55 protein-coding genes and 1 tRNA gene are annotated in these 56,489 nt (G+C 67.1%); 22 read left to right on the plus strand and 34 right to left on the minus strand.

Features of this window, described 5'->3' with window-relative positions:
- Window positions 1–205: 205 nt before the first annotated feature.
- The 3 genes from CYU59_RS26340 to CYU59_RS26350 are packed head-to-tail and all read left to right on the plus strand — an operon-like array spanning window position 206 to window position 3,380.
- The gene (locus CYU59_RS26340) at window positions 206–1,195 is read left to right on the plus strand and encodes an alpha/beta hydrolase (RefSeq protein ID WP_293004228.1); all 990 of its coding nucleotides are present in this window, start codon (window positions 206–208) and stop codon (window positions 1,193–1,195) included.
- Complete coding sequence (locus CYU59_RS26345) at window positions 1,192–2,367, plus strand: LLM class flavin-dependent oxidoreductase (protein WP_293004229.1); 1,176 nt, start codon at window positions 1,192–1,194, stop codon at window positions 2,365–2,367. The genes CYU59_RS26340 and CYU59_RS26345 overlap by 4 nt, the downstream gene beginning before the upstream one ends.
- Entirely contained in the window at window positions 2,367–3,380 is a 1,014-nt protein-coding gene (locus tag CYU59_RS26350; protein WP_293004230.1) for a zinc-binding dehydrogenase, read from the plus strand. Before CYU59_RS26345 ends, CYU59_RS26350 begins: the two co-directional genes overlap by 1 nt.
- Here the strand turns inward: CYU59_RS26350 and CYU59_RS26355 are convergent.
- Together CYU59_RS26355 and CYU59_RS26360 are read right to left on the minus strand one after the other, a co-directional pair.
- Window positions 3,377–4,609, minus strand: coding sequence for a PPE family protein (locus tag CYU59_RS26355; protein WP_293004231.1), 1,233 nt, complete (start codon window positions 4,607–4,609; stop codon window positions 3,377–3,379). The two genes, CYU59_RS26350 and CYU59_RS26355, sit on opposite strands and share 4 nt — an antisense overlap.
- Window positions 4,610–4,622: 13 nt before the next feature.
- Window positions 4,623–4,922 carry a PE family protein gene (locus CYU59_RS26360; RefSeq protein ID WP_293004232.1) on the minus strand — a complete coding sequence of 100 codons (300 nt, stop codon included), beginning with the start codon at window positions 4,920–4,922 and terminating at the stop codon, window positions 4,623–4,625.
- Window positions 4,923–5,511: 589 nt separating this feature from the next.
- Between CYU59_RS26360 and CYU59_RS26365 the strand changes: the two genes are divergently transcribed.
- Window positions 5,512–6,939 carry an amino acid permease gene (locus CYU59_RS26365; protein WP_293004233.1) on the plus strand — a complete coding sequence of 476 codons (1,428 nt, stop codon included), beginning with the start codon at window positions 5,512–5,514 and terminating at the stop codon, window positions 6,937–6,939.
- A 10-nt stretch (window positions 6,940–6,949) separates the two neighbouring features.
- A complete protein-coding gene (locus CYU59_RS26370) occupies window positions 6,950–7,657 on the plus strand; it encodes an SIMPL domain-containing protein (protein WP_293004234.1) in 708 nt (235 codons plus the stop codon).
- Between the two features lie 2 nt (window positions 7,658–7,659).
- Here CYU59_RS26370 and hpt read toward each other — a convergent pair whose 3' ends face one another.
- The 4 genes from hpt to dacB are packed head-to-tail and all read right to left on the minus strand — an operon-like array spanning window position 7,660 to window position 11,649.
- Window positions 7,660–8,262, minus strand: a complete 603-nt coding sequence (hpt, locus tag CYU59_RS26375; RefSeq protein ID WP_293004235.1) for a hypoxanthine phosphoribosyltransferase — start codon at window positions 8,260–8,262, stop codon at window positions 7,660–7,662.
- 11 nt (window positions 8,263–8,273) lie between these two features.
- A complete protein-coding gene (gene tilS, locus CYU59_RS26380; RefSeq protein ID WP_293004236.1) occupies window positions 8,274–9,236 on the minus strand; it encodes a tRNA lysidine(34) synthetase TilS in 963 nt (320 codons plus the stop codon).
- Complete coding sequence (locus CYU59_RS26385; protein WP_293004237.1) at window positions 9,215–10,264, minus strand: zinc-dependent metalloprotease; 1,050 nt, start codon at window positions 10,262–10,264, stop codon at window positions 9,215–9,217. The genes tilS and CYU59_RS26385 overlap by 22 nt, the downstream gene beginning before the upstream one ends.
- Window positions 10,261–11,649 carry a D-alanyl-D-alanine carboxypeptidase/D-alanyl-D-alanine-endopeptidase gene (dacB, locus tag CYU59_RS26390; protein ID WP_293004238.1) on the minus strand — a complete coding sequence of 463 codons (1,389 nt, stop codon included), beginning with the start codon at window positions 11,647–11,649 and terminating at the stop codon, window positions 10,261–10,263. Before dacB ends, CYU59_RS26385 begins: the two co-directional genes overlap by 4 nt.
- Before the next feature lie 113 nt (window positions 11,650–11,762).
- Here dacB and CYU59_RS26395 point away from each other — a divergent pair, with 113 nt between their 5' ends.
- Both CYU59_RS26395 and CYU59_RS26400 read left to right on the plus strand, forming a co-directional pair.
- Window positions 11,763–12,251, plus strand: a complete 489-nt coding sequence (locus CYU59_RS26395) for an inorganic diphosphatase (protein WP_293004239.1) — start codon at window positions 11,763–11,765, stop codon at window positions 12,249–12,251.
- A gap of 82 nt (window positions 12,252–12,333) precedes the next feature.
- Window positions 12,334–13,026, plus strand: coding sequence for a hypothetical protein (locus CYU59_RS26400; RefSeq protein ID WP_293004240.1), 693 nt, complete (start codon window positions 12,334–12,336; stop codon window positions 13,024–13,026).
- Between the two features lie 18 nt (window positions 13,027–13,044).
- Here CYU59_RS26400 and CYU59_RS26405 read toward each other — a convergent pair whose 3' ends face one another.
- Window positions 13,045–14,016 (minus strand): TerC family protein, encoded by a 972-nt coding sequence (locus tag CYU59_RS26405; protein WP_293004241.1) that lies wholly within the window; start codon window positions 14,014–14,016, stop codon window positions 13,045–13,047.
- 203 nt (window positions 14,017–14,219) lie between these two features.
- Between CYU59_RS26405 and CYU59_RS26410 the strand changes: the two genes are divergently transcribed.
- From CYU59_RS26410 to CYU59_RS26430, 5 genes are read left to right on the plus strand one after another with little or no spacing between them, the layout of a single operon-like run.
- The gene (locus CYU59_RS26410) at window positions 14,220–15,479 is read left to right on the plus strand and encodes a hypothetical protein (protein WP_293004242.1); all 1,260 of its coding nucleotides are present in this window, start codon (window positions 14,220–14,222) and stop codon (window positions 15,477–15,479) included.
- 25 nt (window positions 15,480–15,504) lie between these two features.
- Window positions 15,505–16,197 carry a glycosyltransferase family 2 protein gene (locus CYU59_RS26415; protein WP_293004243.1) on the plus strand — a complete coding sequence of 231 codons (693 nt, stop codon included), beginning with the start codon at window positions 15,505–15,507 and terminating at the stop codon, window positions 16,195–16,197.
- Window positions 16,194–16,538 (plus strand): DUF2304 domain-containing protein, encoded by a 345-nt coding sequence (locus CYU59_RS26420; RefSeq protein ID WP_293004244.1) that lies wholly within the window; start codon window positions 16,194–16,196, stop codon window positions 16,536–16,538. The genes CYU59_RS26415 and CYU59_RS26420 overlap by 4 nt, the downstream gene beginning before the upstream one ends.
- A 48-nt stretch (window positions 16,539–16,586) precedes the next feature.
- The gene (locus CYU59_RS26425) at window positions 16,587–17,039 is read left to right on the plus strand and encodes a hypothetical protein (protein WP_293004245.1); all 453 of its coding nucleotides are present in this window, start codon (window positions 16,587–16,589) and stop codon (window positions 17,037–17,039) included.
- A gap of 44 nt (window positions 17,040–17,083) precedes the next feature.
- Window positions 17,084–18,607 carry a neutral zinc metallopeptidase gene (locus CYU59_RS26430; protein ID WP_293004246.1) on the plus strand — a complete coding sequence of 508 codons (1,524 nt, stop codon included), beginning with the start codon at window positions 17,084–17,086 and terminating at the stop codon, window positions 18,605–18,607.
- Between the two features lie 21 nt (window positions 18,608–18,628).
- Here the strand turns inward: CYU59_RS26430 and CYU59_RS26435 are convergent, their stop codons facing one another.
- Window positions 18,629–19,732, minus strand: coding sequence for a YeiH family protein (locus CYU59_RS26435; RefSeq protein ID WP_363115372.1), 1,104 nt, complete (start codon window positions 19,730–19,732; stop codon window positions 18,629–18,631).
- Between the two features lie 13 nt (window positions 19,733–19,745).
- Window positions 19,746–19,901: a hypothetical protein gene (locus CYU59_RS26440; protein ID WP_293004334.1), complete on the minus strand. Its 156-nt coding sequence runs from the start codon at window positions 19,899–19,901 to the stop codon at window positions 19,746–19,748.
- Between the two features lie 175 nt (window positions 19,902–20,076).
- Here CYU59_RS26440 and CYU59_RS26445 point away from each other — a divergent pair, with 175 nt between their 5' ends.
- On the plus strand, window positions 20,077–20,595 hold the full coding sequence (locus tag CYU59_RS26445) for a hypothetical protein (RefSeq protein WP_293004247.1): 519 nt from the start codon (window positions 20,077–20,079) through the stop codon (window positions 20,593–20,595).
- A gap of 4 nt (window positions 20,596–20,599) precedes the next feature.
- Here CYU59_RS26445 and CYU59_RS26450 read toward each other — a convergent pair whose 3' ends face one another.
- Entirely contained in the window at window positions 20,600–21,544 is a 945-nt protein-coding gene (locus CYU59_RS26450; RefSeq protein ID WP_293004248.1) for an NAD-dependent epimerase/dehydratase family protein, read from the minus strand.
- Between CYU59_RS26450 and CYU59_RS26455 the strand changes: the two genes are divergently transcribed.
- Window positions 21,510–23,339: a hypothetical protein gene (locus CYU59_RS26455; RefSeq protein WP_293004249.1), complete on the plus strand. Its 1,830-nt coding sequence runs from the start codon at window positions 21,510–21,512 to the stop codon at window positions 23,337–23,339. The genes CYU59_RS26450 and CYU59_RS26455 overlap by 35 nt on opposite strands.
- A 30-nt stretch (window positions 23,340–23,369) precedes the next feature.
- Here the strand turns inward: CYU59_RS26455 and CYU59_RS26460 are convergent.
- Both CYU59_RS26460 and CYU59_RS26465 read right to left on the minus strand, forming a co-directional pair.
- Window positions 23,370–23,445: transfer RNA gene (locus CYU59_RS26460), tRNA-Thr, on the minus strand.
- Between the two features lie 55 nt (window positions 23,446–23,500).
- A complete protein-coding gene (locus CYU59_RS26465) occupies window positions 23,501–24,697 on the minus strand; it encodes a DNA polymerase III subunit delta' (protein WP_293004250.1) in 1,197 nt (398 codons plus the stop codon).
- A gap of 74 nt (window positions 24,698–24,771) precedes the next feature.
- Here CYU59_RS26465 and CYU59_RS26470 point away from each other — a divergent pair, with 74 nt between their 5' ends.
- Entirely contained in the window at window positions 24,772–26,394 is a 1,623-nt protein-coding gene (locus CYU59_RS26470; protein ID WP_293004325.1) for an adenylate/guanylate cyclase domain-containing protein, read from the plus strand.
- Here the strand turns inward: CYU59_RS26470 and CYU59_RS26475 are convergent.
- The 4 genes from CYU59_RS26475 to CYU59_RS26490 all read right to left on the minus strand — a co-directional run bounded on the left by CYU59_RS26475 (window position 26,391) and on the right by CYU59_RS26490 (window position 31,054).
- Window positions 26,391–26,795: a hypothetical protein gene (locus CYU59_RS26475; RefSeq protein ID WP_293004251.1), complete on the minus strand. Its 405-nt coding sequence runs from the start codon at window positions 26,793–26,795 to the stop codon at window positions 26,391–26,393. The two genes, CYU59_RS26470 and CYU59_RS26475, sit on opposite strands and share 4 nt — an antisense overlap.
- Before the next feature lie 118 nt (window positions 26,796–26,913).
- Entirely contained in the window at window positions 26,914–29,718 is a 2,805-nt protein-coding gene (gene topA, locus CYU59_RS26480; RefSeq protein WP_293004252.1) for a type I DNA topoisomerase, read from the minus strand.
- Between the two features lie 187 nt (window positions 29,719–29,905).
- Complete coding sequence (locus CYU59_RS26485) at window positions 29,906–30,484, minus strand: hypothetical protein (RefSeq protein ID WP_293004253.1); 579 nt, start codon at window positions 30,482–30,484, stop codon at window positions 29,906–29,908.
- A gap of 366 nt (window positions 30,485–30,850) precedes the next feature.
- Window positions 30,851–31,054 carry a cold-shock protein gene (locus tag CYU59_RS26490; RefSeq protein ID WP_003925183.1) on the minus strand — a complete coding sequence of 68 codons (204 nt, stop codon included), beginning with the start codon at window positions 31,052–31,054 and terminating at the stop codon, window positions 30,851–30,853.
- A gap of 332 nt (window positions 31,055–31,386) precedes the next feature.
- Between CYU59_RS26490 and CYU59_RS26495 the strand changes: the two genes are divergently transcribed.
- Window positions 31,387–33,729, plus strand: a complete 2,343-nt coding sequence (locus CYU59_RS26495) for a DEAD/DEAH box helicase (RefSeq protein ID WP_293004254.1) — start codon at window positions 31,387–31,389, stop codon at window positions 33,727–33,729.
- 271 nt (window positions 33,730–34,000) lie between these two features.
- Window positions 34,001–35,020, plus strand: coding sequence for a PAS domain-containing protein (locus tag CYU59_RS26500; protein WP_293004255.1), 1,020 nt, complete (start codon window positions 34,001–34,003; stop codon window positions 35,018–35,020).
- On the opposite strand, the gene CYU59_RS26505 is transcribed toward CYU59_RS26500, so the two are convergent.
- Genes CYU59_RS26505 through ssd form a run of 7 tightly spaced genes read right to left on the minus strand, consistent with a single transcriptional unit; the run spans window position 35,017 to window position 39,536 of the window.
- Window positions 35,017–35,310 carry an Rv3654c family TadE-like protein gene (locus CYU59_RS26505; protein ID WP_293004256.1) on the minus strand — a complete coding sequence of 98 codons (294 nt, stop codon included), beginning with the start codon at window positions 35,308–35,310 and terminating at the stop codon, window positions 35,017–35,019. The two genes, CYU59_RS26500 and CYU59_RS26505, sit on opposite strands and share 4 nt — an antisense overlap.
- Window positions 35,311–35,344: 34 nt before the next feature.
- Window positions 35,345–35,644, minus strand: coding sequence for a TadE family type IV pilus minor pilin (locus CYU59_RS26510; protein ID WP_293004257.1), 300 nt, complete (start codon window positions 35,642–35,644; stop codon window positions 35,345–35,347).
- Between the two features lie 23 nt (window positions 35,645–35,667).
- Window positions 35,668–35,874, minus strand: a complete 207-nt coding sequence (locus CYU59_RS26515; protein WP_293004258.1) for a DUF4244 domain-containing protein — start codon at window positions 35,872–35,874, stop codon at window positions 35,668–35,670.
- Window positions 35,875–35,899: 25 nt separating this feature from the next.
- Window positions 35,900–36,493: a type II secretion system F family protein gene (locus CYU59_RS26520; protein WP_293004259.1), complete on the minus strand. Its 594-nt coding sequence runs from the start codon at window positions 36,491–36,493 to the stop codon at window positions 35,900–35,902.
- A 9-nt stretch (window positions 36,494–36,502) separates the two neighbouring features.
- Window positions 36,503–37,255: a type II secretion system F family protein gene (locus CYU59_RS26525; protein ID WP_293004326.1), complete on the minus strand. Its 753-nt coding sequence runs from the start codon at window positions 37,253–37,255 to the stop codon at window positions 36,503–36,505.
- Window positions 37,256–37,287: 32 nt separating this feature from the next.
- On the minus strand, window positions 37,288–38,451 hold the full coding sequence (locus CYU59_RS26530) for a TadA family conjugal transfer-associated ATPase (RefSeq protein WP_293004260.1): 1,164 nt from the start codon (window positions 38,449–38,451) through the stop codon (window positions 37,288–37,290).
- A complete protein-coding gene (gene ssd / locus CYU59_RS26535) occupies window positions 38,448–39,536 on the minus strand; it encodes a septum site-determining protein Ssd (RefSeq protein ID WP_293004261.1) in 1,089 nt (362 codons plus the stop codon). The genes CYU59_RS26530 and ssd overlap by 4 nt, the downstream gene beginning before the upstream one ends.
- A 389-nt stretch (window positions 39,537–39,925) precedes the next feature.
- On the opposite strand from ssd, the gene CYU59_RS26540 reads away from it, so the two are divergent.
- A complete protein-coding gene (locus tag CYU59_RS26540; RefSeq protein ID WP_293004262.1) occupies window positions 39,926–40,774 on the plus strand; it encodes an HAD-IB family hydrolase in 849 nt (282 codons plus the stop codon).
- A 399-nt stretch (window positions 40,775–41,173) separates the two neighbouring features.
- On the opposite strand, the gene CYU59_RS26545 is transcribed toward CYU59_RS26540, so the two are convergent.
- The 6 genes from CYU59_RS26545 to CYU59_RS26570 are packed head-to-tail and all read right to left on the minus strand — an operon-like array spanning window position 41,174 to window position 47,587.
- Entirely contained in the window at window positions 41,174–41,953 is a 780-nt protein-coding gene (locus CYU59_RS26545) for an oxidoreductase (protein WP_293004263.1), read from the minus strand.
- Complete coding sequence (locus CYU59_RS26550) at window positions 41,950–43,557, minus strand: ABC transporter ATP-binding protein (RefSeq protein WP_293004264.1); 1,608 nt, start codon at window positions 43,555–43,557, stop codon at window positions 41,950–41,952. Before CYU59_RS26550 ends, CYU59_RS26545 begins: the two co-directional genes overlap by 4 nt.
- Window positions 43,558–43,596: 39 nt before the next feature.
- Window positions 43,597–44,469, minus strand: coding sequence for an ABC transporter permease (locus CYU59_RS26555; protein ID WP_293004265.1), 873 nt, complete (start codon window positions 44,467–44,469; stop codon window positions 43,597–43,599).
- A complete protein-coding gene (locus CYU59_RS26560; RefSeq protein WP_293004266.1) occupies window positions 44,462–45,388 on the minus strand; it encodes an ABC transporter permease in 927 nt (308 codons plus the stop codon). The genes CYU59_RS26555 and CYU59_RS26560 overlap by 8 nt, the downstream gene beginning before the upstream one ends.
- A gap of 1 nt (window position 45,389) precedes the next feature.
- Window positions 45,390–47,006 carry an ABC transporter substrate-binding protein gene (locus CYU59_RS26565; protein WP_293004327.1) on the minus strand — a complete coding sequence of 539 codons (1,617 nt, stop codon included), beginning with the start codon at window positions 47,004–47,006 and terminating at the stop codon, window positions 45,390–45,392.
- Window positions 47,006–47,587 (minus strand): TetR/AcrR family transcriptional regulator, encoded by a 582-nt coding sequence (locus tag CYU59_RS26570; RefSeq protein WP_293004267.1) that lies wholly within the window; start codon window positions 47,585–47,587, stop codon window positions 47,006–47,008. The genes CYU59_RS26565 and CYU59_RS26570 overlap by 1 nt, the downstream gene beginning before the upstream one ends.
- 89 nt (window positions 47,588–47,676) lie before the next feature.
- Between CYU59_RS26570 and CYU59_RS26575 the strand changes: the two genes are divergently transcribed.
- Both CYU59_RS26575 and acs read left to right on the plus strand, forming a co-directional pair.
- Window positions 47,677–48,555: an SDR family oxidoreductase gene (locus tag CYU59_RS26575; protein ID WP_293004268.1), complete on the plus strand. Its 879-nt coding sequence runs from the start codon at window positions 47,677–47,679 to the stop codon at window positions 48,553–48,555.
- Window positions 48,556–48,616: 61 nt separating this feature from the next.
- On the plus strand, window positions 48,617–50,575 hold the full coding sequence (acs, locus tag CYU59_RS26580; RefSeq protein WP_293004269.1) for an acetate--CoA ligase: 1,959 nt from the start codon (window positions 48,617–48,619) through the stop codon (window positions 50,573–50,575).
- On the opposite strand, the gene CYU59_RS26585 is transcribed toward acs, so the two are convergent.
- Window positions 50,576–51,280, minus strand: coding sequence for a S1 family peptidase (locus CYU59_RS26585; protein ID WP_293004270.1), 705 nt, complete (start codon window positions 51,278–51,280; stop codon window positions 50,576–50,578).
- Window positions 51,281–51,461: 181 nt separating this feature from the next.
- Here CYU59_RS26585 and CYU59_RS26590 point away from each other — a divergent pair, with 181 nt between their 5' ends.
- Both CYU59_RS26590 and CYU59_RS26595 read left to right on the plus strand, forming a co-directional pair.
- Window positions 51,462–51,980 (plus strand): phage holin family protein, encoded by a 519-nt coding sequence (locus CYU59_RS26590; protein WP_293004271.1) that lies wholly within the window; start codon window positions 51,462–51,464, stop codon window positions 51,978–51,980.
- Entirely contained in the window at window positions 51,981–52,940 is a 960-nt protein-coding gene (locus CYU59_RS26595; RefSeq protein WP_293004272.1) for an alpha/beta hydrolase, read from the plus strand.
- Here CYU59_RS26595 and marP read toward each other — a convergent pair.
- Genes marP through nth form a run of 4 tightly spaced genes read right to left on the minus strand, consistent with a single transcriptional unit; the run spans window position 52,933 to window position 56,281 of the window.
- Window positions 52,933–54,123, minus strand: coding sequence for an acid resistance serine protease MarP (gene marP / locus CYU59_RS26600; protein ID WP_293004273.1), 1,191 nt, complete (start codon window positions 54,121–54,123; stop codon window positions 52,933–52,935). The genes CYU59_RS26595 and marP overlap by 8 nt on opposite strands.
- Window positions 54,123–54,938 (minus strand): CoA pyrophosphatase, encoded by an 816-nt coding sequence (locus CYU59_RS26605; RefSeq protein WP_293004274.1) that lies wholly within the window; start codon window positions 54,936–54,938, stop codon window positions 54,123–54,125. The genes marP and CYU59_RS26605 overlap by 1 nt, the downstream gene beginning before the upstream one ends.
- Entirely contained in the window at window positions 54,935–55,594 is a 660-nt protein-coding gene (locus CYU59_RS26610) for a TlpA disulfide reductase family protein (protein WP_293004275.1), read from the minus strand. Before CYU59_RS26610 ends, CYU59_RS26605 begins: the two co-directional genes overlap by 4 nt.
- Before the next feature lie 6 nt (window positions 55,595–55,600).
- On the minus strand, window positions 55,601–56,281 hold the full coding sequence (nth, locus tag CYU59_RS26615; protein ID WP_293004328.1) for an endonuclease III: 681 nt from the start codon (window positions 56,279–56,281) through the stop codon (window positions 55,601–55,603).
- Window positions 56,282–56,489: the final 208 nt, after the last annotated feature.

The raw sequence follows: 56,489 nt of genomic DNA on the forward strand, positions 1-56,489 counted from the left end.
AGCGCAGCGGGTCACCACCATTTGACCCCGTGGTGATCGCCAGGTCGGCCGCAGGCCGAGCGCAGCGGGTCACCACCATTTGACCCCGTGGTGATCGCCAGGTCGGCCGCAGGCCGAGCGCAGGCGGTCGGCCCACGAATCGTCTCGCTCTGAACAACGAAACGAAGTTCCCGACACATGGGCGCACGTGTGCTTTGGTGAACCTGTGTCTGACAGCCAGCTCATCTCCGAACGCATCATCGACACCAACGGCGTGCAGCTGCACACCCTGGAGGCGGGTGAGCGGGGTGCACCGGTCGTGGTGCTGGCGCACGGCTTCCCCGAGCTCGCCTTCTCCTGGCGTCACCAGATTCCGGCGCTGGCCGCCGCCGGGTACCACGTACTGGCGCCCGATCAGCGCGGTTATGGCCGCACCAGCAGCCCGGCTGGTATCGCCGCCTACAACGTCGCCGAGCTCTCCGCCGACCTGATCGGCCTGCTCGACGACGTGGGGACCGAGCAGGCGGTGTTCGTCGGTCACGACTGGGGAGCCCCGGTGGTGTGGAGTTCGGCGCAGCTGCACCCGGACCGGGTCGCTGCCGTCGTCGGCATGAGCGTGCCGCCGGTGCCACGGTCGCAGGTTCCGCCGACCACGGCGTTCCGATCGATCTTCGGCGACAACTTCTTCTACATGCTGTATTTCCAGGAGCCGGGGGTGGCCGACGCCGAACTCGGTGACGATCCACGTCGGACCATCACCCGCATGCTGGGCGGGCTGACCCGATCCGACGACCCGACGGCGGCGCTGCGCATGATCGAACCGGGCCCGGCCGGATTCATCGACCGGCTCCCGGAGGTCGACGGCCTGCCCGACTGGATCACCCGCGACGAGCTCGACCACTACGTCGGTGAGTTCGAGCGCACCGGCTTCACCGGTGGGCTCAACTGGTATCGCAACCTGGACCGCAACTGGGAACTGCTGGCCGACCCCCCGGCCGCAACCATCAACGTGCCGGCCATGTTCATCGGTGGCACCGCTGACCCGGTGCTGGGCTTCATGCGTCCTGACCGAGCGCCGGAGCTGGTCACCGGCCGCTACCGCGAGGTGCTGATCGACGGCGCCGGACATTGGCTGCAGCAGGAGAAACCGGACCAGGTCAACGAATTGCTGCTGGATTTTCTGTCAAGCCTGAAGATCGAGGCCGAGCAGACATGAAGCGTCCGCTGAACTTCGGCGTCTTTGTCACACCGTTTCATCCGACCGGCCAATCACCAACGGTGGCACTGGAATACGACATGGACCGGGTGGTGGCGCTGGATCGGCTCGGCTTCGACGAGGCGTGGTTCGGTGAGCACCACTCCGGCGGTTACGAGTTGATCGCCTGCCCCGAGGTGTTCATCGCCGCGGCCGCCGAGCGGACCAAACACATCCGGCTGGGCACGGGCGTGGTGTCGCTGCCGTACCACCACCCGCTGATGGTTGCTGACCGATGGGTGCTGCTGGATCATCTGACCCGGGGGCGCGTGATGTTCGGGGCGGGCCCGGGCGCGCTGCCGTCGGACGCGTACATGATGGGAATCGATCCGATCGAGCAGCGCAGGATGATGGAGGAATCGCTGGAGGCGATCCTGGCGTTGCTCCGCGCCGAACCCAGCGAGCGGATCAGCCGGCACTCGGACTGGTTCACCCTGCGCGACGCGCAACTGCACATCCGTCCCTACACCTGGCCGCATCCGGAAATTTCAACGGCGGCAATGCTTTCCCCGTCCGGCCCGCGGCTGGCCGGGAAGCTGGGCACCTCGCTGCTATCGCTGTCGATGTCGGTGCCCGGCGGCTACGCCGCGCTGGACAACACTTGGGGCGTGGTCGAAGAGCAGGCCGCCAAAGCCGACCGCGACACGCCGGACCGCACCGACTGGCGGGTCCTGTCGATCATGCACATCGCCGATACCCGTGAGAAGGCGATCGACGACTGCACCTATGGTCTGCAGGATTTCGCCAACTACTTCGGCGCTGCCGGGTTCGTTCCGCTGGCCAACACCGTCGAGGGTGCGCAGACATCACGCGAATTCGTCGAAGACTATGCGGCCAAAGGCAATTGCTGTATCGGCAGCCCCGACGATGCGATCGCCCACATCGAGGATTTGCTGGAGCGCTCCGGCGGATTCGGGACGCTGCTGATGCTCGGCCACGACTGGGCATCACCCGAGGCGACCTATCACTGCTACGAGCTGATGGCACGCAAGGTCATCCCGCACTTCAAGGGTCAGCTCGAAGCCGCCCGATCGTCACACGAATGGGCCAAGGACAAGCGCGACGAATTGATCGGGCGGGCCGGACAGGCCGTCGTCAAAGCGATCACCGAACACGTCGGCGAAAGCAACTGATGCGCGCTTCGGTGCTGCGCGAGGGCCGCATGGTCTACCGCGACGACCTCCCCGAGCCGGTGCCCGGCGCCGGCCAGGTGCTGGTCGCGGTCCGCTCGTGCGGAATCTGCGGCTCAGACCTGCATTTCGCGGCACACGGCGCCGAGGTGCTTTCGCTGACCAGTGAGATGCCGCGCCGGGAAGGCGGCATCACCGTCGACTTGAGCCGCGACGTGTTCATGGGCCACGAGTTCAGCGCGGAGATCCTGGAGGCCGGACCCGACACCGACACGCATCCGGCCGGGACCCTCGTGACGTCGATGCCGGTGCTGTTGTCGGGCGCGGGAGTCGAGGCGATCGTCTACAGCAACACGACGGTGGGCGGCTACGCCGAGCGGATGTTGCTGTCCGCGCCCCTACTCGTGCCCATCCCCAACGGCCTTGACGTGCAACATGCTTCGCTGACCGAGCCGATGGCAGTGGGTTTGCACGCGGTGAACAAGTCCAGGGTCCAGCCCGGCGAAGAGGCGCTGGTGCTCGGCTGCGGCCCGATCGGTATCGCGGTGATCGCCGCGCTGCGCGCCCGCGGCGTCGAAAGCATTGTGGCGTCCGACTTCTCGACGAGTCGACGAGATCTGGCCGCCGTCATGGGCGCGCACCGGACCGTCGACCCCGCGCAGGATTCGCCGTTCGACACCGCGAAACCGGCGGTGGTATTCGACGCAGTCGGCGTTCCGGGGATCATCGACGACGTGATCCGGCGCGCCCGACACGGCACGCGACTGGTGGTGGTCGGCGTCTGCATGCAGGCCGACACCGTCTACCCGTTCTTCGCGATCGCCAAGGAACTCAGCGTTCAGTTCGTACTCGCCTACGAGCCAGGCGAATTCAACGAGACGCTCCGGGCCATCGCCGAAGGAGAGATCGACGTCGCCCCGATGATCACCGGCACCGTCGGCCTCCAGGACGTCGGGGCCGCCTTCGATGAACTCGGCGACCCCGAACGTCACTGCAAGATCCTGGTGACTCCTTAACCGCCCACAAACGGGCGAGGAACTACGGTCGGCTTGAAACCGTAACGGGGAGCGGCGAATTGCATGCCGCGGCCACCGCCGCCGGCCATCACCGGTGGGGCGCCCATGCTGTTGGCCACGGGCGTGAGTGGTTGCGAGGAGACCGGGGTGCCCAGGTTGCCGATCGACGTGACGGCCGGACTCACCGACGGGGCTACGCCGCCCCAGGCCGGCGGCACCGAGAGTTTGCCCACCAATTCCGCCCTGCCCAGGCTACCGAGAGCCCCGGCACCGGAAATACCCGACGGCAGGCTCGGTGGTGGTACGGCCGCTGGGATCGCCTCGACCGCCGATACTTTCGCGGCCCCTCCGAATTTAGTCGCCGCTTCCGCCAGCCCTTCGATGTCTTTGGTAGCGGTGGTGGACAGTCGGAAGGGGGAGACCAACCGGATGAACGCGTCGAAGGGTGTGCTGCCATCCACCGTCTGCGAGCCGGTCAGACCCTCGACGATGTCGCCCCAGACGCCATTGAGGACGAGGCCGTCCCCGTTGGAGTTGGGAACGGTACCGGTCAGACCCAGCTGGGCCAGCAACTGCTCCAAAGTGAGGTCACCCGGCGCCGCCGGTGCAGCCGCGGCCGCCAAAGCATTGGTCACGTCCTGTCCGGTACTGGAACCGACAGCCTGGGAGACAGCGGCCGCCTGGGCGCCGAGGCCGGCCGGGTTGGCCGACTCCGCCGCCGCGTTGAAGGGTGTCAGCTGTGACGCCGCGGCCGACGCCCCGGCGTAGCTGTACATCGCGCCCGCGTCCTGCGCCCACATCTCGGCGTACATCGCTTCGGTGGCCAGGATCGCCGGGGTGTTCTGCCCCAGCAGGTTGGTCGCGATCAACTGCAGCAGCAGCGCCCGGTTGGCCGCTACTTCCGCTGGGGGCACGGTCGCGATAAAGGCCGCTTCGAAGGCGCTGACCGCGGCCGAAGCCTGGGCCGCGACCTGCTCGGCACGCGCGGCGCTGTCGAGCAACCATTCGACCTGAGCCTGCGAGGAGGCTGCCATCGACGCGGCGGCCGGTCCGATCCATGATCCGTCGGTCAGGGCGGTGATCACCGACTCGTAGGCGGCGGCCATGCTGTGCAGCTCGCCGCCAAGGCTCGACCAGGCCGACGCCGCCGTGACCATGGGGCTCGACCCGGGCCCGGCGTACATCAACCCCGAGTTGACCTCCGGGGGCAACATCGAAAAATCAAACATGTCAGGCGGCGCCCTATCCGACCGCAGCGGCGTTGGCGGCCTCGGTGGCCGCGTAGGAACCGGAGCTGGCGGTCAGGATGTTGGCCATGAACTGCTGAACCGCGGCGGCGTGCGCGCTGACGGTCTGGTAAAGCTGCGCGTGCGAGGCGAACTGGGCAGCAGTCAGCGCCGAGACCAGGTCGCCGGCGGCAGGCGTCACCCCGGTCGTCGGGCCGGCCGCAGCCGCGTTTCCGGCACGCAGCGCCTCGTTGATGGTGTGCAGCTTGCCCGCGGCGGCGGCGAGGACATCAGGCTGCGCAATAACGTTGGACATGGTCCCTCCGAAAAGTGCTTGTATTCAATGGCTTCAGTTGGCGTCATCGCGACTGAAGCGGAGCATCCGCCACGTTAGGCCAGCCTTGGGGTCTTAACACAGCCTCCATCGACCCTGTTCACCGTCGAGTCGCAAATTATTCACTTAGCTGCGAAACCCACTCGGCAGATAGGAATTTGGAATGAAATGTGTTGGAGTTCAATATGATTAGAAAACGATATGAACTTTCCGATGTGGGCGACATTACCCGCTAGGCTTTGCTGGGGCTAGGTCTGTTCACTTCACGTATCACTCGCCGCCGAGAGACCCGTTGGGCGTCGATTCCAAATCAACTGCAATAAAAGCTGATTCAACTTCCTGGTGTTAGATATGTGCGCCGACAACGGTTTCCGTCTACCAATAAATCTCCGACAGAAGCCACACCAGGCGCCTGTCTGTGACCTACGGCCAACCGGCCACGTCCAGACCGCCGCGAAGCCCTGAGCTGGTATATCGTGGTCCGACCTGGCCGAATCGTGTGGACGACGCAGGCAGCTGTTGGCCAAGCAGTCGACCGACCCCGGCGTAGCGGATGCCACGAGGAGGCGCCATGCCCACGCCGGCGCTGAGCCTGCCCGACCAGATGCTGCGGCGGCGCCCGGTCAACGGCGCACCGGTGGCCGCGGGCGCATCGGAGCATCTGCAACGCAGTCTCGGCGTTTTCCTGCTGACGATGTTCGGCGTCGGTGAGACCGTCGGCTCCGGCATCTTCATCGTGCTGTCGCAGTCGGTACCGCAAGCGGGTCCGGCCGTCGTCATCTCATTCCTCATCGCCGGCGTCGCGGCGGGGCTGGCCGCGATCTGCTACGCCGAGCTGGCCTCGGCGGTCCCGGTGTCAGGGTCGGCCTACTCGTACGCCTACGCCACCCTGGGTGAGTTCGCCGCCATGGGAGTCGCGGCGTGCTTACTTCTCGAATACGCCGTGTCGGCCGCGGCAGTCGCGGTCGGTTGGAGTCAGTACCTCAACAAGCTGCTCTACAATCTCTTCGGTTTTTCTCTGCCGCAGTCGATTTCGGCTGCGCCATGGGACCCCGGACACGGTGTGGTGAACCTGCCGGCAATTGTCCTGGTTGCGATGTGCACACTGCTGCTGATCCGCGGCGCCAGCACGTCAGCCAAGGCCAATGCCGTGATGGTGGTCATCAAAATCAGTGTGCTGGTGCTCTTTTCGGCGGTCGCGTTCACCGCGTTCGACGCCGGCAACTTCAAGGACCTGGCGCCGTTCGGGGTCTCCGGCGTCAGCTTGGCCTCCGGCACGATCTTCTTCGCCTACATCGGACTCGACGCGGTGTCCACCGCCGGCGATGAGGTGAAAGACCCCCAGCACACCATGCCGCGCGCGATCATCGCCGCGCTGCTGATCGTGACCGCAATCCACCTGCTCGTCTCCGTCGCCGCGCTGGGGGCCCAGCGCTGGCAGGATTTCAAAGGCGAAGAAGCGGTGCTGGCCGTGATCCTCGACCACATCACCGGCAATTCCGCGGGCAGCACGATTGTCTCGGCGGGCGCGGTGATCTCGATCTTCTCGGTCACTCTGGTGACGCTGTACGGCCAGACCCGCATCCTGTTCACGATGGGCCGCGACGGGTTGCTGCCCATCGCCTTTGCGAAGGTCAACCCCCGCACCATGACTCCGGTTCACAATACTGTGATCGTGGCGGTGGCGGTGGCCGTGCTGGCAGCCTTGGTCCCGTTGGACCGACTGGCCGAGATCGTGTCGATCGGCACGCTGACGGCGTTCATCGTGGTGTCGGCCGGAGTGATCGTGCTTCGGATCCAGGAGCCGGACCTGCCCCGTGGTTTCAGGGTGCCCGGGTATCCGGTGACGCCGATTCTGTCCATCGCGGCGTGCGCGTACATCCTGTTCAGCCTGCACTGGTACACCTGGGTCGCGTTCAGCGGATGGCTGACGGTCGTACTGGTCTTCTACCTGGTGTGGGGCCGCCGGCACAGCGCCCTCAACATGGCCGCCGACTAGGGTGCCAACCATGCGCGCCACACTGCCGATCCGCATTCTGCTCGCCACCGGCCTGGCCGCATCGGCGGCCGCGTGCGACCACGCCGCTCCGGAAAAGGTGAGCGAAAACCCGCGTCAGGTGACCGTCGTCGGATCGGGGCACGTGCAAGGCGTTCCGGACACGCTCACCGCTGACGCCGCCATCGAGTTCATCGCTCGCGACGTGACCGCGGCGATGGACCAGACCAACACCCGCCAGCAGGCGGTGATCGATGCCCTGGCCAACGCGGGCGTGGACCGCAAGGACATCAGCACCACCGATGTCAGCCTGCAGCCGCAGTACGACACCGCCGGCGCCGTCGTCACCGGCTTTCGCGCCGCGAACTCGATCCGGGTCAAGATCCACCCCGCCGGGCTGGCATCGCGCTTGCTGGCCGTCATCGTCGGCACCGGCGGCGACGCCACCCGAATCAACTCGGTCAGCTACTCCATCGCCGACGACTCGCAGCTGGTGAAAGATGCCCGGGCGCGAGCGTTTCAGGACGCCAAGGACCGCGCCGGCCAGTACGCCCAGCTGTCCGGCCTCGGGCTGGGCAAGATCATCTCGATTTCAGAAGCCTCCGGGGGTGCGGTCCCGACCGTCTCTCCGGCGCCGCGGATGATGCCGGCGGCGGTGCCGCTGGAGCCCGGTCAGCAGACGGTGAGCTTTTCCGTAACCGCGGTCTGGGAGCTGCGGTAGCCCTAGTCCTGGTAGACCCGCGGGTCCAGCGTCCCGATGTAGGGCAGGTCGCGGTAGCGCTCGTCGTAGTCGAGGCCGTACCCCACCACGAATTCGTTGGGGATGTCGAAACCAACGTAGGCGATGTCGGTGTTGGCGCGCAGCGCGTCGGGTTTACGTAGCAGCGTGCACACCCGCAGCGAGTGCGGGCGGCGGGTGGCCAGGTTGCGCAGCAGCCACGACAGCGTCAAGCCGGAATCGACCACATCCTCGACGATCAACACGTCGCGGTCATTGATGTCGCGGTCGAGGTCTTTGAGGATTCGCACCACACCCGACGACGACGTCGACGATCCGTAGGAGCTGACCGCCATGAATTCGAACTGGGTCGGCAGCGGGATCGCGCGAGCCAGGTCGGTGACGAACATGACCGCGCCCTTGAGCACGGTGACCAGCAGCAGGTCGCGGCCACCGTCGTTGGCGCGCTGGCGGTACTCGACTCCGATCTGAGCACCGAGTTCGGCGATGCGGCTCTGGATCTGCTCCTCCGCCAGCAGGACCGACTTGATGTCCCCCGGGTAGAGCTCCGGCGATTCCGCTGCCACGAGCACAGCGTGCCATGCCATCGAGTCGAGAACTAGACCGGCTCCTGCTGCAGCGTCAAAACTCCGCCGCGGCGGGCGGCCACCAGCCGTTGCTCGCGCAAGTCGGAGCCGACCGCGACACCACCCTGGCCGCGCCACCCGGTGACCAACACGTCTACCCCGCGAATCTGCTTGTCGGTCAACCCGATCGCGCCACCCGCCAGCAACCAGTTGCGGATGACACCACGGCGGACCGGGTCGGGTAACGCGGTCAATACGCCGGTGTCGAGTCCGTCTGCGGTCGACGCCGTGCTCATCGCCTGCTCGATCAGCGAATCGATCAGCTCGGTGTCGGCGCGCAGCGCGGTCGCGGTACGCGCCAACGCCTCGGCCACACCCCCGCCGAGCACCTCTTCCAGCAGCGGTAGCACCTCGTGACGCAGCCGGCTGCGGGTGAACCGTCGATCGGCGTTGTGCGGGTCCTGCCAGGCGGACAGGCCGAGCTCCTCGCAGGCGGCATGGGTGACGTCGCGCCGGACGCCCAGCAGCGGCCGGCACCACGGCGGATCATTGGCACGCATGCCGGCGATCGACCGCGCCCCGGACCCCCGGCCCAGCCCGAGCAACACCGTCTCCGCCTGGTCGTCGAGGGTATGGGCCAGTAGGACCGGTTGATCGCGACGCGCCTGCGCCAGCGCCTGGTATCGGGCGCTGCGCGCCGCGGCCTCCGGGCCGCCGCCACCATCCACCTGGACGGAAATCACTTGAGCTTCAACGCATCCCAGCTGCAGCGCTTGTCCGCGAGCGGTTGCGGCCACTTCGGCCGAGCCGGGCTGCAACCCGTGGTCGACGATCAGCGCAGTGGTGGGCCGCAGCAAAGCGGCAATGCCGGTGAGCGCCAACGAGTCCGGGCCGCCCGACAGCGCCACACACCACTGGTCGGCGGGGCCGAGATATTCCGCTGCGAACGCCGCCACCGCTGTGCGGAGTTCGGCTACAGCACCCGGTCGATCCATCGTTGTGGGTATTCGATCTCGATCGGCCGGGGCAGGGTGTCCGGGGCCGTCCACACGGTGTTGAACCGGTCCATCCCGACGCGATCCACCACATGGTCGACGAACGCCTTGCCCCGGGTGTACTGACTCAACTTGACGTCGATGCCCAGCAGTGCGCGCAGCAACCGTTGCAGCGGAGGCTGTTTGCGCTGCCGGCGCTCGTCGAAGCGGGACCGGATGACCGACACCGACGGAACCACAACGGGTCCAACGGCATCCATCACATGATCTGCGTGGCCCTCCAGCAAGGTGCCGAGGACCAACAGCTGATCGAGCGCCTCGCGCTGTGGCTCGGACTGCACAGCACGCAGGAAGCCCAGAATGCCGGCTGAATTCGGGTCGGACTGCGACGAGCCGCCGCGACTGCGAGCGAACTCGGCCAACCGTCCGATCACCTGCGTGATGTCCTCAGTCCCGTCGGTGGTCAGCACACCGAGAGCCTCCGACATGTAGCCCGACAGCCACGGGTTGGCGGTGAATTGCACGCGGTGGGTGACCTCGTGCAGGCAGACCCACAGCCGGAAATCGGCTGGCTCGACCCGTAATTGGCGTTCGACCGCGATGACGTTCGGATAGACCAGCAGCAGCGCACCGCCGTCGGAGTCGGCGAACGGGTCGTACTGGCCGAGGATCCCGGTCGCGACGAAGGCCAGCACGGCCCCGGTCTGCGCGCCCGTGATCCGGCCGCTGATCGCTCCGCGCGGCTTGTCGGTTCCACCGGTCATCGTCCGCATCGACTCGGCCGCCGCCCGGATCCAACCGGGCCGGTCGACGATTCGCGCCTCGGCGACTGCGGTGTCGACGTGCAGGCCGGTGACCTCGCGTACCGGCGGCTCCGCGGCTTTGGCTGCGGTGGAGAGGTTTTCGATCACCTGACGGCGGGTGTAGTCGGTGGACGGTGGTCCGGGGCGGGCCAGCCGTTGGCCGACCGTCGCCGCGAATCCCCAGTCGACCGTGCGACCGACGGTCAGGTCCGACGAGGCGGTCATGTCACGCACCCGCACGACCACAAGGTGGCGGCCACCGCATCGATCGCGGTGCGACCGGACTGCCCGGCGTCATTGGAGATCAGCGCGAAGCTCAGCACCCGTCCGCTGCGATCGGTCACCACGCCCGCCAGCGCGTTGATCGCGGTGAGCGAACCGGTTTTGGCGCGCAACCAGCCCGCCGGCCCGGAGCCGGCTGGGGTGCCGTCGATAAACCGGTCGGACAACGTGCCGCTGCCACCGGCGATCGGCAACACATCCAGTAGCGGACGCAGCGTCGGCTCGTCGGGTCCGGCGGCCGCCTGCACCACGGCGTCCAGGGTCTTGGCGGTCAACCGGTCTTCGACGGACAACCCGCTGGAGTCACGCAGTATCGCGCTGCCGGTGTCGATGTGCGCGGTGTTGAGCCGATTGGTCACTGCGGCAACGGCTCCGGTGAAGCTCAGTGGCCGCTGCATCGACGCCGCGACTTCGCGCGCGATGCATTCGGCCATCACGTTGTCGGAGACGTTCATCATCTCGTTGAGCCGGTCGATCAGCGGCGCCGACTGAACGGCGGCCAGCTGCCGGGCGCTGGAGTCGACGGGCGCACTGGTGACGGTCACCCGCTGCGGGTCGACGCCCAGCGCAGCGGCCAGCGCGCGGCCGGCGTCCAGGGCGGGCGTCATCGATCGTCGTGACTCGTCGGTGGCCGGCTGAATCCGGCCGGCGTCGAGCATCACCGACTCGATGGGCGCGATGTCACCACCTTCGATGTCGGCCGGATCCCAGCCGGGTGCGAAGGTCGGGCCGGTGAACAGCGACGTGTTCACCTCGATGGCCGTCGGCGTCACACCGCTGCGGCGGACCTGGTCGGCGAGGTCACTGAGCCGTGGCGCGCCGTGGTACCAGGTGTCCTGTCCGGGCGCAGCGCCCGACAACGTCGGGTCACCGCCGCCGACCAGCACGACGGTGCCGGCCTGACCGGAGGCCACGACGCGGGTGGTGACCCGCGCGTTGCGGTCCAACGCCAGCAGGGCCGCGGCACTGGTCAGCGTCTTGTTGGTGGACGCCGGCTGCAGCAAGAGGTCATCGGCCTGCTGCCAGAGTTCCTCACCGGTGATCGCGTCGGTGACCCGCGCGCCCAGCTTGCCGAGGTTGGGGTCGGCCGCGACCAGCGCCAGCGCCGCGGCCAGTCCCGAGCGGCTGGGTGTGGGGGCGTCGGCCGCGACCGGGACGAGGCCGGGCGTGGCCGTGACAGCCGGCGGCGGCGGCTGAACATGCGCGGCGTTGGCACCGTGATCGCCGGCGGTGAGCAGCGCGGCAGCGGCCACCAGCGCAGCGACAATCGCCAGCACCCCCGCACCCACGATCAGGTGGGTGGACGTACGCCACTGAGTGGGACGCATGACTCTCCTGCCCTCGTTGCGCCTATTGTGCGCCAAACCCCGGCGGACGGACGTGGCGCGGGAGCCCTACGATCAACGCCAAGCGACAATCCTCAGGCGAAGGAGCCGGACCGGTGCAATTCGACGTGACCGTCGAGATCCCCAAGGGTCAGCGAAACAAGTACGAAGTCGACCACGAGACTGGCCGGGTCTTTCTGGACCGCTACCTCTACACGTCGATGGTCTATCCGACCGACTACGGCTTCTTCGACGACACCCTCGGCGAGGACGGCGACCCACTGGACGCGCTGGTGCTGCTGCCGCAGTCCGTCTTCCCGGGCGTGGTGGTCAAGGCACGTCCGGTCGCGATGTTCCGGATGACCGACGAGGCCGGCGGTGACGACAAAGTGCTGTGCGTGCCGGCCAAGGACCACCGCTGGGACCACATCCAGGACATCGGCGACGTCCCGCAGAACGAGCTGGACGAGATCAAGCACTTCTTCACCCAGTACAAGGCGCTCGAGCCGGGCAAATTCGTCAAGGCTGCCGACTGGGTGGGCCGCGAGGAAGCCGAGGCCGAGGTGCAGCGTTCGATCGAACGGTTCAAGCAAGAGGGTCACTGAGCTCGTCTCGCGCTCTCACGGGCTTCGGCTCTGAGCGAACACATCGCTGCTCGAAGTGGCGACGACGGGGTGGCATTCTGGCTTGGTGGGCCCGCTTCGTATCGCCGCGGAATTCTGGTGGCTGATCTTCCCGCTCGGCGGCACCGTCTTCGGCGCCGCGCGCCGGATCGCGGCGGCCAACGAACGTCGCTCCGACCGGCGACTGGAGCGGTACCGAATCAAGCAGCAGGCCAAGGTCGCGATCGCCGAGGCGGCCGGCCGCGGCCGGAGCAACGAGGACAGCCGGCGCCGTGAGGTCGTCAAACTTCTTGCCGCACATGACCGCACCGATCGGCGATGGCTGGACTACGAGGTCGACGTCGCCAAACTGCTCGACTTCCCGCTGATGACCGATTTGCGCAATCCGCTGACGGTCGCCTTCCACAAAGCCAGGCAGCGGGCCGACCTGCTGCGCCCGGAACAGCCCGGCGACCTGCTCGGCGACCGGAACGCGCACCTCGAGTACCGCGACGCCGTGCACGACTACGCCACCACCTTCGAGATCGCCGAGACCGAGGCGATCCGCCGACGCCGCAGCGACTTCTCCGAGGACGAGCAGCAGCGGCTCGCACGAGCGCAGAACCTGCTGCGGCTCGCCGAGGACGAGGCGGCCTCGCCGCAAGAGCGGCAGAGCGCCTACGCCCGGGCCGGCCGCGAACTCGAAGGGCTGATCGCGCTGCCGGCAGCTACCAGGGCTGCCATCGAGCAACGCATCGCCGCGCAGATCGAGGCGTGACCGAGCGAGGCGTGCACCCTAGGGCTTATCGTCTCCTCGGGTGGCGATGAGGCTGGCGACCGAGGCGATGATGAGCGTCACCGCGATCACCGCAAGGCTGACCAGCGTCGGTATCTCAGGAACGTCGAAATGCTTGCCGCCGTTGATGAATGGCAGTTCGTTCTCGTGCATTGCGTGCAGGATCAGCTTGATCCCGATGAAAATCAGGATGATGGCCAGCCCTTTGGACAGGTAGACCAGCCGCTGCAGAAGTCCTTCGACGATGAAGTAGAGCTGGCGCAGTCCCATCAGCGCGAACACATTGGCGGCCAACACCAGATACGGCTCCGATGTGAGGCCGTAGATGGCGGGGATCGAATCCAGCGCGAAAACCAGGTCGGTGGCCCCCAGCGCGAGCACGACCAGGGCCATCGGGGTGATCGACCGTCGCCCCTGCTCGGTGACGACGATCTTTCGGCCGTGCCATTCGTCGGTGACGCTCATGTGCTTGCGGGCGAACCGAACCAGGGTGTTCTCCCGATCAGCGTGGTGGGTGGCGCCCCGTCCCAACCGCACCGCGGTGTACACCAGAAACGCGCCGAAGAGGTAGAACACCCAGGTGAACCGCTCGATGGCGGCGGCGCCCAGCGCGATGAAGACGCCGCGGAAGACCAGTGCGATCACGATGCCGATGAACAAGGCTTCACGTTGATAGACCCGGGGCACGCCGAAGCTCGCCATGATGATGACGAAGATGAACAGGTTGTCCACCGACAGGCTGTATTCGGTGAGCCAGCCGGCGAAGAATTGGATGGCGAACTGGTGACCGTGGAAGAACCACAGCCAGATGCCGAAGAACCCGGCGAGTGCGATGTAGCCCGACAGCGCGATGGCGGAGCGTCGCATCGTCGGCTCTTCACCCGACCGCCGTGCCATCACCAGCACGTCGAACAACAGCACCGCAACGGTCAGGCCCAGTGTGACCATCCACTCCAGCGGGTGGACGTGCATGCTTTTACCTCCGGTCGTGGGCAACCAGAGGTCTCTTCCACCGCCACGATCGCGACTGGGCGGCCCGCGGGCCGGTCTCCCGATGGTGGGGGACGTGATGACGACTCCGCGGCCGAGGAATACTCCCCTCTGACAGCAGTCTGTCAGAGGGGAGCTCGTCGCAGCGTGCCGAGGTCGGTGACGGCTGTGAGTATTTTCAAACAGTGACCGAAGTGGGCGGTACCGCGGGCATCGGGCCGTTCGCCGGTCCGGTCGCCCGCAGCAGCGTGGCCCGCGTGGCAGTCGCGACGGCGGTGACGGCGCTGTGCGGCTACGCCGTGGTCTACCTGGCCGCCCGTGATCTGGCGCCGGCCGGCTTTTCGGTGTTCGCGGTGTTCTGGGGTGCTTTCGGCTTGGTCACGGGGGCGGCGAACGGGCTGCTTCAGGAGACCACCAGGGAAGTGCGTTCGGCCGGCTACGCGGAGGTGCTGCCCCACGCGCGCACCCAGCCGCTGCGAGTCGCGGCACTGGTCGGGATTGGCGCAGCCGTACTGATCGCGGGCAGCTCGCCGCTGTGGAGTGCAAAGGTCTTCGCGCACGCCCCCGCGCTCTCGGTTGGCCTGCTCGGCGTCGGGCTGGCCGGGTTCTGCCTGCACGCCACGTTGCTCGGCATGCTGGCCGGCACCAACTGCTGGACGCAGTACGGCGCGCTGATGGTCACCGACGCGGTCATCCGGGTGGCCGTCTCGGCGGCCACCGTGCTGGTCGGCTGGGGCCTGGCCGGATTCCTGTGGGCGACCGTCGCCGGCGCGGTGGCCTGGTTGATCATGATCGGGGCCTCGCCGAAGACGCGGGCGGCGGCCCAGCTGCTGACGCCGGGCGGGACCGCGACGTTTTTGCGCGGAGTGGCGCATTCGATCACCGCGGCCGGAGCCAGCGCGATTCTGGTGATGGGTTTTCCGGTGTTGCTGAAGCTGACGTCCAGTCAGCTTGGCGCTCAGGGCGGGGTCGTCATCCTGGCGGTGACCCTGACCCGCGCGCCGCTGCTGGTCCCGCTCACCGCCATGCAGGGCAACCTGATCGCACACTTCGTCGACCAGCGCAGCGCCCGGCTTCGGGCGCTGTTGGCGCCCGCGGCACTGGTCGCCGTGGTCGGCGCGGTCGGTGTCGCCGCGGCCGGCCTACTGGGTCCGTGGTTGCTACGAGCGGCGTTCGGCCCGGACTACCACGCCGCCGGTGCATTGCTGGCGTGGCTGACCGCGGCCGCGATCACGATTGCGATGCTGACCCTCACCGGCGCCGCCGCGGTCGCGGCCGCACTGCACCGGGCCTACGCACTGGGCTGGGTGTCCGCGACGCTGGCGGCGGCGCTTCTGCTCGTGCTGCCGCTGCCGCTGCAGACCCGTACCGTGGTCGCGCTGCTGTGCGGCCCGCTGGTGGGGATCGGCGTCCACCTGGTCGCGCTTGCGCGTGCGGGCCGCTGAACTGCGTGTACCTTGTGGGCTTGATATGTCCGGTGATACGCGTGACGTCTGGATCGTGGTGCCCGCCTTCAACGAAGCGGGCGTCATCGGCGAGGTGATCGCCGAACTGCGGTCGACTTTTCCGAATGTCGTGTGCGTGGACGACGGCAGCGCCGACGACACCGGCGACATCGCCTTACGGGCCGGAGCGCATCTGGTACGACACCCGGTGAACCTCGGCCAGGGCGCCGCCATCCAAACCGGCGTCGAGTACGCCCGCAGCCAACCCGGCGCGTCGGTGTTCGCCACTTTCGACGCCGACGGCCAGCATCGCGTCAGCGATGTGCTGACAATGATCGATCGGTTGACATCGGAGGCCGCCGACATCGTCATCGGGACCCGGTTCGGGCCGGGCGTCAGTCGGCCGCCGCTGCTCAAACGCATCGTGCTGCAAACCGCCGCGTGGCTGAGCCCGCGGGGCCGCCGCCTGGGTCTGACCGATTCCAACAACGGCTTACGGGTGTTCAACAAGACGGTCGCAGACCAGCTGGACATCACCATGAACGGGATGAGCCACGCCACCGAGTTCGTCATGCTGATCGACGAAAACCGTTGGCAGGTAACCGAACAGCCAGTCGAAGTGCTCTACACCGAATACTCCTCTGCCAAAGGCCAACCGTTGCTCAACGGCGTCAACATCATCGTCGACGGGTTTCTGCGAGGGAGGATGCCGCGATGAACTGGATCCAGGGTCTGCTGATCGCCTCGATCCTCGCGCTGGCGGTCTTCCTGCTGCGCTCCCGTCGCAGCGTGCAGTCGCAGGCCTGGGTCAAAGTAGCTTTCCTGGCTTTCATGCTGGCGGGTGTGTACGCGGTGCTGCGACCCAACGACACCACGGTGGTGGCGCACTGGCTCGGCGTCGACCGAGGCACCGACCTGATGCTCTACGCGTTGATCGTCGCGTTCGGCTTCAGCACGCTCAACACCTATCTGCGCTTCAAGGACCTCGAACTGCGTTACGCGCGGCTGGCCCGCTCGATCGCTCTGGACGGCGCGCAGCAGCCGAAAAAACCGCGATAGGTGCGCCGCGCCGCGGATTAAAATCGGCTGACCCCGAAAGGTGCCGCGATGCAACGCGTCTCAATTTGTCTCACCGCCGCCACGGCCGCCGCTCTGTTGATCACCTGCCCGGAAGCCGCGGCGACCAGCCAAACCGACCTCGCCGACTGGCTGTCCAAAGCCGCCGGACACGTCGAGGCGATTCACAAGGCCGAGAACGACGCCTACAGCATCATGGCGTCCAGAGGCCAGATCGACGACGACAGGTTGAAGGTCAACTGCGATCAGCTACGCGGCGCCACCGAGGGTTTACGTGATGTGATGCCGTCGCCGAACCCCGCCCTGACCGCAGAGGTCCAGCAGGCCATCGACAACTTCGACAGCGCGTCGGAATCCTGCGCCGAATACTTCGGGGTGGGCGATGCCGACAAGCTGAACGAGTTCTGGACGCGCTCACGCAGCGGAGAGCAACACCTGTCCAGCGCCGACTCCATCGTGGTCTCGCTGGCGCAGCCGCAGTGATCACCCGACGCGATTCGATCCCCCCATTCCATGGAGGCTCCCCGATGAACCGACCCCTGCGCGCTGCCGTGATCGTGGCGAGTGTGGCCGCCCTGGTGGTGGCCTGCCACAAACCCGCGGTCCCCACCCCGACGCCCGCACCGACCCTGACGCAGCCGAACCCGTCGAAGGTGGCCGACAAGCCCGTCGGGAACGGGGTCTCCGGGTTGCGGCCCGGCGCGCCGGCACCCACCCGAAAAGTGCAGGACGGGGACGGCGGCGAGATCGACAATCTGGCCGCGATGGCCGTGTCGGACATCGAACAGTTCTGGGCCGACGCCTACAAATCGCCGTTGCAAGGCAAGTTCGCTCCCGTCAACGACTTGTTCTCCTACGACTCCCGCTACAAGAACGGCATGTTCTGCGCCAAGGACACCCACGGGGTGCCGAACGCCTTCTACTGCCCGGTCAAAGGGACCAACTGCCCTGACGATCGGCCCAGCCCGCCCGGTCAGTGCACCAGCTCCTACAACACCATCGGGTGGGACCGCGGGGTGCTGCTCCCCGAGGAACGCAGCACCGGCGGCGATTTGGGCGTGGTGGTCGTCCTCGCCCACGAGTACGGTCACGCGGTCCAGCGGTTGGCGGGTCTGGAGATCAGGGACCAGGCTTCGCAGACCGTCGGCGAGCAGCAGGCGGACTGCTATGCCGGGGTCTACATGCGGTGGGTGGCCGATGGAAATTCCAAACGATTCACGTTGAGCACCGGAGACGGCCTGACCAAGTTGCTGTCGGTGATGATCGGTATCAGCGATTCCCTCATCACGTCGGCAGTTTCGGATCGATTGAAGCGACGGCAGGTGCACGGGTCGGCTTTCGAGCGAGTGACGGCCTTCCAGTTCGGTTTCGACGGCGGCGTGCCCGCCTGCGCCGGGATCGACGAGAAGGAGATCAAGCAGCGCCGCGGTAATCTGCCCAAGGAGTTCGTCGAAGAGGGGCAGACCGGCGAATTCCTGATCAGTCCGGAGTCGGTGCAGAAAGTGACCGAGGCGCTGGGCAAAGTGTTTCCGCTCGCCCAGGCCCCGCAGTTGAGCTTCGAGCCGGCTTTCTGCCCGGACGCGCGCCCCAGCCCGACGGCCTCGTACTGCCCGGCGACCAACACCATCGCGGTCGACATGCCGCAGCTGGTCCTGATGGGCACGAGTTTGGCTCGCGGCGCGCCCTTCCAGGGAGCCGGGCCGCTGTTCGGCGACTACAGCGCGTTCTCGGTGTTTGCGTCGCGGTACATGCTCGCGGTGCAGAACCAGCACGGCGGACTGCCGCTCGACAACACCAACACCGGACTGCGCACGGCATGTCTGACCGGAGTGTTCACCACGAAACTCGCCAAGCCGGTGAGCCTTTCGGGCGGCACCAACATCGCGCTCAGCGGTGGTGACCTCGATGAGGCGGTGTCGGGCATCCTGACCAACGGCCAAGTCGCCGGCGACGTGAACGGCCAGTCGGCGGCATCGGTCTTCGCGCGCGTCGATGCCTTCCGCAACGGCGTACTCGGCGACGAGAACGCCTGCTTCAAGCGCTGGCCGTGAGATTCCCGGTGACCGGCCCGATCAGCCGGCGCCGATACCCCAGTGCAGTCCGCGTGAGGTGACCAGCACCAGCGCGAGCGAGACGGCGGCGACAACCACCAGGCCGATGACCGCGACCACCAACGGACGCCACCCAGTGCGGACCAGTTCGCGGATGTTGGTGTTGAGCCCGACGCCGGCGAAGGTCAGCAGGAACGCCCACCGTGACACGTTGGCGACGTTGGTGGCTTGACCCTTGCTGAGCAGGCCGGCGGTGGCGATCGCGGACACCGCGAGGAAGCCCAACACGAACTTGGGAAACTTGTCCCACACGAACGCGGCACGGGCCCGCAGGCCCGGGGCTATACCGTCGGCCTCGCCCCGGGACGCCCAGTACAGCGCGAAGCCCAGCACGACGAAGCCGATCAGTGCGTTGCGCGTGGACTTCACCAGCACCGCGATCTTGCCGGCCTGCTCGGAATACAGGTAGCCGGTGGCGGTGGTCTCGGCCGTGTTGTCGACGGAAAGACCTGCCCACAAACCGAATTCGTGGTCGGTCAAGCCGATCGCATGCCCGAGCACCGGCAGCGCGAACAGCGCAACTGCTCCCAGCGCAAGAATCGCCGCGATCGCATAGCCGACGTCGGAATTGCGGGCCCGGATCGCACCCTTGGACGCGACGATGGCCGACACCCCGCAGATGGAAGTGCCGATGGCCAGCAGGGATCCGAGCTTGCCGGACAGACCGAAGAAGTGGGCGGCGGCCAGGATGATCGCTCCGGCCAGAACCATGTCGACGAGGATCTGTATCAGCGAGATACCGCCGAGTTTCACGACGTCGCCGAGCACGAAACGCACACCGAGGGCCACGATTCCGATTTTCAGCCAGAATTCGTAGGTTTGAACGCCGGCACGAAATATCCGGTGCAGTCCAACGGTGTTGGTGACGAGCAGCCCGATCACGATTGCCCACAACACGTATTCGATGTCCGGGACGCGCCAATGGTGCTGATGGGCAAGTGAATTCCACCAGACCTGGGCGTATTTGCCGAGCAGTCCGATGGCGACCAGCAGCAACACCCCCGGCACGTACGCGGCGATGTTGCGGCTGACGAACTCGGCCTCGTTGTCGGGCTCGGTGGCCACGGCGCTCACCGGGTCACCACGGAATCCTGGGCAGCAGGCCCACGACGGCCAGTAGCACCACGACGCCGGCCACGATGGTGGCCCACCAGTCCAGGCTCAGCCGTCGCCGATTTTCGTCCCGCGTCGAGTCATCGTCGTCGTGCACGCCATCGGGATCGGCTGTGGACACCGCAATCTCCTTCACGCCGGGACTTGCCACAGATGCTCACTGGCGATCACGACCTCGAACAAGGGATTGGCTCCACCTGATCGCTACCCGTAAGCGGTGAAAATTGGTGCCCTTACCGACGCCGAGCCCTGGATAGGATTTCTGACAGCAAACGTCGTCGTCCGGGGAGCATCACGTGTCGCAGCCGCAGCAGCAGCAGCCCAGCTATCCGCCGCCGCCGGCGGAGCCGACCTTCCAGGTGCGCACCGTCAAGCACACCGGTGCTCTGATCTTCTGGATGAATCAGCGTTTCACCACCACCGGGAGCTATGCGCAGTGTGAAGCGGCCATCGACGAGGCCCAGCAGTACTGCATCCTGCTGGGGTGGTGGAGCATCGCATCGGTGCTGTGGAATCCGATCTCGTTGTCGCAGAACGCGAGTGCCCGCAAGGCTCTACGGCTGCAGGCGCAGCAGGCCCACGACTACGCGGTGTGGTGGGCCACCTACCACGGCGGTGGCGTCGCGCACACACCCATCTGGGCTCCCCCGCCGGCCCGGCCCGGCCGACGCAAGTGGTGGGTATGGCTGCCGCTGGCGGTTGTCGGGTCGTCTCTGGCGCTCATCATCGTGATCGGCGCGCTGCACGGCCCCAAACATCACCGGCACAACAACCAGTGGACGCCGGCTCCGACCCTGTCGACGCCGAGCCCGTGACCAGCTAGCCGGCGTGGGTTCGACGGAAGTAGTCCACGGTTCGTGCCACGCCCTGATCGAGTTCGACCTGCGGCTTCCATCCCAAAACCGTTGCCGCTGAGCTGATATCGAGGCAGGACCGCTTCAGGTCGCCCAGCCGCGGCGGATGGAATTGCGGGTCGTCGGGCGCGCCCACGGCGGCGGCGACGGCTGAATGCAGTTGGCGGTCCGAGGTTTCCACGCCGGTGCCGATGTTGAATCGTTGCCCGCCGCCCGCCGGGCCGGAGGCTTTGACGAACGCATCCACTACGTCGTCGACGAACACGTAGTCGCGGGTGTTGGAGCCGTCGCCGAACACCTTGGTGGGTTTCCCGGACAGCAGCGCCTGCGCGAAGATCGCCACCACACCGGCCTCGCCGTGCGGATCTTGGCGGGGGCCATAGACATTCGCGGGTGCGATGTGCGAGCACTCCAGGCCGTAGAGATGCCGGAAGGTATTGAGGTAGATCTCGCCGGCCACCTTGCCCGCGGCGTACGGAGATGCCGGGTCGGTAGGCACCGCTTCGCCGGTCGGGTAGACCGGCGGTGTCCCGTAGATCGAGCCGCCCGACGAGGTGTGCACCACCTTGCGTACACCGGTCTGCCGGGCGGCATCGGCGAGTCGCACGGTGCCGACCACGTTGACCGAAGCGTCGAATTGCGGGTCGGCCACCGAGTGCCGGACGTCGATCTGGGCGGCCAGATGGAACACCACCTCGGGGCGGTGCTCGCCGAAAATCGCCGGCAGATCGGCCGTGACGATATCGGCCTCGACGAACGCGAACTCGCTGGTGTCGGCGAGGTGCTCGAGGTTGGTCGCCCGGCCGGACGCGTAGTTGTCCAAGCCCACGACGGTGTGGCCGTCGCCCAACAAGCGGTCGACTAGCGTCGACCCGATGAACCCGGCAGCCCCGGTGACCAGTGCGCGCACCGGCTCACCATACCGACGGGTCGGCGGGCTGCCGATAGTGGCGTTGGCCGCGGCGGGGCTCATCGCGGTCCAGCTGGCGATCCGCGGCGTGCTGGCTTTTCGCGGCTACTTCTACTGGGACGACATCATTCTGGTCAGCCGGGCCGGGACGCACGGCCTGCTGTCGCCGTCCTTCTTGTTCGACGACCACGACGGCCACGTCATGCCGGCGGCGTTCCTGGTGTCCGGGGTCATCACCCGAATCGCACCGCTGAACTGGCTCGGGCCCGCCATCAGCCTGGTGGTGCTGCAGCTGGCGGCCTCGCTGGCGCTGCTGCGGGCGCTGCACGTGATGCTGGGCTGGCGCCCGGTGCTGCTCGTCCCACTGATCTTTGCGTTGTTCACGCCGCTGGGCGTGCCCGGGTTCGCGTGGTGGGCGGCAGCGCTGAACTCGCTGCCGATGCTGGCCGCGATGGCCTGGGTTTGTGCCGATGCGATCCTGCTGGTTCGCACGGGCAGTCAGCGGTACGCGGTCACGGGCACGCTCGCCTACCTGGGTGGGCTGTTGTTCTTCGAGAAAGCCGCGGTGGTCCCGTTCGTCGCGTTCGCGGTCACCGCGCTGCTGTGGCAAGTGCGGGGTGATCGCACGCCGCTCAGGACCGTGTGGCGAGGTGGCGTCCGGCTGTGGGCGGCGTCGTTGGGGCTGACGATCGCCTGGATCGCCGTCTATCTGGGCGTGGTCAACCAGCGCCGGTGGAGTTCAGACCTGGCGATGACATGGGATCTGTTGCGCCGCTCCGTTACTCACGGCATCGTGCCGGGCTTGGCCGGGGGGCCGTGGCAATGGGGCCGATGGGCGCCCGCCTCGCCATGGGCCACCCCGCCGGCGTCGGTGATGGCGCTGGGCTGGCTGGTGCTGGCGGCCGTGCTGGCGTTGTCGTTGGCGCGCAAGCAGCGTATCGCCGCGGTCTGGCTGACCGCGGCCGGTTACGTGATCGCCTGCCAGGTGCCGATCTATTTGATGCGCTCGTCACGCTTCACGGTGCTGGAGTTGGCCCAAACATTGCGCTACCTACCAGATCTCGTGGTCGTCCTGGCTCTGCTGGCCGCGGTCGGCTTGTGCGCACCCAACCGTGAGTCGTCGCACCGGTTGGATGCGTCCGCGTCGCGCACCGCGATCACAGCCGCACTGGCAACGCTGTTCGTGGCGAGCAGTGGTTACTCGACAGCGACCTTCCTGACGTCTTGGCAGGAAAACCCGGCTCAGCCGTATCTGCAGACCGCTCGCCGCGAACTCGCAGCGGCGCACGCGAGGTCCAGTGCGCCGCTGCTGGAGCAGGAGGTCGATCCGCTGGTACTCGGCCGGGTCGCGTGGCCCGACAACCTGGCCGGCCACGTCTTCGCACTGATCCAGGACCGGCCTGAATTTGCCTTGACGACAACACAATTGAAGACCTTTGACGGCAATGGCCGCCTGGTCGACGCGCAGGTGACCTGGGTGCGCGCGATGAATCCCGGTCCGGTGCCGCAATGCGGGTACCTGGTGCAACCCGACCACCCGGTCGACATCGGTCTCGACGGTCCACTGCTGCCGACGGATTGGACAGCCGAGGTCAACTATCTGGCCAACAGCGACGGGTCGATGTCGATGGCATTGTCCGACGGGACCTTCACGAGGGTTCCGGTGCACCCCGGGCTCAACCGGGTGTTCGTCCGACTGCCCGGGGCGGGCAACGCCATCCGGGTACGCGCCAACACCGCCGCGCTCAGCGTGTGCGTCGCGGCCGGACCGGTGGGGTACGTGCTGCCGCGTTGAGGCTGCCGGCCGACCGACCTAGCCAAGAGGTGGAGCCACCTAGGAGAATCGAACTCCTGACCTGCTCATTACGAGTGAGCTGCTCTACCGACTGAGCTAAGGTGGCCTGCCCTGTCGGGCGGCACGAGTCTACGGCAGCGTCACTCGAGCGCTCAAACAGCTCAGTCGCGGAGCGCCTGACCGATTGTCGCGACCATCGCGTCGACGGCGAACTTGGGCTTGACGTTGATCGCCAGCGCCTCACGGCACGCCAGGACGGCCTCGATGCAGCGCAGCAACCGGTCGGCCGGAACGTGGGCGGCCATCGACGCGATCTGCTCGGCCATGTCGGGGTGATTGGCCCGCGGGCCCGGTGCACCCGCCGCGACCAGCAGCGCGTCGCGAAAGTAGGTCGCCAGGTCGATCAGCGCGCGATCGAGGGCATCTCGCGACGCCCGGGTCTGACGTGACTTCTGCCGTCGCTCAAGGTCTTTGATGGCTCCGGCGGAACCGCGCAAGGCACCCGCGGCACCCTTGCCGGTGCCGCCGGCACCCAGCGCCGTCCGCAACTCTTCGGTCTCGGCCTCGTCGCGATCGGCCGTCAGCAGCGCGGCCTCGGACTCGGCCGCGGACACCAGCGCCTCGGCGGCGGCGTAGGCCCTCGACCGGGTCGCGGCGTCACGGGCCAGCCCCAGGGCCTGCATCCGCCGGTCTCGCGCCGCCGGATCGGTGGCCAGCCGACGTGCCCGCCCGACGTGACCGCCGCTGACCGACGCCGCCCAGGTCGCGGTCTCGGGCGAGAGCCCGTCACTGTCGATCAGAACCTGCGTGATGGCCTCGGGCGGCGGCGTCACCAGCGCGATGTGCCGGCAGCGGGAGCGCAGGGTGATCGCGATGTCCTCCGGGTCGACCGAAGGCGCGCACAACAGGAAGACCGTGGACGGTGGCGGCTCCTCGACCACCTTCAGCAACGCGTTCGCCGCGCCCTCGGTGAGCCGGTCGGCATCCTCGACCAGCACGATTTGCCAACGTCCGGTGCTCGGCCGCCGGGACGCGGTCTGGACGATCGCCCGCATCTCGTCGACACCGATCGACAGACCTTCGGGGATGACGCGGCGCACATCGCCGTGGGTGCCGGCCATTGTCGTCGTGCAGGAGCGGCATTCGCCGCAGCCGGGCAGACCGTCGGAGGTGCACTGCAGCGCCGCCGCGAAACACAGCGCGGCCACCGAGCGCCCCGACCCGGGCGGCCCGGTGATCAACCAGGCATGCGTCATCGCGGCGCTGTGAGTCGTATCACCGCGGGCCGCCGCCGCGGCAGCCACCAAGTCGGACTCCACCGACTCCTGGCCAACCAGGCGCGTAAATACCCGTGACATCACCGGCAACAGTAGTGGCCACCGCCGACCACCCGACGCGATCGGGCACCGCATACTGCCCTTTTGGCTACTTTTTGGTCGCCCGCGACCGATACGGTGGGCAGGTGAGCACGCAGGCGACCACCCTCCCGGGGCGAATCCGCGGATTCGTCCAGTGGTTGGTGCGCACGCCGTGGCCGGTGTTCATGCTGAGCCAGTTGCAGGCCGACATCATCGGCGCGCTTCTGGTGCTGGGCTTCCTGCGCTACGGGCTTCCGCCGGAAGACCGCATCGAGCTACAGAAGCTGCCGGCGCTGAACCTGGTCACCTTCACCGCGTCGATCGTGGTGCTCTTCCTGCTTGGGACGGCGATCAGCGCCCGCTCGCTGGTGCCCGTGTTCCGTTGGCAGCGCCGCGATTCGTTGCTGGCCGACACCGACCCGGCGGCCACCGAACTCGCCCGCAGCCGCGCGCTGCGGACCCCGTTCTATCGCACGGTGATCAACCTGGCCTCCTGGCTGGTCGGCGGCGTGGTCTTCATCGTCGCCAGCTGGCCGGTGGCCCATCACGCCGCGCCGGTGGTGGCAATCGCCACCGCGCTGGGCGCCACTGCCACCGCCATCATCGGCTACCTGCAATCCGAGCGCGTGCTGCGCCCGGTCGCCGTCGCCGCCCTGCGCGGCGGGCTGCCGGAGAACATCCGGGCGTCCGGGGTGATCGGCCGCCAGATGCTGGCCTGGGCGCTGTCCACCGGCGTGCCGCTGCTGGCGATCGTGCTGGCCGTGGTCGGGGACAAAGAGCGGTACCTGCTCGGCCCGCCGGAGAAGCTGCTGAATCCGATCCTGCTGCTGGCGTTGCTGGCACTGGGCATCGGGGTGGTCAGCACGCTGCTGGTGGCGATGTCGATCGCCGACCCGCTGCGCCAGCTGCGCTGGGCGCTGGGTGAGGTGCAGCGCGGAAATTACAACGCGCACATGCAGATCTACGACGCCAGCGAGCTGGGTCTGCTGCAGGCCGGCTTCAACGACATGGTCCGCGACCTGTCCGAGCGGCAGCGTTTGCGGGACTTGTTCGGGCGCTACGTCGGAGAAGACGTCGCTCGTCGGGCGCTGGAACGCGGGACCGAACTGGGCGGCCAGGAGCGCGACGTGGCGGTGCTGTTCGTCGACCTGGTCGGTTCGACCCAGCTGGCGTCGACACGGCCGCCGGCCGAGGTGGTCAGCCTGCTCAATGAGTTCTTCCGGGTCGTGGTGGACACCGTCGGGCGCCACGGTGGCTTCGTCAACAAGTTCCAGGGTGACGCGGCACTGGCCATCTTCGGCGCACCGATCGAGCACCCGGACGCCTCCGGTGGCGCGCTCGCGGCGGCCCGTGAACTGCACGACGAACTGTTGCCGGTGATCGGTTCGGCGGAGTTCGGCATCGGGGTGTCCTCGGGCCGCGCAATCGCCGGACACATCGGTGCGCTGGCCCGATTCGAGTACACGGTGATCGGCGACCCGGTCAACGAGGCGGCCCGCCTCACCGAGCTGGCCAAGCTGGAGAACGGCCACGTGCTGGCCTCCGCGGTCGCGGTCAGCGGCGCCCTGGATGCCGAGGCGCTGTGCTGGGACGTGGCCGAGGTGGTGGCCTTGCGGGGGCGCTCCGCGCCGACCCAGTTGGCCCGTCCACTCAATCTGGCTGTGCCGGAAAGCGTTCCGGACGAACTCAGCGGCTAGCGGCCGGCAGGCGGCGTGAGGGTGAGGTCGCTGGGCGCCAGCGGACCGATGTCGATGAAAGTCTTGCCCTGAGAGTCAGGGTTGCCGCCAACCGGGTCGCCGCCCAGGTTGAGCAGGTCGCTGAGGCCCGGGATGCTCGAGGGCTGACCGCCTTCGAGCACTCCGGCGTCCGACTCGGTGATGTTCTGCACCACGACCGGCGTTTCCACCCCGCCCATGGTCTGCAACAGGTCCGCAAAGGAGGGACCGTTCGCGTCGGGATTGTCGTGCGAGTTGTTGGAGAGTTGCATCGCCGGCACCTGAACGTCGCGCAGCGGGGGCGACGACGGGGCCGCGATCAGGATGCTGACACCACCGAGCGCAACACCAGCGGTGATGCAGTAACGGACGGCGGGTCGCATGATTCTCCCTATCGGACGCGTGGGCTTTTCACGACGTGTGTAGGGATACTGTACCTGAGAACTGGCTGAGAATCACTAGTTATTTTTCGAGACCTCGCCGGGCGCGCCGAAATGGCCTCTAGCTGCGCTTTACCGCCTTCTTGGCAGCAGCCTTCTTAGCCGTTTTCTTGGCCGGGGTCTTCTTAGCGGCGGCTTTCTTAGCGGTCTTTTTCACCGGTCCGCGGGCACGGCGATCCGCCAGCAGTTCGGAGGCGCGGGCATCGGTGATCGACAGAACGTCGTCGCCCTTGCGCAGGCTCGCGTTGGTCTCGCCGTCGGTGACGTACGGGCCGAAGCGGCCATCCTTGATCACCATCGGCTTACCGGACGCCGCGTCGTTGCCCAGTTCACGGAGCGGTGGCGCTGCGGCACCCTGGCGCCCACGCCGTTTCGGTTCGGCGTAGAGCTTCAACGCATCCTCGAGAGTGATCTCGAAGATCTGGTCTTCGGTAGCCAGCGAGCGAGAGTCTGTGCCGCGCTTCAGGTATGGGCCGTAGCGGCCGTTCTGGGCGGTGATTTCCTCTTTGGATTCGGGGTCGACGCCGACCACCCGCGGCAGCGAGATCAGCTTGAGCGCATCCTCGAGCGTCACGGTCTGCAGGTCCATGCTGCGCAACAGCGACCCGGTGCGAGGCTTGGGGCCGGTCGGCTTCTTGCCCTTCTTCGCCGGCTGGCCGGTGGTGCCGTCGTCGTCGTCCGGCTTGGGCAGCACCTCGGTGACATACGGGCCGTAACGACCGTCCTTGGCCACGATCTCGTGCCCGGACTCTGGGTCGATGCCCAGCGAGCGGCCCTCCTGCGGGGTTGCGAACAGCTCTTCGGCAACCTCGAGGGTCAACTCGTCGGGGGTCAGCGAGTCGTGCAGGTTGGCCCGCTGTGGCGTCGGTTCGCCGTCGTCACCGGTCACCATCCGCTCGAGGTACGGTCCGTTCCGGCCGACCCGCACGTTGACCGTCCGGCCCTCGGCGTCGTCAAAAAGCTTGATGGAGTTGACTTCTCGAGCATCGATGCCCTCGAGGTTGACGCCGACCAGCTTCTTCAGGCCACCTGAGCGGGCGATCGAGTCGTCGACGCCGTGATCGCCGCCGAAGTAGAAATTGTTGAGCCAGTTGCTGCGCCGCTCGGTGCCCGAGGCGATCGCGTCGAGTTCGTCCTCCATCGCGGCGGTGAAGCCGTAGTCCACCAGCCGGCCGAAATGCTGCTCCAGCAAACCGATGACCGCGAACGCGACCCACGACGGAACCAGCGCGCTGCCCTTCTTGTGCACGTATCCGCGGTCCTGGATGGTCTTGATGATCGACGAGTACGTCGAGGGCCGTCCGATGCCGAGTTCTTCGAGCGCCTTGATCAGCGAGGCCTCGGTGTAGCGGGCGGGCGGGTTGGTCGTATGGCCGTCCGGGGTGAGGTCGGTGGCGTCCACCCGCTGGCCCTGGGTGAGCTGCGGCAGCCTGCTCTCGGCGTCGTCGGCCTCACCGCCGGCCTGGTCGTCGACTGTTTCGACGTAAGCCTTGAGGAATCCGGCGAAGGTGATGGTCCGGCCGCTGGCGGAGAACTGAACTTGACGGCCGCCCGATTCGCCGTTGATCCGCAGGCTCAGCGTGGTCCCGCGGGCATCGGCCATCTGCGAGGCCACCGTGCGCTGCCAGACCAGCTCGTAGAGCCGGAATTCGTCGCCGTCGAGCTCGCGGCGCACCGCGTCCGGGGTGGCGAACGTCTCGCCGGCCGGCCGGATGGCCTCGTGGGCCTCCTGCGCGTTTTTCACCTTGCGGGTGTACTGGCGGGCCGACGGGTAGACGTATTCCTCGCCGTAGAGCTGACTGGCCTGGGTGCGGGCCGCGTTGATGGCCGACTGCGACAGCGTGGTCGAGTCGGTACGCATGTAGGTGATGTAGCCGTTCTCGTACAGCCGCTGGGCGATGCTCATCGTGCGCTCGGCGGAGAACCGCAGTTTGCGGCCGGCTTCCTGCTGCAGCGTCGACGTCATGAACGGCGGGTACGGACGGCGGGTGTAGGGCTTCTCCTCGACGGAGCCGACGGTCAGCTGCTGTCCCCGCAAGCCGGTGGCCAGCGAGACCGCGCCGGACTCGTCGAGCACCGTCACCTCGTCGGGCTTGCGTACCGCGCCCAGCGAGTCGAAGTCGCGGCCGGTTGCCACGCGCAGGCCGTCGACGGAGGTCAGTCGGGCGTTGAACCGCGGTGGCTGCGCCTTGGGGTCCGAGACGCTGGCGTCCAGTTCGGCCACGACGTCCCAGTAGGCGGCGCTGCGAAACGCCATCCGGTCGCGTTCGCGCTGGACGATGATGCGGGTGGCCACCGATTGCACGCGGCCCGCGGACAGCTTCGGCGCCACCTTCTTCCACAGCACCGGACTGACCTCGTAGCCGTAGAGCCGGTCCAGGATGCGGCGGGTTTCCTGCGCGTCGACCAGGTCGGTGTCCAGATCACGCGGATTGGCGGCGGCCTCCAGGATCGCCTGCTCGGTGATCTCGTGGAACACCATCCGCTTGATCGGGACGCGGGGTTTGAGCGTCTCGAGCAGGTGCCATGCGATCGCTTCGCCCTCGCGGTCACCGTCCGTGGCCAGGTAGAGCTCGTCGACGTCTTTGAGTAGCCCTTTGAGCTCGGTGACCGTGCTCTTCTTGTCCGGGCTGATGATGTACAGCGGCTCGAAGTCCTCGTCGACGTTGACCCCGAGGCGGGCCCAGGGCTCCGATTTGTACTTCGCGGGCACGTCAGCCGCCGCTCGCGGCAGGTCGCGAATGTGGCCTCGGGACGACTCGACGATGTAATTGGCGCCCAGGTAGCCGGCAAGTTTGCGCGCTTTGGTCGGCGACTCGACAATGACAAGTCGCCTGGTGGCGCCATTCCCGCCGCTATCAGCCACTTGTGCCTACGCTCGCTTCCATTACTTCTCGGCCCCCACCGGCCTCGCAGAGGAGTATTTCCGCGATCGGCCAGCGTCAATCTACGGTGCCTCTCGGCCGGTAGACACCTGACAATGTGGCACCCGAAATGGGCCGACGCAAACCGACCCCCCGTGCGGAGCCGTTTTCAGGGTCGCGCTATTTCATCTAGACGCGAGGCCAGAATGCCAACGCCTCGGCCACCTCGGGCGGTTCCCCGACGTTCTCTACCAGGCGCGATAGCCTGCGGCGGCCGCTGATGCGCAGGGCCGGCCTGGCGCCGCGGGTGCCGATCAACGTCGGGGCGATCCCGACGCGCATCAACGCGGACGCCAGCGGCGAATGGGTGTCCGGCGCGTGCGGGTCCAGCCCCAACAGGTAGCGATCGGCTTCGGGGCTGCCGGCGGCCAGGATCCAGGCGCGCAATTCCCGCGGTCCGGGCAGCCACATCGGTGGGACGGTCTTCACCGCGCCGCGAGTCCACTCCCCGGCCATCGGACGCAACCGTGCGTCGACGGCTGTCCGCACCAAAGGTGTGTGCTCGTCAGTCTGGGTGATTTCGGCCGTCAAGCCGGCGTCGTCGATCATGTGGCCGAGTGCCTCGGCTCGCCAGGCTTGATCGACGACGACCGAGAGCCGGGCTCCGTTGCCGACGGTGACGATCTGGCCGGCTGCAGCGAGCACCCCGGTGAGGTCGGTGACCGCAGGCGGCACCGACTCAGCTGAGAAGAAGGACAGCTGGCTCACGTCGTCGACATTAAGCGCCCGAGCGTGGACGATGCGCGCCGCAACGCGGCGAGAGGAGGACACGCTCCCACCAACCCCAGCGTGGACGATGCGCGCCGCAACGCGGCGAGAGGAGGACACGCTCCCACCAACCCGAGCGTGGACGATGCGCGCCGCAACGCGGCGAGAGGAGGACACGCTCCCACAAACCCCAGCGTGGACGATGCGCGCCGCAACGCGGCGAGAGGAGAAGTCGGCCCGACAAGACCGGGTGACGACGATCCGCGTCGCGTGCGCGTCCCGCGTGAATCACGAAGGGAGAGAAGCGAAAACCCCCCGTCCGAACCTGGGGACCAGGCCGTGCGGGGGGTTGTCGTTGTCAGTTGCTCAGATGGAGCGGACGCCGGTGGCCTGAGGACCCTTGGGGCTCTGTCCGACCTCGAACTCGACTCGCTGGTTCTCCTCGAGGGTGCGGAAGCCGCTTCCCTGGATCTCCGTGTAGTGGACGAACACGTCGGCCGAACCGTCTTCGGGGGCGATGAAGCCGAATCCCTTTTCCGCGTTGAACCACTTCACAGTTCCCTGTGGCATTTCTCGATATTTCCTTTACTACTCGGGTGCGAAGCATCACCTCGATGCTCCGGGCCCGTTCCGACCGCTAGACCTTGCTGAGTCGTCGGAACTTCACCCGACCTACAACGCAGGAACCGCGACCGCAACGTCGATCCTGCGAAAGTTTGACACGAACACAGAAGCTGCGACCGCAAACAGTCAACCATGTTCGTCGCCCCAACAACAGCCTCAGGTGAGCAATTGCGCTACTACGAGGTAAACAATTGATATGTGGGGCTGAAACCGCCGGTCGCAACGGAGCTATCGGGCGCATTTCTGGGTGATCACTTTGGATCAGGAGGCAATTAATCGTGGTGACGTTCGGCAGCGAGTTGCTCGCCGCCGCGGTCGCCGGCACCGAGGTCGGTGAACACCCGCTGCGTCATGTCGCCGAGCTACCGGCGCGGCACGGTCGCCAACAGCCTTGGCCGACATGGGTCGAGCCCGATGTGCTGCGCGCCTTCACCGACCGCGGCGTGAGCTTGCCATGGGCGCATCAGGTTCAGGCTGCGGACCTTGCCCACGCCGGACATCACGTTGTTATCAGCACGGGAACGGCATCCGGGAAATCGCTGGCTTACCAACTGCCCATCCTGAATGCGCTGGCGACCGGTCCGCGCGCTCGCGCGCTGTACATCTCGCCGACGAAAGCCCTTGGCCACGATCAACTACGGGCCGCCCACGCATTGACCGCGGCCATCCCCCGGCTGGCCGACGTCGCCCCGACCGCGTACGACGGCGACAGCCCAGGCGAGGTACGGCGTTTGGCGCGTGAGCGGTCTCGCTGGGTGTTCTCCAACCCCGACATGGTCCACCTCGCGCTGCTGCGCAACCATGCCCGGTGGGCCGTCTTCCTGCGCAATCTCCGCTTCGTCGTCGTCGACGAATGCCATTACTACCGCGGTGTTTTCGGGTCGAACGTGGCGATGGTGCTGCGTCGGCTGCTGCGGTTGTGCGCGCGCTATTCCACCGACCCGGCCGCGGTGCCCACTGTCATTTTCGCCAGCGCGACGACGTCCGCTCCGGGTGCGACCGCCACCGAGCTCATCGGCCAACCCGTCGTCGAGGTCACCGAAGACGGCTCACCACAGGGCGCCCGGACGGTGGCCCTGTGGGAACCGGCGCTGCGCACCGATATCACCGGTGAGAACGGCGCACCTGTTCGCCGATCCGCCGGTAGCGAGGCGGCGCGGCTGATGGCCGATCTGATCGCCGAGGGGGCTCGGACGCTGACGTTCGTGCGGTCGCGTCGCGGTGCCGAACTGACCGCGTTGGCGACCCGCGCGCGCCTGGAGGACATCGCTCCGCAGCTGGTCGAGACGGTGGCCTCGTATCGGGCCGGGTATCTGCCCGAGGACCGCAACGCGCTCGAACAGGCGTTGCTGGACGGGCAGTTGCGCGGATTGGCCACGACCAACGCGCTCGAACTCGGCATCGACATCGCCGGGCTGGATGCGGTGGTGCTCGCCGGTTTTCCCGGAACGGTCACCTCGTTCTGGCAGCAGGCCGGCCGCTCCGGACGGCGAGGGCAAGGGGCGCTGGTGATGCTGGTGGCCCGCGACGACCCGCTGGACACCTATTTGGTGCACAACCCCGCCGCGCTCTTGGACAGGCCGATCGAGCGGGTCGTGATCGATCCGGCCAACCCCTATATCCTCGGTCCTCAAATACTCTGCGCTGCAACAGAACTACCGATCGACGACGCCGAGATGCGATCGTTGGGCGCAGAGGATGTGGCCGCCGGCTTGGTGGATGACGGCCTGCTGCGACGGCGTTCCGGCAAGTACTATCCGGCGCCGGGAGTGGATCCCCATCCAGCAGTTGATATCCGGGGCCCGACGGGCGGTCAGGTGGTGATCGTCGAGAGCGATACCGGCCGACTGCTGGGAACGGCGGGAGCGGGACAGGCGGCCGCCTCGGTACATCCGGGCGCGGTGTATCTGCATCGGGGCGAGAGCTACGTCGTCGACTCGCTGGACCTCGACGACGGCATGGCCTTCGTGCACGCCGAAGACCCCGGATATGCCACGTTCGCACGCGAACTCACCGATATCGCGGTCACCGGCCCCGGCGAACGCCGTGTGTTCGGGCCGGTCACCCTCGGCCTGGTGCCGGTCAGCGTGACGAATCAGATCGTGGGCTATCTACGTCGTCGCTTGAACGGCGAGGTGATCGACTTCGTCGAGCTGGTGCTACCACCCCACACCCTGCACACCATGGCTGTCATGTACACCATCACCCCAGAAGAGTTGAACGACAACGGAGTCGAGCCGTTGCAAATTCCCGGGTCACTACATGCCGCCGAGCACGCCGCCATCGGCTTGCTGCCGCTGGTCGCCAGCTGCGACCGCGGTGACATCGGTGGACTGTCCACTGCTACCGGTCCTGAATCTGAAGGCCTGCCAAGCGTCTTCGTTTACGACGGGTATCCCGGCGGGGCGGGGTTCGCCGAACAGGGCTTCCGGCAGGCGAATACGTGGCTCAGCGCCACGCTTGCCGCGATCGAGGCGTGCGAATGCCCATCGGGGTGTCCATCGTGCGTCCAGTCACCGAAATGCGGCAATGGCAACGATCCTTTGGACAAGGCGGGGGCGGTGCGCGTGTTGCGATTGGTGCTCGGCGCGCTGGAGACCGGCGGCCGGCCATACGGATGACGACCGACCCCTCGAACGGTCGACGTCCATATGACTATTTCTCCGCAGTGGCAGCGGTGAAAACGCTTTCCGCACCGCTGAAGAAACATGCGCCGACATCGCAGAGCACCAAGCGGCCTGCGAAGGGCGCAGCAAAAAATACCGTCGCCTATCAACCTGTGCAAGTCCCGCACCTTTGCATCAGGCTACCCACAGGTTGATCACAGTGAATAACACCCGGATTCGAGTGTGACGCAACGGGTTATCGCGCTTCGCGGCTAAGCTCGTGACTATGACCGACGACTGGCTGCTGGTGGAGACGCTGGGCTCCGAACCGGCCGTGGTGGCGGTGGGCCGGCAACTGCAGGACCTGGTCCCCATTGCCAAGTTTCTGAAGCGCACTGCCGGCCGCGCCGCCATCCAGTCCGCGATCGCCGAGTCGGTGCAGACGAGCAAAGGTCTGGTCAGCATCACGCCGAAGAAAGCCCGGGTGATCCGGACCGAGCCGGTGTTGATGTCGGATGGCCGCATTCACGGCGTCCAGGTCTGGAGCGGCTCGCCCGAGCAGGAGCCCCCCGAGCGGCCGATTCCCGGCCCGCTGAAGTGGGACGCGACCCTGGGCGTTGCCACCGATACCGCCGAGTCGCTGACCAATATGGGCCGCAAGGTCGAGATGGAAGACCCTGAGGAGCGGGCGTTCGCGGAGTGCTGGCCCTCGGGTGAGCTCAAACCCAACGAAGGACGGGCGCTGGCCGCGGCGGTCCGGTTTGAACCGGGCCACACGATGTGTGACACCTGGGACGGCCGGGACTGGCAGGGCAACGCCATACGGGTGAGCTTTGTCGTGCGTAACGGGGTCGAACAAGGCAGGGACGGCCGCGAGCACATGGTTGCGCGCGGCTTGAATTGGCGCGCCGAACCGGCCGACCGGCCGACGCCGTCGGACCGGCTCGCCGAACAGATCCTGCGAGGGCTGGCCGAGCCAGGGGTGCATCGCGCATTGTTCGACCCGAACAGCTGGACGCTGCTGAAATGGCTCGACGCCCCGTGCCCGTTCTACGACTGGCGCCGCATCGCCGCCGACAGCCCACGGATTCATCCCGACGACGAGGCGAAGAGGGCCGCCATGCGCACCGAGTTCGCCGATGGTGCCGCGTGTGCGGTGCTGCGCCTGCCGGCACACGACGGCGGCTGGACGCCGATCCACGTCACGGTCAACCGGGTGGAGCTCGACCACGACGCATTTGCCGGCCTGGTCTCGGTGCGGTTGCCCACCGCGGCTGAGGTCGCCGCGGCCGGCTTGAGGGACTAGACGGGACCGGCGCGGGCGAGAGCGCGCGCGCTGCCCCACCGCCCGCCCGCGACCCTCACCTCGACGGTGAGCACAACATCCAGCGCGTCGACAACGCAGTCAGTGACTTCGGCCCTCATCGCACGGGCCAATGCACTGCCCTGGCCACACGCCGACTCAGCTCCGGTGGGTAGCCGAGCGGCCGCGGCCAGCGCGGCCAGGTCGGCGGCGGCCTGCGCCCGGTGCCGCGCCGCGACCGCAGCGCCCAGGTAAGCGCCGCCGGCTGTGACGGCCAGCAGGACGACGACCATCGCCGCCGCGACGACAGTGGCCGCTCCGCGTTCGTCAGTCAGGCTCGATCGCCGCGGCCGCGGTCGCGGTGATACGCAGCGCGAGAAGCAGATTCGACCGCGCGGTGACGGTTGCCACGATGTAGTCCCCATTGCGGCGCATCTCCACGGCCGCGCCGGCGGGTGCGACTCCGCGAGCGGCACTGATCGCCGATCGCTCATCTCCCCGAGCCGCCAACCGCGCCGCCTCGCGCGCCGCATCGATGCAGCGGACCTGCATCGACACCGCGGTGAGACCGGCAAGACACAACATGAGAACTGTGACCAGGGTGGCGACCCCGAATGCGGCCTCCACAGTGGTCGCACCGCGATCGCCGGCTAGGCCTTGGTGTTCAGCGCGCGGGCGATGATGTTGGTCAGCGCCGAGACGATCGAGTCGCCGGTCACCACCGAATAGAGAATGGCCGCGAAGGCCGCCGCCGCTATCGTGCCGATGGCGTATTCGACCGTAGACATGCCGGTCTCCTCCACCGCCAGCAGCTTCAAGCGATTTGTGAATCCCTGAAACATGTTGCCTGATCGCATTTTTCCTTCTTCCGTTATCTGACATTCACAACAAGCCCGACTGCAGGAATTCCCCCGCCAGCCCTGCGACGACCGGGACGATGCCGAGGCAGACGAATGCCGGTAGGAAACACAGGCCGAGTGGTCCGGCGATCAGCACGCCCGCGCGCTCGGCCGTCGCGGCGGCCGCATGTGTGGCGTCCTGCCGGCATTGCGTAGCAAGCCCGGATACCGCCTCGGCCAGCGCCACGCCTGACGCCGATGACCGCCGGGCCAGTCGCAACAGCGCATCGACCTGAGGGTCCACCGCCGCAGAGGCCGGCCCGGCCGGCGGCGACCAGGCGATGTTCGGGTCGGCGCCCAGCGCGAGCAGGTCGGCCGCCCTGCGCAACACCCGAGCCAGAGTCGGCGGGGCGGATCGCGCCGACGCTGCCGCGGCCGTCGACACTGCCATCCCTGCAGAAAGGCAGACTGCGAGCACATCCAGGCTCGACGCGACGGCCAATGGATCCGGGCCGCCCCTGTTGCCGGAATCCACCTGTGGCGTGCGGAGTGGTGGTGCAGCACGCGATCGCACGATCGACGGGCCCGCGCCGACGAGTAACGCTCCGGCCAAAAGCATTGCCGCACTGGGGTTCATCGTCACCTCTCATGCACCCGCCCGTTCGGTGATGCGGTCCGACCACAGCAGGCCGACACAGATCAGCGTCAGGCCGACAAGCAGGAGCCATCCGCCGAGGTGACCGCCGATCAGGAAAGCCACCGGATGTGCGCCGATCGTCTGCCCCATCAACACCGCCAGCAGCGGCAGACCCGCCAGGATGGTCGCGGTGGCACGCGCTCCCGCCATCGCCGAGTTCACCTGACTCGAGAATCGTTGTCGCTCAGCGATATCGCATTGGGCGGCGCGCATCAACGCCGACATCGCCAGGCCGTGGTCGGTGGCGAGTTGCCAGCACACCGCGAGTCGGTCCCAAGAATCCTGCAGCACAGACGTTTCGGCGACTCCGCGTAAACCCGCGGCGACGTCAGCACCCAGCCGGGCTCTTGCCGCGACCGCGCGACACGCATCGGCGACCGGCCCGGCCGTCTCGCTGGCCGCTACGGCGAAGGCGGCCGCCGGGTGTGCTCCAACCCGGAGCTCACCCACCAACACGTCGATCGCCGTCTCCAACTCCCGGCTCTCGTCGGCTCCTCGACTACGCCGCCGGCGCCGCCGACGGCGCAGTGACAGCGTCGCGACAACCACGCCCACCGCGACAACCGTTGCCGGCGAGAGCAACAGGGCACTCACAGCGCCGAAGCACAGCGCCGCCAAGCCGGCCAATCGCTGCGCCGTGATCTTGCGGTCACGGTCGGTGCGGGTCAACCGCAGCCGGGGAGACGACGGCAGCACCAGCATCGCGACGGCCAGCACGATCGCGGCGGATGCCGTCACAGCGGCGTCCGGTTGTCCAGCAACGCACGAAAATTCACGATCTCGTCGGTGAGCCCACGGTCGGCGTGCCACACCGTGACGGCCCGCACCCGCTGGTCGGTGCGGCGCAGCACGGCGATTTCGTCCAGTCGGCGTCGCCCGCCATGATTGCGGGCGACGTGCAGCAGCACCTGCACCGCTGCAGCCAGCTGGCTATGCAGCGCAGCACAATCCAGGCCCCCGAGCGCTCCCAGCGCCTCGAGGCGGGCCGGAACTTCGGCGGGCCTGTTCGCGTGCACGGTGCCCGCGCCGCCGTCGTGGCCGGTGTTGAGCGCAGCGAGCAGATCGACGACCTCGGCCCCCCTCACCTCACCGACCACGATGCGGTCCGGTCGCATTCGCAGCGCTTGACGAACGAGTTGGCGGACGGTGATCTCGCCGACGCCTTCGACGTTGGCGCACCGCGCGACGAGCCGCACCAGATGCGGATGCGGGGGTGCCAGCTCTGCGGCATCCTCGACGCAGACGATCCGCTCGTCGTCCGCGACCGCGTTGAGCATCGCCGACAGCAGGGTCGTCTTGCCCGCCCCGGTCCCGCCGGACACCAGGAAAGCCAACCGGGCCGCGATGATCTGGTCGATCAAAGCCGCGGCCTCGGGCGCGATGGCTCCGGCGGCGATCAACGCGGGCAGATCCTGCGTGGCCGGTCGCAGTATCCGCAGGGACAAGCAGGTGCCACCGGCCGCGACCGGGGGCAGGACGGCGTGCAGTCGAACGGCAACGTCACCGGGGCCGATTCCGGTCAGCTGCCCATCCACCCACGGTTGCGCGTCGTCAAGACGCCGGCCGGCCGCCAATGCCAGCCGCTGAGCCAGGCGGCGGACAGCGGCTTCGTCGGCGAATCGAATATCGCTGCGCCGCAGCCCTTTCCCGTCGTCAAGCCACACCGTATCGGGACTGGTGACCAGCACGTCGGTCACACCCTCGACGCAGAGCAGCGGTTCCAGAATTCCCGCGCCGGTCAGCTCGGTCTGCAATATCCGGAGACTGCTCAGCAGTTCGGTGTCGCCCAGCACTCCGCCGGACTCGGCCCTGATCGCGTCGGCCACCACGCCGGCGCGCAGCGGCGCGGATTCCGCCGTCAGGCGCTCGCGCACCCGGTCGATCAGCGAGCCGCTCACGCAGCTTGGCCGTTGGCCGGGGCCGCCGGATGGGTCGGCAGAACCGCGAGTACGCGGCGAGCCGCCGAGGCCAACTGCGAGCGTTTACCGAGTCTGAGGCCGCCGCGCTCCAGTTGCTCGGCCAGACCGGGATGCGGCTTCATCGCGGCGAGCAACGGCACGTCGGCAATCGCGGCCACTTCTTCGGCCCGCAGGCCGCCCGGCGATGGGCCCCGCACCACCAGGCCCATGTTGGGGTTGATCGCGGCGAGCACCGGGGCCAGCGTCGCGGTCGCCGCGCAGGCCCGTACATCACAGGGGCTGATCAGTACGACAAGATCGGCTGTGTCCAAAGCAGTTTCGACAGCATCGGTCAATCGGCGCGGAAGGTCGCACACCACCGTCGCCCCGCCGCGGCGGCCGGCGTCGAGCACGGCTTGTACCGCGCGGCAGTCTAATTCGTAGCCCCTGCGGGTGCCGGAGAGAATGCTCAGGCCGCGATGCCGGGGCAGCGCGTCGCGCACCGCCGACCACGCCAGCCTGCCGCCTTCCAGGGCCAGGTCCGGCCAGCGCACACCGGCCGCGGTCTCCGCACCGACCAGCAGGTCGATACCGCCGGCCCACGGATCCAGGTCGACCAGCATCGCCTCGGTTGCCTTCCACGCCAAGGCAACCGCGAACAACGAGGCTCCCGCGCCGCCACAGCCACCGATCACGGCCAGCACCGCACCCCGAACACCGTTGTCGCGGAACGATTCCACCGCGATTGCGAGCTCGCGAACCAGGTCCTGCTCTTGCGCAGGCAATCTCAGCACCTGGCCGGCACCCACCTCGATAGCCGCCGCCCACGTCGACGGTGGTGGATCGTCTCCACTCGCCACGATCACGTGCGTGCGCCGCGGCAATCCGGCCAGCGCACTGCCCGTAGCCGCCGACTCGTCGAGCACGACGGCGACAGCCGCCGACCACACCTTCCGGCTCACCGGTAACGCGCTGGCGGCGTGCACGACTCGTATCCCGACGGCCGCGGCGACCCGGTCGAGCTCGTCACGTAGAGCGGGGTCGGCAAGAACCGCGAGAATCCCGCGCGCCTCGTTGATGTGCATCGGGCCACCGTGCCGGGAGTGGGTTGGCCGCACCAGTCACACGAGCGAAATCTGTGGACAGGCCTACGGCTGTGCAAAGGGTTGCCAGAAGGTGTCCAGCGAAGAATTGCCCGACAAAAGGGACGACCCCCGCCAGGGGGGGAGGAGGCGAGGGTCGTCGTGAATCAGCCCCGGGGGGTCGGGCTGATACACCCTCGGCTAAGCCGAGTGATACTTACTATACACATGACAGTGTTACGCAGCGCAAGGGTTGCTTGCTACAGATATGTATGACCTTTAAGTAGCTGAACCAAACGTATCGCTGGTATCACACGTATCTGGACCAGGCTTGACCGGTGCTTTTCCCGACAGCATGCCGATTTGCGGCCGCACGGTCCTATGCTGGATCCGTGACCGTCTCCGACTCGGCCGCTGACCAGCAAACTTCGCCGACGCGCAGCGGTCCCACCCCCCGCACGGCCGCGTTTTTCGATTTGGACAAGACAATCATTGCCAAGTCGAGCACGCTGGCGTTCAGCAAACCCTTCTTCGCCCAGGGATTGATCAATCGCCGCGCTGTCCTGAAGTCGAGTTACGCCCAATTCCTGTTCCTGCTCTCGGGTGCCGACCATGACCAGATGGACCGGATGCGCATTCACTTGACCAACATGTGCACCGGGTGGGATGTCGAGCAGATCAAGACGATCGTGAACGAAACCCTGCACGACATCGTGACCCCGTTGGTGTTTGCCGAGGCCGCCGACTTGATTGCCAGCCACAAACTGTGCGGCCGCGACGTGGTGGTGGTTTCGGCGTCTGGCGAGGAATTGGTGGCTCCGATCGCCCGCGCATTGGGCGCCACCCATGCGATGGCCACCCGGATGGTCGTCGAGGACGGCAAGTACACCGGCGAGATCGGGTTCTACTGCTTCGGAGAGGGCAAGGTTCAGGCGATTCGCGAGCTGGCCGCGCGCGAGGGTTATCCGCTCGAGCACTGCTACGCCTACTCCGACTCGATCACCGACCTGCCGATGCTCGAGGTGGTCGGGCATCCGAGCGTGGTCAATCCCGATCGTGCGCTGCGCCGCGAGGCCAACGCCCGGGACTGGCCGGTCCTGGAATTTTCCCGCCCCGTGTCGCTTCGCGACCGCATCCCCGCGCCGTCGGGAGCAGCGGTCGCCACCACGGCCGCAGTCGGGATCAGCGCCCTGGCGGCGGGCGCACTGACCTATTCGCTGCTGCGCCGGCTTTCGCTCTAGCGCCGCACAGCAAACTTTCGATGTCACGACTCGGCATCGCTTGACGATTTCATGACAATTGACCCTTGATGTGATCGAGGTCACGGAGTACAAAGGATCTACGGAAGCCCGGTGAGGCCAAGGTCGACTCGGAAGAGAAGGGCCGATCTCCCGAACAGGGCGACCGAGCACGGTTCCCGGCACCCACGCGGAGTCATAGCCGCGATAATGGCAGAAGTGTTGCGGGCCTGCGGAATTGCGACAAGTGAACGGCGCCGACAGCCCTTTGGGTGGGGCAGCAGCCGGAAGCTTCGCAAGATCGCCGAGGCCATCCCACGCAACCCACAGGTGCACGCATGGTAACCGAGATCCGTGCTAGCGGGCGGCGAGCCGAAATCCTTCGGTACGCCGCCCGCTTTGTCATTGCGGGTGCCCGCCGCCGCCCTGCTCGGACAGCGTTTCAGCAATCGTCAACGCCTCCTGCGCACCGGTGCGCAGCGCGCGGCAACTCAACACCAGCCAGGCAGCCATGCCTTTGGGTGTGCCGGCCGCGAAACCGGCCATCGCCTCCCGGTAGTCGGCAGCGCGGCGCATCCAGCCCACCTCGGGCACACCCAGCCCGTGCGGGTCGAGACCGGTGGCGATCGTGACCAACCGCGACACTGCGCGCGCCACCACTCCGTCCGCGGTGCCGAATGGAGCCAAGGTGAGCAACTCACCGTGCGCGACGGCAGCGATCACCGGGGCAGGCGCCTTGGTGCCCCCGGACACGATGCGTGCGAGCAGTTCCAGTCGAGGTGCCACATCGGGTTCGGAACGCGGTCTGCCGAGCCGACTTTCGTCGACCCGGTCGGCCGCGGCCAGCATGTGCAACCGGGCCAGGGCCTGCAGCGGCGCGCGCTGCCACACCCCGACCAAATTGGTCTCGCCACCGTCCAGCGCTTGCGCGACACGCAGCGCGCCGGCGAACACCGGATCGCTGATTGCCGACGCGTCGATCTCGTCGTCGAGCTTGTGGCCACCGCCGTCGAGCACCGCCGACGCCCGCGCCGAGCGCAGCGCCGACTCGGCGGCCGTTACCGGCCAACGCCGCAGGTTGACGCGGTGCCGATGAGCGCGACCCAGTGCTTCACGCGCCTGGTCGCTCGCTGCGGCGACACCGGGCAGCTCCATCAGCGGGGCAAGCGGATCGGGACTCACGAGTTCTCAGCGTAGCCAGCGCCCGCACCGGGTATCGCGGCCAGTAGCTGCCGGGTGTAGTCGTGCTGCGGTCGGCTGAACACATCTTCGGTGGCCGCATGCTCGACTACCCGGCCCGCGCGCATCACCATCACCTCATCGGCGATCTGCCGGATCACCGCCAGGTCGTGGCTGATGAACAGGTAGCTCAAGCCCAATTCGGTTTGCAGCTCGGCAAGTAGATCGAGAATCTGTGCCTGCACCACGACGTCGAGCGCAGACACCGCCTCGTCGCAGACCACCACGTCGGGTTGGAGCGCCAGCGCCCGTGCGATCGCCACCCGCTGGCGCTGACCTCCGGACAGTTCCCGCGGCCGGCGGTTGAGCAGGGACGAGGGCAGTGCGACCTGTTCGGTGAGCTCGCGGACGCGCCGCTCGCGTTGACGACGATCGCCGGTCCGATGGATCCGAAGCGGCTCCTCGATGATCTGCGACACCGAGTACATCGGATCCAGGCTGGCGTATGGATTCTGGAACACCGGTTGGATCCTGCGACGAAAGGCACGTGTCTCCTGGCGGCTCAGTGATGCCGTCGGCAGACCATCGAAAGTGATTGTGCCCGAGCTGGGTTCGAGTAAGCGGAGCACCATTCGGGCCAGCGTGGATTTCCCAGATCCCGATTCTCCGGCGACCGCCAGGGTGGTTCCGCGGCGCAGCCGGAACGAAACGTCGTCGACGGCACGCACCTCGGTTTTTCGCCACGGCGCTTCCCGCGAGGATCGATATATCTTGGTCAGCCCGGTCGCGACGAGGATGTCCGGCGATTCGGCCGGCGTATGTCGGACGGGCGGATCACGCAACGACGGCGCGGCAGCCACCAGGCGTCGCGTGTACGGGTGCTGCGGCTCTCGCAAGATCGCCTGCGCCGGGCCGCTTTCCACGATCTGGCCTTGGTTCATCACGATCAGTTGTTCGGCTCGTTCGGCGGCCAGCGCCAAGTCGTGGGTGATCAGCAGCACCGCTGTGCCCAGATCTGCGGCCAGCTCCTGAAGATGGTCGAGCACCCGGCGTTGCACGGTGACGTCCAGCGCAGAGGTCGGCTCGTCGGCGATCAACAAGCGGGGCCCGCCGGCCAATCCGATCGCGATCAGCGCGCGTTGAGACATTCCGCCGGACAATTGATGCGGATACTGTCGGGCCCGTACGTCCGGCTCCGGTAGGCCGGCATCAGCCAGCAACTCGACATCGCTGCGTTTGATGTTGTTCGCCCGCAGCGCTTCTCGTACCTGGAATCCGACCCGCCACACCGGATTCAGGTTGGTCATCGGGTCCTGTGGCACATATCCGATTCCGCTCCCGCGAATGGCCTGGAGCTGTCGTCGTCCGGCGGCGGTGAGGTCGGTGCCGTCGAACTCGATGCGGCCGGAGGTGATGCGCCCGCCGGGCGGAAGCAGGCCCAGGATCGCCGCCGCGGTGGTGGACTTCCCCGACCCCGACTCGCCGACGATCGCCACGGTCTGCCCGGCGCGTACCGCGAGATCGACACCGCGGACTACCGGTTCGCCGTCGCCGAAACGGACCTCGAGTCCGGTGACACTCAGAAGCGGCTCAGCCATCTGCGCCACTCCTCCTCGTTGCTGCGCTCTGCATCGTCGTCGGCGGGCTCACGGTCGCCGCGCCCCTGACGACGGATCCAGTGCGGCACGCAGTGTGTCACCCATGATCATGAAGGCCAGCACCGTGATCGCCAGCGCCCCAGCGGGGTAGAACAGAATCGGCGATCCGGCCCGTAGGCGAACCTGGTCGACATTGATATCGCCGCCCCACGACACCACCGACGGTGGCAGTCCGACACCGAGGTAGGACAGCGTGGCCTCGGTGACGATGAACAGCCCGAGCGCGATAGTGCACACTGCGATCACCGGGCCGATCGCATTGGGCAGCACATGGCGCATCAGGATGCCGAACCTGTTCATTCCCAGGGCTTTCGCTGCCAGTACGTAATCTCGCCCGCGAACCTCGAGAACGGCACCGCGGGTGATCCGCGCGATCTGCGGCCAGCCGAACAACGCGAGAATCGCGATCACCGTCCACACCGTGCGGTGATGCGTGACCTGCATCAGCACAATGGCCGCCAGCAGCAGCGGGACCGCGAAGAACACGTCGGCGACCCGGGAGATCACCGCATCGAGCCCGCCGCCGTAAAAGCCGGCCAGCGCACCCAACGCTCCTCCGACGACGAAGACCAACAGGGTGGCGCCGAGTCCGACGGTGATCGACGCCCGCGCGCCGTAGATGGTGCGGGCGTAGATGTCGTGGCCCTGCAGATCGGTTCCGAACCAATGTGCTGCCGACGGGGACAACAGGCTGTGGTCGGGGTTGGCGAAGTCGGGGTCGGCCGCGGTGAACAACGAGGGAAACGCCGCGGCGACGACGATCAGCCCGATCAGCACCGCGCTGACGACGAATTGCGGGCGACGCCGCAGCGACTGCCAGATGTCTTGCCAAAAGCCAACGCCGGCGGGCGTTTCAGCCATATCGGATCCTGGGGTCCAGAGCTGCGTACAGCAGATCCACGACCAGGTTGGTGACCAGGTAGACCACCACGAGCACGGTGACGATCGACACCACGGTCGGCGCCTCCTGTCGGGTGACGGCCTGGTAGAGCACACCGCCGACGCCGTGGATGTTGAAGATGCCTTCGGTGACGATCGCCCCGCCCATCAGCGCGCCGAGGTCGGCACCGAGGAAAGTCACCACCGGGATCAGTGAGTTGCGCAGGATGTGCACGGCAACCACGCGCGGCCGCGACAGGCCTTTGGCCGTCGCCGTTCGCACATAGTCGGCATAGGCGTTCTCGGCGACCGCGGATCTGGTCAGCCGAACCACGTAGGCGAATGACACTGCACCGAGCACGATTCCGGGTAACAGCAGCCTGGCGAACGTCGGCTGATCGCCCACCGTCACCGCGGCAAGGCTCAGCCGCACCCCGAAGACGAACTGCGCAAGGAAGCCCAGCACGAAGATCGGCACCGCGACGAGGACCAGGCTGATGATCAGCACGGCGGAGTCGAACAATCCTCCCTGGCGCAATCCCGCGACCACGCCGAAACCGATGCCGAACAACGCCTCCACCGCCAACGCAATCAGTGCCAGTCTGACAGTTACCGGAAATGCCTGCGCCAGAACAGTAGTGACGGGCAGTCCGGAGTAGGCGTGGCCGAGGTCGGCGTGCAGCACCCCACCGAGGTAGTGCAGGTACTGCAACCAGAACGGATCGTCGAGGTGATATTGCGCCCGCAATTGGGCGGCCACCGCCGGACTCAGCGGCCGATCACCACCCAGTGCCGCGATGGGATCCCCGGGTAGCAGAAACACCATGCCGTAGATCAGCAGCGTCGCTCCCAGAAAGACCGGGATCATGGCCGCGATGCGGCGCGCGATGTACCACCCCACGTCAGGTCTTCACGATGCGTTCGTAGTCGGGTAGCCCGTTCCAGGTCAGCGCCACGTGGCTGACCGCTGCAGAGCGGCCGGCCACCGCGACGGTGTACCACAGTGGCACAACAGGCATGTCCTGCAACAGGATTCGCTGCGCGTCGTTGGCTCGCGTGAATGACTGCGGCAGGTTGGGCGCGGCCTCCGCCGCGGCGATGGCGGCGTCGAACCGTGAATTGGAATAGCCGACGTCGTTGGCGCCGGCGTGGGTGACGAACAACGGCTCCAAGAAGTCCAGCATCGACGGGAAGTCGCCCTGCCAGCCGGCCCGGAACGCGGTGGCTATCGTGCGAGTCGTTATCTGCGTGCGGAAACCGGCAAAGGTCGGCTGTGGGGCGCCGACGGCGTCGATCTTCAGGGTGTTCTTGATGCTGTTGGCCACCGCGTCGATCCATTCTTGATGGGACCCGTCGGCGTTGTATGAGATCGCGTACCGGCCAGACCATTTCGAGATAGCGTCGGCCTGCGCCCACAATGCCCTGGCACGTTCGGGATCGAAGTCGAGGGCGTGGTTGCCCTCGATGCCGGAGTCGTAGCCCGGCAGCGAGCTGGCGGTGAATTCGCGGGCCGGTGCGCGAGCTCCGGAGAAGATCTTGCCGCAGATCTGATCCCGATTCACCGCTGCCGAAAGCGCCAGGCGGCGCAGGCGGCCCTCCTCACCGGAGAAGTGCGGGAGCCGCAACGGGGTGTCCAAGGTCTGATTGGCCGCAGCCGGCGCGCTCACCGCGCGGTCGCCGAGGTCGCGGCGGTAAACGGTCAGCACACTGGGCGGAATGGTGTCCAGCACATCGAGATTGCCTCCCAGCAGGTCGGCGTACGCGGTGTCGAGGTTGGCGTAGAAGACGAACCGCAGACCTTTGTTCTGCGGCATCCGGTTGCCGTGATAGTCGGGGTTGACGACCATGTCGAGCTTGACGTTGTGCTGCCAGGCCGGGATGTTCGGCTGGTCGGCCAGCCGGTATGGACCGTTGCCGACCGGATGCTGGCCGAATGCCGTGATGTCGTTCCACGCCGTGCTGGGCAGCGGGTAGAACGGCGAAAACCCCAGTCGCAGCTTGAAATCGATGGTCGGCCCCTTCAGCCGCACGGTGAATTCACGGTCGCTGACGACCTGCAGACCCGACATCGTGGTCACGCTCGGCTTCGCGGCGGCCACCTCGTCGAAGCCGGCAATGGGAGCGAAAAAGCTCTGCTGCAGTTGAGCATTGGAGGCCAGCGCGCCGTAGTTCCAGGCGTCGACGAAAGAGTGCGCGGTGACCGGTGAGCCGTCGCTGAAGGTCCAGCCCGGTTTCAGCCTGATCCGGTAGTTGACGTCGTCGTCGGTCTCGATCGACTCGGCGACTTCCAGCGCCGGTGTGCCCTTGGCGTCATACGACATCAGGCCGGCGAACAGTCGGTCGACGATCCTGCCGCCGTTGCTGTCGTTGGTGTTGGTGGGGATCAGCGGGTTCTGCGGTTCACCGGCGTTGACGATCACCACGTCGGTTCGGACGGCGTCCACCCCGCAGCCGGCCAACGAGGCGGCAACCAGCATCGCGGTCGCCGTAGCCGCGATCGCGCGGAGATGTCGAACGATCAAGAACGCTCCACCCTGTCGACTGATCTCGACGGGGAGATCAGTCGCTGAATGAGCCATCCCACCAAATGATTACGCGTATCGGGATCGCGCGCGGGCTCGTGCAGATGGATGCCTTCGATGACGGCGATGATGGCGGCGGCGGCCATCTCGGCGTCGGCGTCAGCCACCCCCGCGGACCTGAAGGCCGCGGCCGCGCGTCCACTCAGCGCCTCGTGGAAATCCTGGTGCACAGCGGCGACGGCCGGCGAATGCCGTGCGCGTTCGTGCACGGTCGTCGTGAGTTTTGCCACCTCGTCGAGTTCTGTCAGCGCTGACATCGCGCGAGCCAGCACCGGCTGTTCGGAGTCGGCATCAGCTGTCGTAACGGCTCGCTCGAGTCGTCGCCTCAGCACGGCGGCAAGCAACTCGTCCTTACCAGCGAAGTACCAGTAGATGGAATTGCTGGCCACGCCGGCGGCGCGCGCGATCGCCGCCATCGTGGTCAGTTCGTAACCGTCGCTCAGCAACAGATCTTCGGCGGCGTCCAGGATCAGAGCGATCTTCTCAGCTCGGTCGATGTGCTGCCGATTGGGTGGCATAGCTGGCATCTTGACGGGCGCACAATCGGCTGGCAAGCTCTTGAATGTCATTCAAGAGATTACATCCGTCGACCAAGGAGCTTTTCGCCATGAGCAGACCGCGCAGCTTGCAAGGCAAAGTGGCGCTGGTGACCGGCGCCTCACAGGGCCTGGGACAGTTCCTCTCGGTCCAGCTCGCCGCGGAAGGCGCCAACGTGGTGCTGGTCGCGAGGAACCACGCCCGCCTCGACGCGTTGCAGGACCAGATCGTGGCGGCAGGCGGTACGGCACTGAGCGTGCCCACCGACATCACTGATGAGGCCGAGTGCGACCGGATGATCGAGAAGGCCGTCGGCCATTTCGGCGGCATCGACATCCTGGTTCTCAACGCCGGTTCGGCCACCTACGGCAGGCTCGACGAATTGCACAGCTTCGCCCCGATTCGCGACTCGATGGCGATCAACTTCTTCGGCGCCGCATACCCGACCTTCAAGGCGATCGACCATCTGATCGAACGGAAGGGTCTGATCGCCTACGTGACGTCCGGCAGCGGGCATCTGCCCATGGCGGGCTACCTCGGCTACACGACCAGCAAGCACGCGATGAACGGATTCTTCGAGGCGCTGCGGCTCGAGATGGTCCCGCACGGTGTGGACGTGCTGACGATCAATCCCGGCGACATGTACAGCGACGACGGGGCCGGTCGAACCTTCTTTGCGCCTGATGGCAGTCAGCACAAGATCGATCTATCCATCAAGCGCGACAACGACATAGCTCGCGTTCCCGCCAGCACTGTTGCCAAGAAGTGCGTTAGCGCGATTCGTGACCGCAGGCGCGAGCTCGATCTGTCGCCGGCGACCCAGAAACTAGCAACCGTGGCACGCGCGATCGCACCCGCCCTGGTCGATCGCCGCATTTACGACAGGGTCGGCCACATGCGGTCGGCGTTCGCCAACGAAGCGGCGCTGCTGGCGAAAGCCGATGAATAGCCCGGTATCACTACCCTGTTCCGCAACGGCCGATCGACCGTAAGGCCACCGGGCTAGGCTCGTGCCCGTGACCGAGACGCACACACCGACGTCATATCCACCGTCAGACGAGTTCGCCGCGCAGGCCAACGCTCGCGATGACCTGTATCACCAGGCCGAGCAGGACCGACTGGCGTTCTGGGCCGAGCAGGCCAACCGACTCACTTGGGCCACACCGTTTTCCGAGGTGCTGGACTGGTCGGAGCGGCCGTTTGCCAAATGGTTCACCGGCGGCCAACTCAACGTCACCTACAACTGCGTCGACCGTCATGTCGAAGCCGGAAACGGCGACCGGATAGCGATCCACTGGGAGGGTGAGCGGATCGGCGAGGACCGCACCCTGACCTACAGCGACCTCCAGGCCGAGGTGAGCAAGGCCGCCAACGCGCTGACCGATCTCGGTCTGGTGGCCGGCGACCGAGTGGCGATCTACCTGCCGATGATCCCCGAAGCCGTGATCGCGATGTTGGCGTGCGCGCGGCTGGGCGTGCTGCACAGCGTCGTGTTCGCCGGGTTCACCGCCACCGCGCTGGGCGCCCGGATCGAGGACGCCAAGGCCAAACTCCTGATCACCGCCGACGGGCAGTTCCGGCGCGGCAAGCCCGCGCCGTTGAAGGAAGCAGCCGACCAGGCGGTCGCCGACGCCGACTCGATCGAACACGTTCTGGTGGTACGGCGCACCGGCGCCGACATCGCCTGGACCGAAGGCCGCGACGTGTGGTGGCACGACGCGGTTGACGGGGCGTCGCCCGAGCATCAGGCCGATGCGTTCGACTCCGAGCACCCGCTGTTCCTGCTGTACACCTCAGGCACCACCGGTAAGCCCAAGGGAATCGTGCACACCAGCGGCGGCTACCTCACCCAGGCGTCGTACACCCAACACCACATCTTCGACCTCAAGCCCGAGTCCGACGTGTTCTGGTGCACCGCCGACATCGGCTGGGTGACCGGCCACACCTACAGCGTCTACGGGCCGCTGTCCAACGGCGTCACCCAGGTTCTCTTCGAGGGCACGCCCGATACTCCGGACCAGCACAGGCATTTCCAGATCATCGAAAAGTACGGTGTGACAATCTATTACACCGCTCCGACGATGATCCGGACCTTCATGAAGTGGGGCCGCGAGATACCCGACGCCAACGACCTGTCCAGCCTGCGGCTGCTGGGGTCGGTCGGCGAACCGATCAACCCGGAAGCGTGGCGCTGGTATCGCAAGGTCCTCGGCCGCGATGCCATCCCGATCGTCGACACCTGGTGGCAGACCGAGACCGGGTCGGCGATGATCTCGCCGCTGCCCGGTGTCTCGGCAGCCAAGCCGGGGTCGGCGATGGCTCCACTGCCCGGCATCTCGGCGAAGATCGTCGACGACGAGGGCAAGCAACTCGACCCGCCGTCGTCCGACGAGGGCGAGCACACCAGTGGCTACCTGGTACTCGATCAGCCGTGGCCGTCGATGTTGCGCGGCATCTGGGGTGACGACGACCGCTTTCGTGAGACGTACTGGTCGAAGTTCGCCGAGCAGGGCTGGTACTTCGCGGGCGACGGCGCCCGCTACGACGCCGACGGGGCGATCTGGATTCTGGGCCGCATCGACGACGTGATGAATGTGTCGGGGCACCGGATTTCCACCGCCGAGGTGGAGTCGGCGTTGGTGGGCCACTCCGGGGTCGCCGAGGCCGCCGTCGTCGGGGCCACTGATGACACCACCGGCCAGGCGATCTGCGCGTTCGTGGTGCTGCAGGCCGACCACGCCGAGACGACCGGCGCCGAGATCATCGACGAGTTGCGCGCCGAGGTGGCGCGGGTGATCTCGCCGATCGCGCGGCCGCGGGAGTTGCATGTGGTGCCCGAGCTGCCGAAGACCCGCAGCGGCAAGATCATGCGACGGCTGCTGCGCGACATCGCCGAAAAGCGGGACCTCGGGGACACCTCGACGCTGCTCGACCCGGGGGTGTTCGACGCGATTCGGGCCGCCCAGTAGTTACGCCGGGATCGGGACGAACCCCATGCCGGGACGGTTCTTTGCCTGAAGATCGGCCAGGTCGGCGTTGATCGATTGCACCACCGCCGGCGTGTGCAGCGGAATGTACTTGGTGACGCAGACCGGCAGGTTCTCGCTGAACGCACCGTGGATCATGCCGACCAGCTGATCGTTGACCGTCACGGGGGCGCCCGAGTCGCCCGGCTGTCCGCACACCTGCATGAGGATCGTGCCCGGCTCCTGTCCGGGGCCCCAGGTGACACCGCAGGAGTTACCGGTGGTGCGGCCCTGCTTGCACGCGATCTGCCCGGATGACGGATCCGGCCCGATTCCGTTGATGGCAAAACCACCAAAGTTGGCCTGCGGCAACACTTTCGCTTTGTCGAATTGAATCACCGCGTAATCGAGACCGTCGTTGCCGGACACCATGACACCGATGTTGCCGCGGCCTTTGGCCTCCTCGGCAGCGACCACGGCGCCCGGGCCGCCGCAATGCGCGGAGGTGAAGCCAATCAGGTCGCCTTTGGGGTTGGTGCCTATCGCGGTCAAGGTGCACAGGGCGTCGCCGTTGACCAGGATTCCCGCACCGCCACCCAGCGGGATCCGGTCGTCCGCGCGCGCGGCGGCATCCTGCTGGCCGACGATCAGGGCGCACGCCGTGATCCAGGCAGCCGCGACCCGGAGCATCCGACGACCCGTGACCATGGCCTGCAAAGTTGTCTCCCGTGCATGTTGGACGCGCACCCGACGGGGCGGCGCCAGTCTAGCCTCCTCCATGCCCGCCGTCACCGGTGCTCAAACCGCCTTGCCTCGTCTGGCGTCGCGCTGCATGGCAACATGAACCGCGTCGGAGCGTGCAGCCACATCCAGCTCGAGAGGACCGTCTGTGAGCAAGTCAGATCGAAAGAGCGGCGACGGCAAGGACGGGATTCCAAGCACGCTGACCAATATCCCGCTGACGGACCCGCACGCCTTGTCCGCCGAGCCGTCGATCGGTCAGCTGGTCAAAGACGCCACCGCGCAGATGTCCACTCTGGTGCGCGCCGAGGTCGAACTGGCCCGCTCGGAGATCACCCGTGACGTCAAGAAAGGGTTGACCGGCAGCGTCTTCTTCATCGCGGCGCTGGTGGTGCTGTTCTACTCGACCTTCTTCTTCTTTTTCTTCCTGGCCGAACTGCTGGACAACTGGCTGTGGCGCTGGGCTGCGTTCTTGATCGTGTTCGGGATCATGGTGGTGGTCACCGGTGTTCTCGCGCTGCTGGGCTTCCTGAAGGTGCGGCGCATCCGCGGCCCGCAACAGACCATCGAATCGGTGAAGGAAACCCGGTCTGCCCTGACGCCGGGTCATGACAAGCCCGCGGCGCCGGCCCTCAATCCAGGAACCACCGATCCTTCGGGTTGGTAGATGGCCCCGCCAGATCCGTCGGTAACCCGTATCGACGGGCCATGGCGCCATCTCGACGTGCACGCCAACGGCATCCGGTTCCATGTGGTCGAGGCGACGCCTGCCGACCGGGACACCCCGTCGACGGCCCTGCCGCTGGTGATCATGCTGCACGGCTTCGGCTCGTTCTGGTGGTCGTGGCGTCATCAGCTGCGCGGCCTGACCGGCGCTCGCGTGGTGGCGGTCGACCTTCGGGGCTACGGTGGCAGCGACAAACCGCCGCGCGGGTACGACGGCTGGACGCTGGCCGGTGACACCGCCGGACTCATCCGGGCGCTGGGGCACACGTCGGCGACGCTCATCGGTCACGCCGACGGTGGCCTGGTCTGCTGGGCCACGTCGGTGCTGCATTCGAGGCAGGTCCGCGCTATCGCGGTGATCAGCTCGCCGCACCCGGCCGCGCTGCGCCGCTCGGCGCTGACCCGTCGCGACCAGGGCCGGGCGCTATTGCCGTCACTGCTTCGCTACCAGGTGCCGGTCTGGCCGGAACGCGCGTTGACCCGCCATCACGGTGCCGAGCTGGAGCGCGTGATTCGCAGCCGCGCGGGCGCTAAATGGCTTGCCTCCGAGGACTTCTCCGAGACGATCGGACACCTGCGACAGGCCATCCAGATTCGGTCGGCCGCACACTGCGCGCTGGAATACCAGCGCTGGGCGGTCCGCAGCCAGCTGCGCGAGGAGGGTCGGCGGTTCATGCGTTCGATGAGCCGACCGTTCGGCATCCCGATGCTGCACATCCACGGCGACGAGGACCCCTACGTCCTGACCGATCCGGTCGAACGGACGCAGCGCTACGCCCCCCACAGCCGTTACGTATCAATTTCCGGCGCAGGGCATTTCAGTCACGAGGAGAAGCCGGACGAAGTCAACGGCCACCTCTCGCGGTTCATCGACCGGGTCTACCGCTCACCACTCAGCTGATGCATTCACCGGTCGGCACCGCAGCGGTGTCACCGATGTGCGCGAGCTGAGCCGCGACCTCTTTGGCCGTCAACACGAAGCCGGTATCGGTGTCGTCGACCGCCGCGCCGAACACGACGCCGATCACCTGCCCGTCGAGATCGATCAGCGGTCCACCCGAATTGCCCTGCTCGACATTGGATCTGACGGTGTAGACCTCGCGATTGATGGTCGCTTTGCGATAGATGTCAGGGCCGTTGAGTTCGATCAGCTCACGGATCCTGGCCGGCGTGGCCACGAAGCCACCGCCGCCCGGGTAGCCCATCACAATGCCCTCGGTCCCTGACGTCACCGGTGCGTTGGCGAACGCCAGCGGCGCGGCCGGCAGATGCGGCACCGACAAGATCGCGATGTCCACGGTCGGGTCGTAGGACACCACGGTCGCGTCGTAGGGGTTGCCGCTGGCCTCGACAGTGACGTTGTTCGATCCGGCGACCACGTGGGCGTTGGTCATCACGCGGTCCGGCGACAGCACAAACCCGCTGCCTTCCAATACTTTCGAGCAGGCCGGTGCGATCGCGCGAATCTTCACCACGCTCGGCTCGGCGTTCTTGACGACGGGATTCTTCGACAGCGCCGCGTCCGGAGCGGCGACCGCGACGACCGGAGTACGGCTGAACGGCTCCAGCACCTGCGGCAGACCCGAGGTGTCCAGCAGCGCGGACAGCCGCTTGGGGACCGTCTTGAGCCACTCCGGCGCATAGTCGTTGACCTCGCCTAGCACCCGCGAACCTCGTACTGCCGCAGCCAAACTGGGCTGGCCCGCCGATGACGTCAGCGGGGTCGCGAGCAGCCACGCCGCCACCAGCACGACCATCAGCTGGACCGCCACCCCGACCAGCGAGTCGAAGAACCTGACCGAGTTGCTCTGGATCGCACCACGGACCGCGCGGCCCAGCACCACACCGGCCACCTCGCCGACCACCACCAGCGCCAGGATCAGGAACAGCGCGGCGAACAGCTTGGCCCGCGGCGCGGCGACGTGCGCCACCAGGTGCGGGGCCAGCAGCACCCCGGCGATCGCGCCAAGCAGCACGCCGACGAACGACAGCAGCGACCCGAGCGCGCCCGAACGCCAACCCGAGACCGCCGCGATGAACGCGACCGCCAGGACCGCGATATCCAACCACTGTGAGGAGCTCATCACGCATCTTCCTCGTCGCCGACCAGTGCCATTGCTTCGTCCAACTCGCGAACGTCGTTGGTATCCCAGGGCTTTGCCCAACCAGCGACGTCCAACATCGCAGAAATCACCTGACCGGTGAATCCCCAGACCAGCATCTCGTTCAACAGAAATGCCGGCCCGGCGAAGCGGCGGCTGAGGGCGCGGCGGTACACCGTCAGCCGATTGGCGGGATTGATGAAGGCCCGGACCGGAACCCGAGCCACGATTGCTGTCTCCGCCTGATCCACCACGGCGACCGGGCCCGGGTCAGGCGAATAGGCCAGCACGGGAACGACGTGAAATCCCGACGGCGCGATGAAGGTTCGCTCCATCGTGACCAGCGGATGCAGTCTGCTGGTGTCGATCCCGGTCTCCTCCCGCGCCTCGCGCAGCGCGGTGTCCACCGGCCCGGTGTCGCCGGGATCGGCTGCGCCGCCGGGGAATGCGGCCTGGCCGGCGTGGTGGCGCAGCGACGAGGCCCGCACGATCAGCAGCAAGTCGGCGTCGTCGGGCAGGGAATCGGTTGCGGCGCCACCGGACTCGGCGACCGGTGGACCAGAAAACAGCACCAGCACCGCCGCTTCGCGTCCCTTGGCGCCGTTCAGTGCTTTAGAGGCCGTCACCATGGCCCGGACATCTGCGGGCAGCCGCCGTTTGTACACCTCAGGCATCTCACCGACGTTGTCGATCAGGGGCCGCAACCAGGGCGGGCCGAGTTCGGGCGTCAACAGCTCGGTGGTTCCCCGATGGCCGCGATCCGCGTCGAGGCGTTGGGGCGTGCCGCCTCCGGTCACCGGCGCCCCCTTCGTGCGTCCAGCCGCCCGACCGCGTCCGTAATCTCGTCGGCAGTCGCGAAAGCGCGGGGCAGCGTCCCCGCAACGCTACCGTCCGAGTCCAGCACGACCGTCGCGGGCATCACGTTGGGCACCCGCAGTGCCGCGGCCACCCGGCGGCCACCGTCCTGCAGTGTCGGCAGCCGGACACCCAGCTCGGCCAGCCGCATCAGCGCTGCCGCCTCGTTCTCGTCCTGGTGCACGGTCACCACCGTCACCTCCGAGCCCATCCGGCGCTGATATTCGGCCATGGCGGGGAGTTCAGCCGCGCACGGGGCGCACCAGTAAGCCCACAGGTTGAGCACCACCCGGTGCCCGACCAGCGCCGGCCCGACGTCGACGACTGAGCCGTCGGCCGCGCAGTCGACAGTCACGCCATCCAACGCGGCCGGGCCCGGCCGGCCACTGGGCCGAGGGCACGGGGTCAGGTCCGCACGCTGCCGCGGGCCGGCAAGCGCCGCCGCGGTGTCGGCGTCGCGATGTTCGCGGGCCGGGCCGGTCGATTCCGGCGCCGGCGAATGCGACACGTCGCGCAGCGCCACCACCAATGCGGCGATCAACGCCGCCACCACCGTCAAGACCACGAAGGTCCAGCGGGCGGCGCGGGTGGTTTGCACGCGGTGCTACAGCCCGGCCATCGCCAGGAGACGCTCGGTCTCCGGACCCGTCACCAGCGCGGCGGCGAGTTCCGGCTCGGTCGGCCCGGTTCCGAACGATGGGCAGTCCTTGGCCAGCAGGCACACTCCACACGCCGGTTTGCGGGCGTGGCAGACCCGGCGACCGTGAAAGATCACCCGGTGGCTCAGCAGGGTCCATTCCTTACGTTCGATGAGTTCGCCGATCGCACGCTCGACCTTCACCGGGTCCTCCTCCGCCGTCCAGCCCCACCGGCGGGCCAGGCGGCCGAAGTGAGTGTCGACAGTGATCCCGGGAACGTCGAACGCGTTGCCCAGGATGACGTTGGCGGTCTTGCGACCGACGCCGGGCAGCGTCACGAGCTCGTCCATGGTGCTCGGAAGTTCGCCGCCGAATCGTTCGATCAACGCCTGGCCGAGCCCGATCAGCGAGGTCGCCTTATTGTGAAAAAAGCCGGTCGGACGAATGAGTGCCTCGAGCTCTTCACGGTCCGCCTGCGCATAGTCCACTGCAGTCCGGTAACGGACGAACAGCGCTGGCGTAGTGAGATTTACCCTCTTGTCCGTGCTCTGTGCCGACAGGATGGTGGCCACTGCCAACTCCAGCGGCGTGGTGAAGTCCAGTTCGCAGTGGGCATCGGGAAACGCCTGTGCCAGTTCGCGATTCATGCGACGTGCCCGACGCACCAACCCGGTCCGGGTCTCCGACGCGAAGCGGCGGGCAACGGCCGCGGAGGGACCCGTTTGACCTTTTGCACCCTTGGCGGCGGCGCGAGAAGGTTTACCCATTGTCACCTCGACAGAGTACTAATTCGTGATCCCGCTGAGACCTTAGCCGTGTTTACTTGCTGCTTGTGTCCTGGTTGCTAGTTGCATT

The organism is Mycobacterium sp., from assembly GCF_002863225.1.
Classification (GTDB): domain Bacteria; phylum Actinomycetota; class Actinomycetes; order Mycobacteriales; family Mycobacteriaceae; genus Mycobacterium.

Excerpts from the sequence above, each read along its gene's own strand:
- hpt (WP_293004235.1), bottom strand. The coding sequence starts at position 8,262 with ATGGCATGGCACGCTGTGCTCGTGGCAGCGGAATCGCCGGAGCTCTAC.
- CYU59_RS26515 (WP_293004258.1), bottom strand. The coding sequence starts at position 35,874 with ATGCGATCAGGCAACATGTTTCAGGGATTCACAAATCGCTTGAAGCTG.
- CYU59_RS26420 (WP_293004244.1), top strand. The coding sequence starts at position 16,194 with ATGAACTGGATCCAGGGTCTGCTGATCGCCTCGATCCTCGCGCTGGCG.
- CYU59_RS26405 (WP_293004241.1), bottom strand. The coding sequence starts at position 14,016 with ATGCACGTCCACCCGCTGGAGTGGATGGTCACACTGGGCCTGACCGTT.
- CYU59_RS26350 (WP_293004230.1), top strand. The coding sequence starts at position 2,367 with ATGCGCGCTTCGGTGCTGCGCGAGGGCCGCATGGTCTACCGCGACGAC.
- CYU59_RS26505 (WP_293004256.1), bottom strand. The coding sequence starts at position 35,310 with ATGGTCGTCGTCCTGCTGGCCGTCACAGCCGGCGGCGCTTACCTGGGC.
- CYU59_RS26370 (WP_293004234.1), top strand. The coding sequence starts at position 6,950 with ATGCGCGCCACACTGCCGATCCGCATTCTGCTCGCCACCGGCCTGGCC.
- CYU59_RS26585 (WP_293004270.1), bottom strand. The coding sequence starts at position 51,280 with ATGGTCACGGGTCGTCGGATGCTCCGGGTCGCGGCTGCCTGGATCACG.
- CYU59_RS26525 (WP_293004326.1), bottom strand. The coding sequence starts at position 37,255 with ATGCTGGTGCTGCCGTCGTCTCCCCGGCTGCGGTTGACCCGCACCGAC.
- CYU59_RS26425 (WP_293004245.1), top strand. The coding sequence starts at position 16,587 with ATGCAACGCGTCTCAATTTGTCTCACCGCCGCCACGGCCGCCGCTCTG.
- CYU59_RS26430 (WP_293004246.1), top strand. The coding sequence starts at position 17,084 with ATGAACCGACCCCTGCGCGCTGCCGTGATCGTGGCGAGTGTGGCCGCC.
- CYU59_RS26570 (WP_293004267.1), bottom strand. The coding sequence starts at position 47,587 with ATGCCACCCAATCGGCAGCACATCGACCGAGCTGAGAAGATCGCTCTG.
- CYU59_RS26355 (WP_293004231.1), bottom strand. The coding sequence starts at position 4,609 with ATGTTTGATTTTTCGATGTTGCCCCCGGAGGTCAACTCGGGGTTGATG.
- CYU59_RS26345 (WP_293004229.1), top strand. The coding sequence starts at position 1,192 with ATGAAGCGTCCGCTGAACTTCGGCGTCTTTGTCACACCGTTTCATCCG.
- marP (WP_293004273.1), bottom strand. The coding sequence starts at position 54,123 with ATGAGCTCCTCACAGTGGTTGGATATCGCGGTCCTGGCGGTCGCGTTC.
- CYU59_RS26575 (WP_293004268.1), top strand. The coding sequence starts at position 47,677 with ATGAGCAGACCGCGCAGCTTGCAAGGCAAAGTGGCGCTGGTGACCGGC.
- CYU59_RS26455 (WP_293004249.1), top strand. The coding sequence starts at position 21,510 with ATGAACCCGGCAGCCCCGGTGACCAGTGCGCGCACCGGCTCACCATAC.
- CYU59_RS26555 (WP_293004265.1), bottom strand. The coding sequence starts at position 44,469 with ATGGCTGAAACGCCCGCCGGCGTTGGCTTTTGGCAAGACATCTGGCAG.
- CYU59_RS26360 (WP_293004232.1), bottom strand. The coding sequence starts at position 4,922 with ATGTCCAACGTTATTGCGCAGCCTGATGTCCTCGCCGCCGCCGCGGGC.
- CYU59_RS26490 (WP_003925183.1), bottom strand. The coding sequence starts at position 31,054 with ATGCCACAGGGAACTGTGAAGTGGTTCAACGCGGAAAAGGGATTCGGC.
- CYU59_RS26415 (WP_293004243.1), top strand. The coding sequence starts at position 15,505 with ATGTCCGGTGATACGCGTGACGTCTGGATCGTGGTGCCCGCCTTCAAC.
- tilS (WP_293004236.1), bottom strand. The coding sequence starts at position 9,236 with ATGGATCGACCGGGTGCTGTAGCCGAACTCCGCACAGCGGTGGCGGCG.
- ssd (WP_293004261.1), bottom strand. The coding sequence starts at position 39,536 with ATGCACATCAACGAGGCGCGCGGGATTCTCGCGGTTCTTGCCGACCCC.
- CYU59_RS26475 (WP_293004251.1), bottom strand. The coding sequence starts at position 26,795 with ATGCGACCCGCCGTCCGTTACTGCATCACCGCTGGTGTTGCGCTCGGT.
- CYU59_RS26595 (WP_293004272.1), top strand. The coding sequence starts at position 51,981 with ATGGCCCCGCCAGATCCGTCGGTAACCCGTATCGACGGGCCATGGCGC.
- dacB (WP_293004238.1), bottom strand. The coding sequence starts at position 11,649 with ATGCGTCCCACTCAGTGGCGTACGTCCACCCACCTGATCGTGGGTGCG.
- CYU59_RS26365 (WP_293004233.1), top strand. The coding sequence starts at position 5,512 with ATGCCCACGCCGGCGCTGAGCCTGCCCGACCAGATGCTGCGGCGGCGC.
- nth (WP_293004328.1), bottom strand. The coding sequence starts at position 56,281 with ATGAATCGCGAACTGGCACAGGCGTTTCCCGATGCCCACTGCGAACTG.
- CYU59_RS26385 (WP_293004237.1), bottom strand. The coding sequence starts at position 10,264 with ATGACCGCCTCGTCGGACCTGACCGTCGGTCGCACGGTCGACTGGGGA.
- CYU59_RS26465 (WP_293004250.1), bottom strand. The coding sequence starts at position 24,697 with ATGTCACGGGTATTTACGCGCCTGGTTGGCCAGGAGTCGGTGGAGTCC.
- CYU59_RS26500 (WP_293004255.1), top strand. The coding sequence starts at position 34,001 with ATGACCGACGACTGGCTGCTGGTGGAGACGCTGGGCTCCGAACCGGCC.
- CYU59_RS26520 (WP_293004259.1), bottom strand. The coding sequence starts at position 36,493 with ATGAACCCCAGTGCGGCAATGCTTTTGGCCGGAGCGTTACTCGTCGGC.